Origin of the sequence: Pseudomonas sp. HY2-MNA-CIBAN-0224 (genome assembly GCF_040310285.1) — a bacterium.
Taxonomy (GTDB): domain Bacteria; phylum Pseudomonadota; class Gammaproteobacteria; order Pseudomonadales; family Pseudomonadaceae; genus Aquipseudomonas; species Aquipseudomonas helleri.
On the sequence record NZ_JBEOPQ010000039.1, the window covers coordinates 1 to 52,008 of the forward strand.

Annotated in this window: 43 protein-coding genes; 14 read left to right on the forward strand and 29 right to left on the reverse strand. The window is 58.4% G+C overall.

The features are described 5' to 3' along the window. Positions 1-64: 64 nt before the first annotated feature. The 23 genes from ispD to rpsB all read right to left on the reverse strand — a co-directional run bounded on the left by ispD (position 65) and on the right by rpsB (position 26,318). Complete coding sequence (ispD, locus tag AAEZ03_RS17100; protein ID WP_048368073.1) at positions 65-769, reverse strand: 2-C-methyl-D-erythritol 4-phosphate cytidylyltransferase; 705 nt, start codon at positions 767-769, stop codon at positions 65-67. Further along, positions 766-1,044, reverse strand: a complete 279-nt coding sequence (gene ftsB, locus AAEZ03_RS17105; protein ID WP_003440483.1) for a cell division protein FtsB — start codon at positions 1,042-1,044, stop codon at positions 766-768. The genes ispD and ftsB overlap by 4 nt, the downstream gene beginning before the upstream one ends. 169 nt (positions 1,045-1,213) lie before the next feature. Beyond that, positions 1,214-2,503, reverse strand: a complete 1,290-nt coding sequence (gene eno / locus AAEZ03_RS17110) for a phosphopyruvate hydratase (protein WP_350580193.1) — start codon at positions 2,501-2,503, stop codon at positions 1,214-1,216. A 154-nt stretch (positions 2,504-2,657) separates the two neighbouring features. After that, positions 2,658-3,503, reverse strand: coding sequence for a 3-deoxy-8-phosphooctulonate synthase (gene kdsA / locus AAEZ03_RS17115; protein WP_048368078.1), 846 nt, complete (start codon positions 3,501-3,503; stop codon positions 2,658-2,660). Between the two features lie 5 nt (positions 3,504-3,508). Next, complete coding sequence (gene pyrG, locus AAEZ03_RS17120) at positions 3,509-5,140, reverse strand: CTP synthase (protein WP_048368080.1); 1,632 nt, start codon at positions 5,138-5,140, stop codon at positions 3,509-3,511. A gap of 272 nt (positions 5,141-5,412) precedes the next feature. Next, the gene (tilS, locus tag AAEZ03_RS17125) at positions 5,413-6,729 is read right to left on the reverse strand and encodes a tRNA lysidine(34) synthetase TilS (protein WP_350580197.1); all 1,317 of its coding nucleotides are present in this window, start codon (positions 6,727-6,729) and stop codon (positions 5,413-5,415) included. A gap of 257 nt (positions 6,730-6,986) precedes the next feature. Then, complete coding sequence (accA, locus tag AAEZ03_RS17130; RefSeq protein WP_048368083.1) at positions 6,987-7,934, reverse strand: acetyl-CoA carboxylase carboxyl transferase subunit alpha; 948 nt, start codon at positions 7,932-7,934, stop codon at positions 6,987-6,989. A 184-nt stretch (positions 7,935-8,118) separates the two neighbouring features. After that, positions 8,119-11,640, reverse strand: a complete 3,522-nt coding sequence (gene dnaE, locus AAEZ03_RS17135; protein ID WP_350580200.1) for a DNA polymerase III subunit alpha — start codon at positions 11,638-11,640, stop codon at positions 8,119-8,121. 78 nt (positions 11,641-11,718) lie between these two features. Then, complete coding sequence (gene rnhB, locus AAEZ03_RS17140) at positions 11,719-12,345, reverse strand: ribonuclease HII (RefSeq protein WP_123749725.1); 627 nt, start codon at positions 12,343-12,345, stop codon at positions 11,719-11,721. A 14-nt stretch (positions 12,346-12,359) separates the two neighbouring features. Beyond that, positions 12,360-13,487 (reverse strand): lipid-A-disaccharide synthase, encoded by a 1,128-nt coding sequence (gene lpxB / locus AAEZ03_RS17145; RefSeq protein WP_153373636.1) that lies wholly within the window; start codon positions 13,485-13,487, stop codon positions 12,360-12,362. A 2-nt stretch (positions 13,488-13,489) separates the two neighbouring features. Continuing rightward, positions 13,490-14,266, reverse strand: a complete 777-nt coding sequence (lpxA, locus tag AAEZ03_RS17150; RefSeq protein ID WP_048368087.1) for an acyl-ACP--UDP-N-acetylglucosamine O-acyltransferase — start codon at positions 14,264-14,266, stop codon at positions 13,490-13,492. Beyond that, complete coding sequence (gene fabZ, locus AAEZ03_RS17155) at positions 14,263-14,703, reverse strand: 3-hydroxyacyl-ACP dehydratase FabZ (RefSeq protein ID WP_048368088.1); 441 nt, start codon at positions 14,701-14,703, stop codon at positions 14,263-14,265. The genes lpxA and fabZ overlap by 4 nt, the downstream gene beginning before the upstream one ends. Before the next feature lie 109 nt (positions 14,704-14,812). After that, positions 14,813-15,868 carry a UDP-3-O-(3-hydroxymyristoyl)glucosamine N-acyltransferase gene (gene lpxD / locus AAEZ03_RS17160; RefSeq protein ID WP_048368090.1) on the reverse strand — a complete coding sequence of 352 codons (1,056 nt, stop codon included), beginning with the start codon at positions 15,866-15,868 and terminating at the stop codon, positions 14,813-14,815. A gap of 2 nt (positions 15,869-15,870) precedes the next feature. Continuing rightward, positions 15,871-16,374, reverse strand: a complete 504-nt coding sequence (locus AAEZ03_RS17165; protein WP_048368091.1) for an OmpH family outer membrane protein — start codon at positions 16,372-16,374, stop codon at positions 15,871-15,873. 45 nt (positions 16,375-16,419) lie between these two features. Continuing rightward, on the reverse strand, positions 16,420-18,768 hold the full coding sequence (bamA, locus tag AAEZ03_RS17170) for an outer membrane protein assembly factor BamA (RefSeq protein WP_048368092.1): 2,349 nt from the start codon (positions 18,766-18,768) through the stop codon (positions 16,420-16,422). A gap of 75 nt (positions 18,769-18,843) precedes the next feature. Continuing rightward, positions 18,844-20,196 (reverse strand): RIP metalloprotease RseP, encoded by a 1,353-nt coding sequence (rseP, locus tag AAEZ03_RS17175; RefSeq protein ID WP_153326190.1) that lies wholly within the window; start codon positions 20,194-20,196, stop codon positions 18,844-18,846. A 44-nt stretch (positions 20,197-20,240) separates the two neighbouring features. After that, a complete protein-coding gene (ispC, locus tag AAEZ03_RS17180; protein WP_350580207.1) occupies positions 20,241-21,428 on the reverse strand; it encodes a 1-deoxy-D-xylulose-5-phosphate reductoisomerase in 1,188 nt (395 codons plus the stop codon). Beyond that, on the reverse strand, positions 21,425-22,231 hold the full coding sequence (locus AAEZ03_RS17185) for a phosphatidate cytidylyltransferase (protein WP_350580209.1): 807 nt from the start codon (positions 22,229-22,231) through the stop codon (positions 21,425-21,427). Before AAEZ03_RS17185 ends, ispC begins: the two co-directional genes overlap by 4 nt. Then, the gene (uppS, locus tag AAEZ03_RS17190; protein WP_048368096.1) at positions 22,231-22,986 is read right to left on the reverse strand and encodes a polyprenyl diphosphate synthase; all 756 of its coding nucleotides are present in this window, start codon (positions 22,984-22,986) and stop codon (positions 22,231-22,233) included. Before uppS ends, AAEZ03_RS17185 begins: the two co-directional genes overlap by 1 nt. Positions 22,987-23,001: 15 nt before the next feature. Then, entirely contained in the window at positions 23,002-23,559 is a 558-nt protein-coding gene (gene frr / locus AAEZ03_RS17195; protein ID WP_048385564.1) for a ribosome recycling factor, read from the reverse strand. After that, a complete protein-coding gene (gene pyrH / locus AAEZ03_RS17200) occupies positions 23,556-24,299 on the reverse strand; it encodes a UMP kinase (RefSeq protein ID WP_048368099.1) in 744 nt (247 codons plus the stop codon). The genes frr and pyrH overlap by 4 nt, the downstream gene beginning before the upstream one ends. Before the next feature lie 206 nt (positions 24,300-24,505). Then, on the reverse strand, positions 24,506-25,369 hold the full coding sequence (gene tsf / locus AAEZ03_RS17205; protein ID WP_123749723.1) for a translation elongation factor Ts: 864 nt from the start codon (positions 25,367-25,369) through the stop codon (positions 24,506-24,508). A gap of 205 nt (positions 25,370-25,574) precedes the next feature. Beyond that, entirely contained in the window at positions 25,575-26,318 is a 744-nt protein-coding gene (gene rpsB, locus AAEZ03_RS17210; protein WP_019411593.1) for a 30S ribosomal protein S2, read from the reverse strand. Between the two features lie 534 nt (positions 26,319-26,852). Between rpsB and map the strand changes: the two genes are divergently transcribed. From map to dapC, 3 genes are read left to right on the forward strand one after another with little or no spacing between them, the layout of a single operon-like run. Beyond that, on the forward strand, positions 26,853-27,635 hold the full coding sequence (gene map, locus AAEZ03_RS17215; RefSeq protein WP_048368102.1) for a type I methionyl aminopeptidase: 783 nt from the start codon (positions 26,853-26,855) through the stop codon (positions 27,633-27,635). 39 nt (positions 27,636-27,674) lie between these two features. Continuing rightward, positions 27,675-30,374, forward strand: coding sequence for a [protein-PII] uridylyltransferase (locus AAEZ03_RS17220; protein WP_123749722.1), 2,700 nt, complete (start codon positions 27,675-27,677; stop codon positions 30,372-30,374). A gap of 23 nt (positions 30,375-30,397) precedes the next feature. Beyond that, positions 30,398-31,597 (forward strand): succinyldiaminopimelate transaminase, encoded by a 1,200-nt coding sequence (gene dapC, locus AAEZ03_RS17225; RefSeq protein WP_350580216.1) that lies wholly within the window; start codon positions 30,398-30,400, stop codon positions 31,595-31,597. A 107-nt stretch (positions 31,598-31,704) separates the two neighbouring features. Here dapC and AAEZ03_RS17230 read toward each other — a convergent pair whose 3' ends face one another. Further along, positions 31,705-33,354 (reverse strand): Na+/H+ antiporter, encoded by a 1,650-nt coding sequence (locus AAEZ03_RS17230; protein WP_048368106.1) that lies wholly within the window; start codon positions 33,352-33,354, stop codon positions 31,705-31,707. A gap of 237 nt (positions 33,355-33,591) precedes the next feature. Between AAEZ03_RS17230 and AAEZ03_RS17235 the strand changes: the two genes are divergently transcribed. From AAEZ03_RS17235 to AAEZ03_RS17250, 4 genes are all read left to right on the forward strand, one after another. Further along, positions 33,592-33,954 (forward strand): ArsC family reductase, encoded by a 363-nt coding sequence (locus tag AAEZ03_RS17235; protein ID WP_048368107.1) that lies wholly within the window; start codon positions 33,592-33,594, stop codon positions 33,952-33,954. A gap of 48 nt (positions 33,955-34,002) precedes the next feature. Beyond that, positions 34,003-35,037 carry a 2,3,4,5-tetrahydropyridine-2,6-dicarboxylate N-succinyltransferase gene (dapD, locus tag AAEZ03_RS17240; protein WP_048368109.1) on the forward strand — a complete coding sequence of 345 codons (1,035 nt, stop codon included), beginning with the start codon at positions 34,003-34,005 and terminating at the stop codon, positions 35,035-35,037. Between the two features lie 62 nt (positions 35,038-35,099). Then, positions 35,100-36,305: an aminotransferase class V-fold PLP-dependent enzyme gene (locus AAEZ03_RS17245; RefSeq protein WP_350580220.1), complete on the forward strand. Its 1,206-nt coding sequence runs from the start codon at positions 35,100-35,102 to the stop codon at positions 36,303-36,305. Further along, positions 36,302-36,706 (forward strand): SufE family protein, encoded by a 405-nt coding sequence (locus AAEZ03_RS17250; protein ID WP_048368113.1) that lies wholly within the window; start codon positions 36,302-36,304, stop codon positions 36,704-36,706. The genes AAEZ03_RS17245 and AAEZ03_RS17250 overlap by 4 nt, the downstream gene beginning before the upstream one ends. 80 nt (positions 36,707-36,786) lie before the next feature. On the opposite strand, the gene tcdA is transcribed toward AAEZ03_RS17250, so the two are convergent. Beyond that, positions 36,787-37,599 carry a tRNA cyclic N6-threonylcarbamoyladenosine(37) synthase TcdA gene (gene tcdA / locus AAEZ03_RS17255; protein WP_153335864.1) on the reverse strand — a complete coding sequence of 271 codons (813 nt, stop codon included), beginning with the start codon at positions 37,597-37,599 and terminating at the stop codon, positions 36,787-36,789. A gap of 276 nt (positions 37,600-37,875) precedes the next feature. On the opposite strand from tcdA, the gene AAEZ03_RS17260 reads away from it, so the two are divergent. From AAEZ03_RS17260 to AAEZ03_RS17275, 4 genes are all read left to right on the forward strand, one after another. After that, positions 37,876-40,467 (forward strand): glycosyltransferase, encoded by a 2,592-nt coding sequence (locus AAEZ03_RS17260; protein WP_350580223.1) that lies wholly within the window; start codon positions 37,876-37,878, stop codon positions 40,465-40,467. Positions 40,468-40,573: 106 nt separating this feature from the next. Further along, a complete protein-coding gene (gene dapE / locus AAEZ03_RS17265; RefSeq protein WP_048385577.1) occupies positions 40,574-41,725 on the forward strand; it encodes a succinyl-diaminopimelate desuccinylase in 1,152 nt (383 codons plus the stop codon). Further along, positions 41,725-42,534 (forward strand): putative RNA methyltransferase, encoded by an 810-nt coding sequence (locus AAEZ03_RS17270; protein ID WP_153326174.1) that lies wholly within the window; start codon positions 41,725-41,727, stop codon positions 42,532-42,534. The genes dapE and AAEZ03_RS17270 overlap by 1 nt, the downstream gene beginning before the upstream one ends. Positions 42,535-42,614: 80 nt before the next feature. Continuing rightward, the gene (locus tag AAEZ03_RS17275) at positions 42,615-42,989 is read left to right on the forward strand and encodes a hypothetical protein (protein ID WP_350580226.1); all 375 of its coding nucleotides are present in this window, start codon (positions 42,615-42,617) and stop codon (positions 42,987-42,989) included. A 121-nt stretch (positions 42,990-43,110) separates the two neighbouring features. On the opposite strand, the gene AAEZ03_RS17280 is transcribed toward AAEZ03_RS17275, so the two are convergent. Further along, positions 43,111-43,320 (reverse strand): cold-shock protein, encoded by a 210-nt coding sequence (locus tag AAEZ03_RS17280; protein WP_048368120.1) that lies wholly within the window; start codon positions 43,318-43,320, stop codon positions 43,111-43,113. A gap of 241 nt (positions 43,321-43,561) precedes the next feature. Between AAEZ03_RS17280 and plsB the strand changes: the two genes are divergently transcribed. Next, positions 43,562-46,069: a glycerol-3-phosphate 1-O-acyltransferase PlsB gene (plsB, locus tag AAEZ03_RS17285; protein WP_350580229.1), complete on the forward strand. Its 2,508-nt coding sequence runs from the start codon at positions 43,562-43,564 to the stop codon at positions 46,067-46,069. A gap of 83 nt (positions 46,070-46,152) precedes the next feature. Continuing rightward, positions 46,153-46,551 carry a YbaY family lipoprotein gene (locus AAEZ03_RS17290; protein WP_350580232.1) on the forward strand — a complete coding sequence of 133 codons (399 nt, stop codon included), beginning with the start codon at positions 46,153-46,155 and terminating at the stop codon, positions 46,549-46,551. A gap of 125 nt (positions 46,552-46,676) precedes the next feature. Here AAEZ03_RS17290 and AAEZ03_RS17295 read toward each other — a convergent pair whose 3' ends face one another. Further along, the gene (locus tag AAEZ03_RS17295) at positions 46,677-49,742 is read right to left on the reverse strand and encodes an efflux RND transporter permease subunit (protein WP_350580234.1); all 3,066 of its coding nucleotides are present in this window, start codon (positions 49,740-49,742) and stop codon (positions 46,677-46,679) included. Between the two features lie 5 nt (positions 49,743-49,747). Continuing rightward, a complete protein-coding gene (locus tag AAEZ03_RS17300) occupies positions 49,748-50,848 on the reverse strand; it encodes an efflux RND transporter periplasmic adaptor subunit (protein WP_048368125.1) in 1,101 nt (366 codons plus the stop codon). 90 nt (positions 50,849-50,938) lie between these two features. Here AAEZ03_RS17300 and AAEZ03_RS17305 point away from each other — a divergent pair, with 90 nt between their 5' ends. Next, positions 50,939-51,577 (forward strand): TetR/AcrR family transcriptional regulator, encoded by a 639-nt coding sequence (locus tag AAEZ03_RS17305; protein ID WP_350580238.1) that lies wholly within the window; start codon positions 50,939-50,941, stop codon positions 51,575-51,577. A 149-nt stretch (positions 51,578-51,726) separates the two neighbouring features. On the opposite strand, the gene AAEZ03_RS17310 is transcribed toward AAEZ03_RS17305, so the two are convergent. Continuing rightward, a partial coding sequence (locus AAEZ03_RS17310; protein ID WP_350580241.1) for an integrase core domain-containing protein occupies positions 51,727-52,008 on the reverse strand: 282 nt, incomplete at its 5' end.

Genomic DNA, 52,008 nt, shown 5'->3' on the forward strand with positions numbered 1-52,008 from the left:
AGCTTGCCTCGCGATCTTTTAAACGATCAAAAGATCGCGAGGCAAGCTCGCTCCTACGCGGGGATCAGCGGTTAGCCCAGCGCAGCCGCAGCCATTCAAGGTCTTCGGGGCGGGTGACTTTGATGTTGTCTGAACGGCCTTCGATCAGGCGTGGCGCCTGCCCCGCCCATTCCATTGCCGAGGACTCGTCGGTAATGGTCGCATCCGACACCAGGCTGTCAGCCAAGGCGCGATGCAGGGCGCCTAAACGAAACATCTGCGGCGTGTAGGCCTGCCAGATCAAGCTGCGGTCGACGGTTTCGACTGCCCGGCCATTTTTGTCCACGCGTTTGAGCGTGTCTCGCGCCGGAACCGCCAGCAAACCACCCACCGGGTCGTCGGCCAGTTCGTAGAGCAGCTTGTCGAGGTCTTCGCGTGACAAATTGGGCCGCGCAGCATCGTGCACTAGCACCCAGTCATCATCACTGGCGCCCTGCGCATGCAGGTACAACAAGGCGTTCAACACTGAATCGGCACGCTCGCGGCCACCGTCAACCCGGGCAATACGCGGGTCGGCAGCACATCGCAAAGAGGGCCAGAACGGATCATCAAACGCCAGACTGACCACCAAACCTTTAAGGCCAGGGTGATCAAGGAAACAGCCAAGGCTGTGTTCAAGAATACTGCGCCCGCCCAACTGCAAATATTGCTTGGGACGGTCTGCGGCCATACGGGCACCCACGCCCGCGGCAGGAATCACGGCCCAAAAGGCCGGTGATGCGATTCTCATTGGGCCAACTGGTAGAGGGTTTCGCCCTCTTTAACCATTCCCAATTCATGGCGGGCCCGTTCTTCAACGGTCTCCATGCCTTTTTTCAACTCGAGGACTTCCGCATCCAGCACGCGGTTACGCTCCAACAGCACTTCGTTTTCAGCATGCTGATCAGCAATTTGCTGCGTCAGATCTGTCACCTGCGCCAAACTCCCATTCCCCACCCACAGGCGATACTGCAGGCCAGCCAGAAGCAAGAGCAAAATGAGGAACAACCAATTGGGACTGCGCATCGAATATCAGGTATCCAGTGAAAAGACAGCCATGCCGACAAACGTAAACAACCAACAGTACAAAGCCTGGAAGAACCAGGCTTGTACTTGATAAGCATCAGGTTAGTGTCAAAACACCCACGATGGCGAGTTTTCTGACACAACCTGTTGTCTTTTTACCACCAACTGCTTAGCCGCGGAACTCGCCACGACCGTTGTACTTGGCTTTAGCACCCAATTGCTCTTCGATACGCAGCAATTGGTTGTACTTGGAAACGCGGTCCGAACGGCACAGGGAACCGGTTTTGATCTGGCCAGCCGAGGTGCCCACGGCCAGGTCGGCAATGGTGGAATCTTCGGTTTCACCGGAACGGTGCGAGATCACAGCGGTGTAACCAGCGGCCTTGGCCATCTGGATGGCTTCCAGAGTTTCGGTCAGGGTGCCGATCTGGTTGAACTTGATCAGGATCGAGTTGGCGATGTTTTTATCGATGCCCTCTTTCAGGATCTTGGTGTTGGTCACGAACAGGTCGTCACCTACCAGTTGAACTTTCTCACCGATTTTGTCGGTCAGGATTTTCCAGCCATCCCAGTCGGACTCGTCCAGACCGTCTTCGATGGAGATGATCGGGTAGCGCTGAGTCAGACCTTTCAGGTACTCGGCGAAGCCTTCGGAGCTGAACACCTGACCTTCGCCGGACAGGTTGTATTTGCCGTCTTCGTAGAATTCGCTGGCCGCGCAGTCCAGTGCCAGGGTCACGTCAGTGCCCAGGGTGTAACCGGCGTTGGCGATCGCTTCGGAGATCACTTTCAGTGCATCTTCGTTGGACGCCAGGTTAGGTGCGAAACCACCTTCGTCGCCCACTGCGGTGTTCAGGCCACGGGCCTTGAGCACAGCTTTGAGGTGATGGAAGATTTCGGTGCCCATGCGCAGTGCGTCGGAGAAGGTCTTGGCGCCAACTGGCTGAACCATGAACTCCTGGATATCGACGTTGTTATCAGCGTGTTCGCCACCGTTGATGATGTTCATCATCGGGACCGGCATCGAGTAAACACCCGGCGTGCCGTTCAGGTTGGCGATGTGCGCGTACAGCGGCAGGTCCTGGTCCTGAGCTGCAGCCTTGGCTGCTGCCAGAGACACCGCCAGGATTGCGTTAGCGCCCAGCGAGCCTCTGTTTTCAGTGCCGTCCAGCGCGATCATCGCGTGGTCCAGCGCTTTTTGATCAACTGGGTCTTTACCCAGCAGCAAGTCGCGAATCGGGCCGTTGATGTTGGCAACCGCTTTCAGCACGCCTTTGCCCAGGTAACGGCTCTTGTCGCCATCACGCAGCTCCAACGCTTCGCGCGAGCCAGTGGAAGCACCGGAAGGCGCGCAAGCACTGCCGATGATGCCGTTGTCGAGAAGCACGTCGGCTTCCACAGTGGGATTGCCACGGGAGTCGAGAACTTCACGACCTTTGATGTCGACGATTTTTGCCATTGTTGTAAGCACTCCAAAGTTGACGAAAACGACGCAGCTGAGGGAAATCTGGTTATCGCCGGCAAGGATCGAAAAACGGGCAGCCTTGCGGACGATAAAGCTCGGGCCACAAGGGCCCGAGAAATCGTGCGGTACTTTACCGGAGAAAAGCGGATCAGGCCGTTTCTATTGTCGGAAAACTTTTAACCAACTCATCCAGCGACTTCAGTTGAGCCAGGAAAGGCTCAAGCTTGTCCAGACGCAAGGCGCAAGGGCCATCGCATTTGGCATTGTCAGGATCCGGGTGCGCCTCAAGGAACAAACCGGCCAGGCCCTGGCTGATGCCAGCCTTGGCGAGGTCAGTGACCTGGGCACGACGACCACCGGCAGAGTCGGAGCGACCACCGGGCATTTGCAGCGCGTGGGTCACGTCGAAAAAGACCGGGTATTCAAATTGCTTCATGATGCCGAAGCCCAGCATGTCGACTACAAGGTTGTTGTAGCCAAAGCTTGAGCCACGCTCACAGAGGATCAACTGATCGTTGCCCGCTTCTTCGCACTTGCTCAGGATGTGCTTCATTTCCTGAGGCGCAAGGAATTGGGCTTTTTTGATGTTGATCACGGCACCGGTCTTGGCCATGGCCACAACCAGATCAGTCTGGCGCGACAGGAAAGCCGGCAACTGGATGATGTCGCAGACCTCGGCGACCACGGCTGCTTGCGCAGGCTCGTGGACGTCGGTGATCACCGGCACACCAAACGCTTGCTTGATGTCCTGAAAAATCCGCATGCCCTCTTCCAGGCCGGGGCCACGGTAAGAGTTGATCGATGAACGGTTAGCCTTGTCGAAACTGGCCTTGAATACGTAAGGGATACCGAGCTTTTCGGTAACACGTACGTATTCTTCGCACACCTGCATGGCCATATCACGGCTTTCCAGCACGTTCATGCCACCGAACAAGACCATTGGCTTGTCGTTGGCAATGTCGATATTGCCTACGCGGATAATTTTTTGCGCCATGCTGATTAAGCCTTCTTCTCGTGTTGCGCCAATGCTGCTTTAACGAAACCGCTGAACAGAGGGTGACCATCACGAGGAGTCGAGGTGAACTCCGGGTGGAACTGGCACGCCACGAACCAAGGATGATCCGGTGCTTCAACCACTTCTACCAGCGCGCCGTCACCGGAACGACCGGTCACTTTCAGGCCCGCTTCGATCAGTTGTGGCAGCAGATTGTTGTTCACTTCATAGCGATGACGATGACGTTCAACAATCACGTCCTTGGCATAGCAATCATGAACCTTGGAGCCGGCTGCCAGTTGGCAATCCTGCGCGCCCAGACGCATGGTGCCGCCCAGATCAGAGGTTTCGGTACGGGTTTCGACTGCACCGGTGGCGTCTTCCCACTCAGTGATCAAGCCCACAACCGGGTGGCCGCTGCTGCGATCGAACTCGGTGGAGTTGGCGTCTTTCCAGCCCAGCACGTTACGTGCGAACTCGATAACGGCCACTTGCATGCCCAGGCAGATACCCAGGTAAGGCACCTTGTTCTCGCGAGCATATTGAACCGCGGTGATCTTGCCTTCTACGCCGCGCAGACCGAAGCCGCCCGGAACCAGAATGGCGTCAGCGCCTTCGAGCAGTTCAGTGCCTTTGTTTTCGATGTCTTCGGAGTCGATGTAACGCAGGTTGACCTTGGTACGGTTGGAAATACCGGCGTGGCTCATCGCTTCGATCAGCGACTTGTACGCGTCCAGCAGTTCCATGTACTTGCCAACCATGGCGATAGTGACTTCACGCTCAGGGTTGAGCTTGGCGTCGACCACTTTGTCCCACTCGGACAGGTCGGCGCTGTTGCACTGCAAGCCAAAACGCTCAACGACGAAATCATCCAGGCCCTGAGCGTGCAACATGCCCGGGATCTTGTAGATGGTGTCGGCGTCTTCCAGAGAAATGACCGCACGCTCTTCAACGTTGGTGAACAGCGCGATCTTGCGACGCGAAGACACATCAACGTGGTGATCGGAACGGCAGATCAGAACGTCTGGCTGCAGGCCGATGGAGCGCAATTCTTTAACCGAGTGTTGCGTTGGTTTGGTTTTCGTTTCGCCAGCAGTGGCGATGTACGGAACCAGAGTCAGGTGCATCAGCATGGCGCGCTTGGCGCCCACTTCGATGCGCAGCTGACGGATAGCCTCGAGGAACGGTTGGGACTCAATGTCACCCACAGTGCCGCCAATCTCGACCATCGCTACGTCGGCATCGCCGGCGCCCTTGATGATCCGACGCTTGATTTCGTCAGTGATGTGCGGAATCACCTGGATGGTCGCCCCCAGGTAATCACCACGGCGCTCCTTGCGCAGGACGTGTTCGTAAACGCGGCCCGTGGTGAAGTTGTTGTTCTGGGTCATGGTCGTGCGGATGAACCGCTCGTAGTGGCCCAAGTCCAGGTCGGTCTCGGCGCCGTCATGAGTGACGAACACTTCACCGTGCTGGAACGGGCTCATGGTGCCCGGATCAACGTTGATGTAGGGGTCCAGCTTCAGCATGGTGACCTTAAGTCCCCGCGCCTCCAGGATGGCTGCCAATGAAGCCGAGGCAATGCCTTTCCCCAATGAAGAAACAACACCGCCCGTGACGAAGATGTAGCGCGTCATGAAAAACCCTAGAAGTCTGCGTTAAAGCGGTCAGAGCCGCCGGGGAGAGCGAAGGAAGGCCGAAGCCCCCAATCACCAGCATTAGTCACAGTGCACCTTTCGAAAAACTGCTGCGTTGAAACAGACCGATGGAGACCAACGGTTCGATACAAGCCACACATTTTTTTAAAATCGCCCAGCAAAGACTGCTTGGTAATCGGCAACATCTGCAATTCCGGTGAATTTACAGAAGTTGTATCAAGAAGGGAGCGTAGTCTACCGGAAAGCCCCTTTCAGCTCAAACCTTGATCGCTGGAAGTTGGCAACCACTGCAATTGCCAACGCCCACAGGGGTCGCAAGCCAATCCCTGAAGGTTTGCCACCGCCAATAACTGCTCATTGCGGTACAACAGCGGCAATCTGCCACGCACAAAGCCGGGTACACCGTGTTCGTTGAGCAAACGCTTGAGATCCCGATGCCCGCGCTGCGCCAGTTGCATCACCTCACCACCTTGACGATAGCTCACGTGCAAAGGACCTGCGGGAATCTCACCGTGCAAACGTAACTGACCATTACCCGGCAGGCTCAATGGCAAATCCGCCTGCTCCCACGCCAATGGCGCAACAGGCTGACGCAACCAGTCGCCGCTCAACCACCAGAGGTGGCCGCCAGCTCGGTGCAACTGACCATCGGCCAATGTCCATATCGGATGCGCATCTTCGCGGGCATCGCGCAGGGTTTCCCACCCGGCCCAATGATCGGTGTCCGGCAGTTGAGTGAAACCGGCCAGCCAATGGCGCAACGCGTTGCGTTGACGGGCCGCTGAAAGCGCGGCAATCGGTGCCAGCGCCAGGGACGGCAGGCCAAGCCAGGAGAACTCACTATGCGGGGTTGCAGCGGCGAGATCCTGTTGCGCCAACTCGTCGAGCAAGCCTTGCGCCTCGGCACAATGGGCAGCCGTGCGCGCCAGGCTCGCCGCGGCTTGCGGCCAGCGTTTGGTCAGGGCTGGAAAAACTTCATGACGTAGATAGTTACGTGAGAAGTCGGTCTGGGTGTTCGAAGGGTCTTCGACCCAGCTCAAGCCGTGTGCGCGCGCGTAGGCTTCCAACTCGGCGCGAGAGACATCCAGCAAGGGACGGCACAAATGGCCCCGCCCCAGCGCCCGCTCACGGGGCATGGCGGCCACCCCGCTCACCCCTGACCCCCGCAGCAGGCGAAACAACACGGTTTCTGCCTGATCATCACGGTGCTGCCCCGTCAGCAAGACTTCGCCCGCCTGGGTGACGGTTTCAAAAGCCTGATAGCGCGCTTCTCGTGCAGCACGCTCAAGGCTAGCGCCTGGGCGGACCTGCACCTGGAACACCTGTAACGGCACAGCCAGCGAATCACACAGCGCCTGACAATGCGCCGGCCAGGAATCAGCAGCAGACTGCAAGCCATGATGCACATGGACGGCGGACAGAGCAGGAAGCGAATGGGTTTGACGCAGATGGGCGAGCAGGTGCAGCAGAACGGTTGAATCAAGGCCGCCAGAGAGTGCGACGTGCCAGGTATTGGCGTTGCGCCAGGGGGTCAGGGCTTGAAGCAGTTGCGTTGAGAGGTTGGGCATATCGAGCACCGTCCAGATCAAAAGCCCCTCACCCTAGCCCTCTCCCGGAGGGAGAGGGAACTGACCGGGTGCGAACTCTAGAACACCGCTAATCAGCGCCTCCCCCGGAGGGAGGGGAACTGACCGGATGCGAACTCTAGAACACCGCTAATCAGCGCCTCCCCCAGAGGGAGGGGAACTGACTGGATGCGAACTCTAGAACACCGCTAATCAGCTCCCTCCCCCCGGGAGAGGGTTGGGGTGAGGGCAAGCTTTAATCAGAGACCGTAGCTCATCAGGCGGTCATAACGACGCTTGAGCAAGGTTTCGGTGTCCAGCTTTTTCAGCATGTCCAATTGCGACAGCAGCTCACCACGGATGGTCGCAGAGGCTGCGGCCGGATCACGGTGGGCACCGCCCAATGGCTCGGTGATGATCTTGTCAACAATACCCAGGCCTTTCAGGCGCTCAGCGGTAATACCCATGGCTTCTGCTGCGTCCGGCGCTTTTTCGGCGGTTTTCCACAGAATCGAGGCGCAACCTTCCGGCGAGATCACCGCGTACGTCGAGTACTGCAGCATGTTCAACTGGTCGCAAACACCAATCGCCAATGCACCGCCCGAACCGCCTTCACCGATAACGGTGGAGATAATCGGGGTTTTCAGGCGAGCCATCACCCGCAGGTTCCAGGCAATCGCTTCGCTCTGGTTGCGCTCTTCAGCGTCGATACCAGGATAAGCACCCGGTGTGTCGATGAAGGTCAGGATCGGCATTTTGAAACGCTCAGCCATTTCCATCAGACGGCACGCCTTGCGGTAGCCTTCCGGACGCGGCATACCGAAGTTACGGCGAACTTTCTCGCGCACTTCGCGGCCTTTCTGGTGACCGATCACCATCACGGGCTGGTCATCCAGACGCGCAATACCGCCCACGATGGCGGCGTCATCCGAGAAGTGACGGTCGCCATGCAGCTCGTCGAACTCGGTGAAGATGTGATCGATGTAGTCCAGGGTGTAAGGACGACGCGGGTGACGGGCCAGACGAGCAATTTGCCAGCTGGTCAGCTTGCCGAAAATATCTTCAGTCAGCGTTTTGCTTTTGTCTTGCAGGCGAGAGATTTCATCGCTGATGTTCAGCGAGTTGTCATTACCGACCAAGCGCAACTCTTCGATTTTGGCTTGCAGGTCAGCAATCGGCTGTTCGAAATCAAGAAAATTCGGGTTCATAAGCATCCGTCTTGGGTCGGCGGCAAAGCATGCCAGCGGGTTTGAAGCCCAGCATTTGCTGGTGAATCCAACCCGACTGGGGCAGCCGGTTGATCTGTATCGCGCCTACCTTAAGGGAGAGGCGCTCTCAGGTCGAGATTAAAAATTCAGGTCGAGGTCAGGGCGCGTGTATCGCCCCTGACCGTCAACGGTATTGGAGGAAGACGTTGTCTCGGCCAAACTGGTCACGCAACGCTTGAATCAAGCTGTCTGCCGGATCAATTCGCCAGCTTTCGCCAAACTGCAGCAAAGCCTTGGCGTCTGCGCCGGTGTAGTCCAGGGTGATCGGGCACGCCCCACGGTGTTTTTTGAACAATTCGCCCAAAAAGCGCAATTGATCGCCTTTGAGCGCCGCTTGCGTCACTTTCAGACGCAGGCTTTCAGCCAGGCTGGTGCGCGCTTCTTCCATGCTCATCACGCGCTTGACCCGCAAACGCAGGCCGCCGGAGAAGTCATCATTGCTGACCTCGCCTTCGACCACCACCATTGCGTCAGTCTGCAACAGCGATTGCGCCGAATGAAAGGCCTCGGCAAACAACGAGGCTTCGATGCGCCCTGAACGGTCGTCCAGGGTGATAAAGCCCATCTTGTCGCCCTTTTTGTTCTTCATCACGCGCAAGGCAATGATCATCCCCGCGACGGTCTGAGTGTCCCGCGCCGGTTTCAGATCAATAATGCGCTGACGGGCAAAGCGGCGAATCTCACCTTCATATTCATCAATCGGGTGGCCGGTCAGGTACAGCCCAAGGGTGTCTTTCTCACCTTTGAGGCGCTCCTTGAGGGTCAGTTCCTTAGCCTTGCGGTGGTTGGCATACACATCAGCGTCTTCTTCGACAAACAAGCCGCCAAACAAGTCGGCATGCCCGCTGTCGTGGGTGCGCGCAGTTTGTTCGGCCGATTTGATTGCTTCTTCCATCGCCGTCAGCAACACCGCGCGGTTCAGGTCGATATGCGCCTGATAAGCCTTCGGCTCGTCATAGAAGTACGGCCCAAGACGGTCCAGCGCACCACTGCGGATCAAACCGTCGAGGGTACGCTTGTTGATCCGCTTGAGGTCAACACGGGCACAGAAATCGAACAGATCAGTAAACGGTCCGTCTTTGCGTGCTTCGGTGATGGCCTCAACCGGCCCCTCACCCACCCCTTTGATCGCGCCAAGGCCGTAAATAATGCGGCCTTCGTCGTTCACCGTGAACTTGAACTCCGAGGCATTCACATCGGGCGCGTCCAGACGCAGCTTCATGCTGCGAATTTCTTCGATCAGGGTCACAACCTTGTCAGTGTTGTGCATATCCGCCGACAGTACCGCGGCCATGAACGGTGCCGGGTAGTGGGTTTTCAGCCAGGCCGTCTGGTACGACACCAGACCGTAAGCTGCGGAGTGAGACTTGTTGAAACCATAACCGGCAAATTTCTCTACCAGGTCGAAAATGTTACCGGCAAGGTCGGCATCAATATTGTTGTTGCCACAGCCTTCGATGAAACCGCCGCGCTGCTTGGCCATTTCTTCGGGTTTTTTCTTACCCATGGCTCGACGCAACATGTCAGCGCCGCCAAGGGTGTAACCGGCCATGACCTGAGCAATCTGCATCACCTGTTCCTGATACAAGATGATGCCGTAGGTCGGCGCCAATACCGGCTTGAGGCCTTCGTACTGGTAGTCGGAGTGCGGGTACGCCAGTTCGGCGCGACCGTGCTTACGGTTGATAAAGTCATCAACCATGCCTGATTGCAGCGGGCCCGGACGGAACAGGGCCACCAGTGCGATCAAGTCTTCAAGGCAGTCGGGCTTAAGCTTTTTGATCAGCTCTTTCATGCCGCGCGACTCAAGCTGGAACACCGCAGTGGTCTCGGCTTTTTGCAGCAATTGGTACGTGGGCTTGTCGTCCAGCGGGATAAAGGCGATGTCCAGCGGCGCTTCATTGACCTTGGCGCGGTCACGGTTGATGGTTTTCAGCGCCCAGTCGATGACTGTCAGGGTCCGCAGACCGAGGAAATCGAACTTCACCAGACCTGCCGACTCAACGTCATCCTTGTCGAACTGGGTGACCAGACCGCCACCCTCTTCATCGCAGTAAATCGGCGAGAAGTCCGTGAGTTTGGTCGGGGCGATAACCACACCACCGGCGTGCTTGCCCACGTTACGCACAACGCCTTCAAGCTTGCGCGCCATTTCCCAGATTTCGGCAGCCTCTTCATCGACCTTGATGAAGTCGCGCAGGATCTCTTCCTGCTCAAAGGCCTTTTCGAGGGTCATGCCCACTTCGAACGGGATCATCTTCGACAGGCGGTCAGCCAGGCCGTAGGACTTGCCCTGAACTCGCGCCACGTCGCGAATTACCGCCTTCGCAGCCATCGAACCAAAGGTGATGATCTGGCTTACGGCGTTACGCCCGTATTTTTCAGCCACGTATTCAATAACCCGGTCGCGACCATCCATGCAGAAGTCGACGTCGAAGTCGGGCATCGATACCCGTTCCGGGTTAAGGAATCGTTCGAACAGCAGGTCGTATTCCAGCGGATCAAGGTCGGTGATCTTCTGCACATACGCCACCAGCGACCCTGCACCCGACCCCCGGCCAGGCCCCACCGGCACGCCGTTGCTTTTGGCCCACTGGATAAAGTCCATTACGATCAGGAAGTAACCGGGGAACCCCATCTGGATGATGATATCCAGCTCGAAATTCAGCCGGTCGACGTACACCTGACGCTTGGCGTCGTAGTCTTCGGTGGTGTCTTTGGGCAGCAGAACGGTCAAGCGCTCTTCAAGGCCTTCAAAGGACACTTTGCGGAAATATTCATCGATGGTCATGCCATCGGGAATCGGGAAGTTAGGCAGGAAGTGAGTGCCCAGTTTCACGTCAATATTGCAGCGCTTGGCAATTTCGACCGTGTTGGCCAGCGCCTCCGGCAGGTCACTGAACAGCTCGGCCATTTCTTCGGCGCTTTTCAGGTACTGCTGGTCGCTGTAGTTCTTGGAGCGGCGCGGATCATCCAGCGCCCGGCCCTCACCAATGCATACGCGGGTTTCGTGGGCCTCGAAATCTTGCTGCTTGATGAAGCGCACATCGTTGGTGGCCACCAATGGCGCACCGATCTCATCGGCCAGCGCAACGGCGGCGTGCAGGTGATCTTCATCATTGGGACGGCTGGTGCGCTGAACTTCGAGATAAAAGCGCTCGGGGAACACCGCCATCCACTCAAGCGCCAGGGTGCGCGCCTCTTCGGCATTACCGCTGAGCAACGCCAGGCCGATCTCGCCCTCTTTGGCAGCCGACAGCATGATCAAACCGTCGGCCGCTTCAGCGACCCACTCACGCTCAATGATCACCTGACCATTGCGCTGACCGTCGATAAAGCCCCGCGAGATCAGCTCGGTCAGGTTGCGGTAACCCACGGCATTCATCGCCAACAGGCTGATACGGCTCAGCGGGTTATCCGGGTCTTTGTTCGACAGCCACAGGTCGGCACCACAAATCGGCTTGATACCGCCGCCCATGGCGGTTTTATAGAATTTGACGAGAGAACACATGTTGTTCTGATCGGTCACCGCTACGGCGGGCATGTTCATGCCGGCCAGGGTTTTGATCAGCGGTTTGATCCGCACCAGGCCATCGACCAGGGAGTATTCAGTGTGCAGGCGCAGGTGAACGAATGAAGCCGGCATGGTGATCCTGTCTATCAGCTTTGGAAAACAACAAGGCCCGGATTGTACCGGGCCTTGGCAAAAACATCAGCCTCGCGACTAAACCTTGGCAAGGCCTTCACGCGCTTCGTACGCACGGCGAACCGGGCCGAACGAGCGTCTATGAATAGGCGTCGGGCCCAAACGCTCAAGGGCTTCCAGATGGACGGAAGTCGGATAACCCTTGTGCCCACCGATACCATAACCGGGGTACTGCAGCTCAAAGGCCGCCATCTCGCGGTCACGACTGACCTTGGCCAAAATCGAAGCGGCAGCAATGGCCGGGACCTTGCTATCGCCCTTGACCACCGCTTCAGCCGGCATGGCCAGCTTGGGGCAGCGGTTGCCGTCAATCATCGCCAGCTTAGGGGTGATGCTCAGCCCCTCTACCGCCCGCTGCATGGCCAGCATGGTGGCGTGCAAAATGTTCAGTTCGTCGATTTCTTCGACTTCAGCCCGCGCAATGCACCAGCTCAGGGCTTTTTCGCGAATCTCATCGAAAAGCTTTTCACGACGCGCTTCGGTCAGTTTTTTCGAGTCGTTTAGGCCCGCGATCGGGCGCATCGGGTCAAGAATGACCGCTGCCGTGACCACGGCACCGCACAACGGGCCACGACCGACTTCATCAACACCGGCAACCAGGTCTTCAACCTGATTGACCAGATTGAAGTCCAATCCGATTTGCATAGTCACTGTACTCATTAAGATTTTGCGATCAGGCCCAGCACCGCGTCTGCGGCCTGATTGGAAGCGTCGAGACGCAATGTGCGATGGATCTCGTCAAAGCCGCGTGTTTGTTCCTCACCACCGTCCAGTAAAGGCAAGACGGTGTCAGCCAGCGCGTCTGGCGTTGCAGCATCCTGCAACAGCTCAGGCACCAACATACGCTGAGCCAGCAGGTTGGGCAGCGACACGTACGGGCTTTTGACCAGACGTTTGAGGATCCAGAACGTCAGCGACGACAAGCGATACGCAACCACCATCGGCCGTTTGTACAGCAGCGCCTCAAGGGTCGCGGTACCGGAGGCGATCAACACCGCATCACAGGCGGCCAGCGCCAGGTGTGACCGGCCATCGAGCAAGGTCAAAGGCAAGTCACGGCCCACCAGCGATTGCTCAATCTGAATGCGACGCGCGTTATTGGCGCACGGCAATACAAAACGTACCTCAGGACGCGCCTGATAGACCTTCTGCGCAGCATCTAGAAACAAACCGCCCAGCTTGCCGACTTCTCCGCCACGACTGCCGGGCATCAAGGCGATCAGCGGGCCATCGGGCAGGCCCAGCTCAGCACGCGCAGCAGCACGGTCAGCTTCAAGCGGGATGGCATCGGCCAACGGGTGGCCGACAAAACGCACCGGCACGCCCTTCTCTTCGTAGAATTTGGCTTCAAACGGGAACAGCGTGAGCATCAAGTCGCAGCCTTCGCGAATTTTCAGCACTCGCTTCTGACGCCACGCCCACACCGACGGGCTGACGTAGTGCACGGTCTTGATCCCGGCACGGCGCAATTGCAGCTCGATGTTAAGGGTGAAGTCAGGGGCGTCGATACCGATAAACACGTCAGGCTTTTCAGCAATCAGCGTTTTAACTAGCTCTTTGCGGCGCTTGAGCAGCTCACGCAGGCGGCCAAGCACTTCTACCAGGCCCATGACCGACAAGCGCTCCATCGGGAAGTAAGAGCTCATGCCCTCTGCTTCCATCAATGGACCGCCGACGCCGATGAACTCGATATCCCCATGACGGGCCTTGAGCGCACGCATCAGACCGGAGCCGAGAATGTCACCGGAGGCTTCGCCAGCCACCAGAGCAATACGCAATCTGGCCATGATTAGCGCGTAATGCCGCGAGTAGACGAACGGATCGACTCGACGAACATCGCCACTTCAGGGAACTGCACAGCCGGTTCGGCCAGTTCAGCCAGCGCCTGGTCGACGGTAAGGCCCTGTCGGTAGACCACTTTGTAAGCTCGGCGCAGGGCGTGAATGGCTTCATCGCTGAAACCACGGCGGCGCATGCCTTCAAAGTTCATGCTGCGCGCTTCGGCCGGGCTACCGAACACGGTGACAAACGCCGGAACGTCTTTACCGATGGCAGTGCCCATGCCCGAAAAACTGTGAGCACCGATATGGCAGAACTGGTGAACCAGCGTGAAGCCGGACAGGATCGCCCAGTCACCCATGTGCACATGGCCCGCCAGGGCGGCGTTGTTAACCAGAATGCAGTGGTTGCCAATCACGCTGTCATGCCCGATGTGGGCATAGGCCATGATCAGGTTGTGATCACCCAGCGTTGTTTCAGCACGGTCCTGCACGGTGCCGCGGTGAATGGTGACGCCTTCACGAATAACGTTGTGGTCACCAATCACCAGGCGCGTTTCTTCGCCTTTGTACTTCAGATCAGGTGTGTCCTCGCCTACCGAAGAAAACTGGTAGATGCGATTGTGTTTACCGATCCTGGTTGGGCCTTTAAGAATTACATGCGGCCCAATCACAGTCCCCTCGCCGATTTCCACACCTGCGCCGATGATCGACCAAGGGCCGACCTCGACGTCGTCGGCCAAAATGGCCGTCGGATCGATGATTGCGCGAGGGTCAATCAAACTCATAGTTTGCGTTCCGCACAGATGATCTCAGCCGAGCACACTGGCTTGCCGTCAACCGTGGCCTGGCATTCAAATTTCCAGATGGAGCGCTTGCAGCTCAGGAACTTGGCTTCAAGGATCAGTTGATCCCCTGGCAGTACAGGCTGGCGAAAGCGCAGCTTGTCGGAGCCGACGAAATAATAGAGCGTGCCGTCGGAAGGCTTCAGATCCATCATCTTGAAACCCAGGATGCCAGCGGCCTGAGCCATGGCTTCAATGATCAGGACGCCCGGCATGATCGGGTGCGCCGGGAAGTGACCATTGAAGAAAGGTTCATTGATGCTGACATTCTTGTAGGCACGAATGCGCTTGTTCTCGACATCCAGATCCACCACTCGGTCCACCAGCAGGAACGGGTAACGGTGGGGCAGATATTCGCGAATCTCGTTGATGTCCATCATTTCGTGGGGAAGCCTGTAATAAAGATTGGGCGCGCGCGACTAAGGCGCGCTCCTCTAGCAAATCAAGGAAGCAAACCAGTGGCTATGCACTCTTGATATGGAAAATGTACTAGCCCTCTGAAGAAGCTTTACCGTCCGGGGTCACTTCCCCGACGCGCTTTTCCAGATGTTTTAGCCGTCTTGCAATGTCATCCAGCTGACGTATGCGTGCCGCACTTTTGCGCCACTCCGCAGCCGGCTGCATGGCAGTACCGGAAGAATAGGCTCCTGGCTCGGTGATCGAATGCGTCACCATCGTCATGCCAGTCAAGAACACGTTGTCACAAATTTCAATGTGACCGACCAAACCAACTCCGCCTGCGAGCATGCAGTGCTTACCGATTTTAGTACTACCGGAAATGCCTACACACGCGGCCATCGCCGTATGGTCACCCACCTGAACGTTGTGCGCGATCTGGATCTGGTTATCCAGCTTGACGCCATTGCCGATCAACGTATCGGCCAAAGCACCCCGATCAATGGCCGTGTTGACGCCAATTTCGACATCATCACCGAGGGTCACACCGCCAATTTGAGCGATTTTCTGCCAAATGCCTTTTTCGTTGGCGAAACCAAAACCTTCGCCACCCAACACGGCACCCGACTGAATCACCACACGCTTGCCGATATGCACATCGTGGTACAGGGTCACACGAGGGGCCAGCCAACCGTCTTCACCAATAGTGCAACGCGCACCGATAAAGCAATGCGCACCAATGGTGACGCCGGCAGCGATTCGCGCACCACTCTCAATGACCGCAAACGCACCGATGCTCGCCATTGGATCAACCACCGCATCGTCCGCAATCACGGCCGAAGGGTGAACCCCGGCAGTGGCTTTGGGCTTGGGGTCGAACAAATGGGAAATTCGGGCATACGCCAGGTAAGGATCGGGCACAACCAGCGCATCCCCCGCGTACTCCTCGGCATCCGCCGCCTTGAGCAGTACCGCTCCAGCGTGGCAGTCAACGAGGTATTTACGGTATTGGGGATTAGCCAGAAAGCTCAACTGAGCTGGGCCGGCCTCTTGCAAAGTGGCCAGCCCAGTAATTTCTTTCTCCGCGGAGCCACGCAAGGTGGCCCCGAGGAACTCGGCCAATCGGCCGAGTTTTATAGTCGCGGTCATAATTACTTCAGCTGATTCATGCGCTCAATCACTTGGCGAGTGATGTCGTACTGAGGTTTTACATCAATCACAGCACCACGCTCGAACACCAGGTCAAAGGCGCCTTTCTTGATGACTTCTTCAACAGCGCTGTCCAGTTTTGGCTTCAGCTGTTTCAGCATTTCACGGTCAGCAACGGCCTTGGCTTCGTTCAGCTCCTTGGACTGGAACTGGAAATCACGGGCCTTTTGCTTGAACTCAAGCTCCAGACGCTCACGCTCGCCTTGCTGCATTTTGTCGCCGCCGCTAACCAGACGGTCCTGGATGCCCTTGGCGCTGCTTTCCAGGTTTTTCAGTTTGGTCAGTTGTGGGCCAAATTTTTTCTCGGCATCCACGGCATAACGCTTGGCTGCGTCGGATTCAAGCAGTGCCATTTGATAGTTCAGCACAGCAATTTTCATGTCGGCAAAAGCCGGGCCCGCTGCCAAGAGCGAAGCCAGGAGAACCAATTGAGTCAACTTACGCACGATGCACTCCTAAAAAATCCGTTGTCTGTATCTATAGTCAGGCTTTTAGAAAGTCTGGCCGAGGGAGAATTGGAACACTTGAGTGTCTGCGTCATCCGGTTTCTTGATCGGCATGGCCAAGCTGAAGCTCAGCGGGCCAAGCGCAGTTACCCATGTCACACCTACACCCACAGAACTGGCCATATTGCTAAAGCTGATATCGCAATTCTTGGTTTCGCCCTTGCAGTTGGTGTCGAACACGTTACCCACATCCCAGAAGACGGAAGTGCGCAGGGAACGTTGATCCTTCACAAACGGCATCGGGAACAGAACTTCTACACCACCCTGGATCAGCACGTTACCACCGAATGGCAGCGGGTCTTGATCCGGGTCGGCAATCGTACCCGGGTTCTTACCGGTACTCGGCGTACTGCGTGGGCCCAGTGCGCTGTCTTTAAAGCCACGTACCGAGTTGAAACCACCCGCGTAGTAGTTCTCGTAGAACGGCAGACCTTCAGTCGAACCGTAACCATCACCATAGCCCAACTCTGTGTGCAGGCGAGCAGTGAAGGTATCGCTCAACGGCTGGAACAACTGTGCACGATAGTCCAGTTTGTAGAACTGCAGGTCGCTGCCAGGAATAGTGGTTTCCAGCACCAGGCTCTGCGATGTACCACGGGTTGGCAACACGCCTTTGTTCAGGGTCGACTCGGACCAGCCGACTGACGCCTTGAAGTTGAGGTACTTGTCACCTTCACGGTTTACGAAGTCAAAGATCTCGTCAACGGTGTAACGACCGGTGCTGATTTCATCCTGCTGAACGGTCAGACCGTAGGTCAGACGGGAGGTATCGCTGATCGGGTAGCCCATGGTAACGCCAGCACCCAGGCTGTCGACCGAGTAGTTGGCAACGTCAACGTCCAGCTCTTTGTAGTCAGTGGTGCGGTAGAAAACGTTGTAGCCCAGGCTCACACCGTCCGGCGTCCAGTACGGGTCAACGTAGCTGAAGTTGTAACGGCTCTGGTATTCGCTGCGGGTCAGGCCGATGCTGACCTTGTTACCCGTACCCAGGAAGTTGTTCTGGGTAATCGAGCCACCCAGGATCAAACCGGCGCTCTGAGCAAAACCGACGCTGGCGGTGATCGAACCCGACGCTTGTTCTTCAACAGCGTAGTTCACGTCAACCATGTCGTCAGTGCCTGGCACTGCCGGAGTTTCAACGTTCACTTCCTTGAAGAAGCCCAGACGCTCAAGGCGAACCTTGGACTGGTCGATCAGGTAAGTAGAAGCCCAACCGCCTTCCATCTGGCGCATTTCACGACGCAGCACTTCGTCTTCCGACTTGGTGTTGCCGCGGTAGTTGATACGGTTCACGTAAGCACGCTTGCCCGGATCGACCACAAAGGTGATGGCGACGGTGTGGTTTTCAGGGTCTGGCTGAGGCACGCCGTTCACGTTGGCGAAGGTGTAGCCTTCGTTACCCAGACGACGGGTGATCAGCTCGGAAGTGGTGGTCATCAGCTTGCGCGAGAACACCTGGCCTGGCTGAACCAGCAGCAGCGACTTGATCTGATCTTCCGGGACCTTGAGGTCACCGCTCAGTTTGACCGAGCCGACATTGTATTTTTCGCCTTCGTTCACGTTGACCGTGATGTAGACGTTCTTTTTGTCAGGAGTGATCGATACCTGGGTCGAGGCGATATCCATGTTGATATAGCCGCGATCGAGGTAGTAGGAACGCAGACGCTCCAGGTCACCCGACAGTTTTTCACGCGCATACTTGTCGTCGTTCTTGAAGAACGACAACCAGTTGGTGGTTTTCAGTTCGAACAGATCAACCAGGTCAGATTCCGGGAAGACCGTGTTACCCACCACGTTGATGTGCTGGATAGAGGCAACGGTGCCTTCGTTGATGTTGACCTTCAAGGCAACGCGGTTGCGCGGCTCAGGCACCACTTCGGTGTCTACCGTCGCCGAGTAGCGGCCTTGGGCAACATACTGACGTTGCAGCTCGTTACGAACACCCTCAAGGGTCGCACGCTGGAAGATTTCGCCTTCAGCCAGGCCCGATTGTTTCAGGCCTTTCATCAGGTCATCAGTGGAGATCGCCTTGTTACCGTCAATGGTGATGCTGGAGACGGAAGGACGTTCGACAACCGTAATGACGAGCACATTGCCATCACGACCCAGTTGGATATCCTGAAAGAACCCGGTTTTGAACAACGCACGAGTGGATTCCACCAAACGGCGGTCATCCGCTACCTCACCCACGTTCAGCGGTAACGCGCCAAACACGCTGCCGGCGGAAACCCGCTGGAGCCCGTTGACACGGATATCAGAGATAGTGAAGGACTCGGCGTGAACTTCGGCGATCATCAGTACGGCGAGAACCGCAGTTAGCAGCAGACGTTTCATGAAGTCCTTTCTTATTCCAACTGGCAATAAACAAACTGCCGCAAAATGCGGCAGATTCGCAATTCAGCGAAGTGTTTACAGTCGTCCCAAGTCGTTGACCAGAGCAAGTAACATCACTCCGACCACCAAACTGATACCGATCTGCATCCCCCAACCCTGTACCCGATCCGACAAGGGACGACCACGCGCCCACTCGATCAGATAAAACAACAAGTGCCCACCGTCCAGGACGGGAATGGGCAACAAGTTCAGAACCCCCAGGCTAATACTCAGATAAGCCAGGAAATTCAAGAAATCAGCAACGCCCGACTGGGCAGAAGCGCCCGCCACTTTAGCAATGGTTATCGGTCCACTCAAGTTTTTTACCGAGAGCTCGCCGAACAACATTTTCTTCAGTGAATCGAGCGTCAATACGCTCATGGTCCACGTACGCTTGACCCCTTCGCCAATGGCGGCGACCGGGCCATAGCTGACTTCGCGAATCATCGCGGGTGGCCAATCGACACCTTTGACCCCTGCTCCCAGATAACCGGTCGCAGCGTCACCTTCACCGCGAGCGGCCAGAACCACCGGCACCTCAAGCGCAACGCCGTCGCGCTCGACGCGCAAATCTACGCGGGCCGCGGGCCGCAGACGAACCCAGTCCACGACTTGTTGCCAGTCATTAATAGCTTGGCCATTCATGGACAGCAGTTTGTCACCGGTCTTGAGGCCAGCGGCCTGTGCCGGGCCTTTAGGGTCGAGTTCTGCCAGAACGGCTGGCAACTCAGGTCGCCACGGCCGAATACCCAACGATTTGATCGGGTCCGGCTCATCAGCCCCTTTTAGCCAGTCATGCAAAACCAACTGATGGGAGCTTTCAACATCGGAATCGGGGCCGCGCACCGCAACCTGAATGGCACCGCTTTCGCCGAGGCGACGCACCAGTTGCAGGTTGACGTTCGACCAGCCCACCGTTGGCTGGCCATCAATTGAAACAATTTCCTGACCCGCTACTAAACCGGCTTTCGCCGCCAGGCTGCCGCTTTCGACCGCGCCGATCACCGGGCGCACCTGCTGGCTGCCCATCATTGCCAGCACCCAGAAGAACGCAATGGCCAGCAAGAAGTTGGCCACAGGCCCGGCTGCGACGATGGCAATGCGCTGCCCGACGGTTTTACGGTTGAAGGATTGATCGAGCTGGTCGGCCGGAACATCGCCTTCACGCTCGTCGAGCATTTTTACGTAGCCGCCCAGCGGAATCGCTGCGACGACAAACTCAGTGCCCTGACGGTCATGCCAGCGTAAGAGAGGCGTACCGAAGCCCACAGAAAAGCGCAGAACCTTGACGCCGCAACGGCGCGCCACCCAAAAGTGACCGAATTCATGAAATGTGACCAGCACCCCCAATGCCACCAGGGTGCCAACAATCATATAGAGCGCACTCATCTACTTTCTCCGCGATTCTGTCCGGCTCCGACATGTACCACTTGTCAGTTGTTACGGCTCAACCACTGCTCAGCTCGCAGTCGCGCTTGGGTATCTACCGCAAATACAGCATCCAGCTCATCGACTGCAATCACAGGCTCAGTGCTTAACACATCTTCAATAAGGTTGGCGATTTGCGGGTAACGGATTTTACCGTCAAGAAACGCCGCCACCGCTACTTCGTTCGCCGCATTGAGGGTCGCAGGCGCGCTATTGCCCGCCTCGGCTGCTTCTCGACACAGACGTAAACACGGGAAGCGTTGTTCATCCGGACGCTCAAAGTCCAGCCGCGCAACCGCAAACAGATCCAGCGGCGCAACACCTGAGTCGATACGTTCAGGCCACGCCAGGGCATTGGCAATGGGTGTGCGCATGTCCGGATTACCGAGCTGCGCCAACACAGAGCCATCCACATAATCGACCAGCGAGTGAATCACGCTTTGCGGGTGGATCACCACTTCAACCTGGCTTGGCTTGGCATCGAACAACCAGCAGGCTTCGATCAGCTCCAGGCCCTTGTTCATCATGCTCGCCGAATCAACGGAAATCTTGCGCCCCATCGACCAATTGGGATGAGCGCACGCCTGATCCGGGGTGACATGTTGCAACAACTCTAATGGCGTTACGCGGAAGGGTCCGCCCGACGCCGTCAGCAATATCCGCCGCACACCGACCGAACCCAGGCCGCGTGCGTAGTCCTGTGGCAAACACTGGAAAATCGCGTTGTGCTCACTGTCGACAGGCAGCAATACCGAACCGCTGCGACGAACGGCCTGCATAAACAGATCGCCGGTCATGACCAGCGCTTCTTTATTGGCCAAGAGAATTTTTTTGCCAGCGTTAACCGCTGCCAACGTAGGACGCAAACCAGCCGCACCCACGATTGCTGCCATGACCGTGTCAACTTCTGGAGCAGAAGCCACCTGACACAAGCCTTGCTCACCCACCCACACTTCAGTGCCGAGCTTTGCCGCCTGCAAACCGGCCCGCAGTTGGCTGGCTGCACGCTCGTGCGGCACTACAACTACTCGCGGCTTGTGTTCGAGACACAAGGCCAGTAGCTCCGGGATACGGCTAAAACCGCTCAGACCAAAGACCTGATAGCGGTCAGGGTGACGCGCAATAACATCCAGGGTGCTCAGGCCAATCGAGCCTGTAGCCCCCAGCACCGTAATCTGTTGAGGTCGACTCATGATCCGGCAATCCAAAGCAGTACAGCAAACAACGGAACCGCCGCCGTCAGACTGTCGATACGGTCCAGAACCCCGCCGTGACCTGGCAGCAGGTTACTGCTGTCCTTGATACCGGCCTGACGCTTGAACATGCTTTCGGTGAGGTCGCCCACTACAGACACCAGCACAATCATCGCTGCACCCAACAGTGCTGCGATGATTTCGCCAACGCTCCAGCCACGCACCAGACCGACAGCAGCCGTGATCAGCAGACTGAGGATCAAACCGCCATACATGCCTTCCCAGCTCTTGCCGGGGCTGACTTTAGGGGCCAGCTTGCGTTTCCCGAACTTGCGGCCGGAAAAGTAAGCGCCGATGTCAGCGCCCCACACCAGCACCATGACCGCCATGATCAGCCAGTTGCCCAGCGCCATCGCCTTGATCAGCACCAGCCCTTGCCAGGCCGGCAGCAAAATCAGCAGGCCAATCACCAGCTTGGTCAAGGTTGCCGACCAGCGCTCGGCCGACTCAGGAAACGTCAACACCAGCCAGGTTGCAGCGCCCCACCACAAGATTGCGGCGCCCAGCACCCAGGGCGCAAGATCCGGGAAGACGTACAAACCAAACAGCAGCAGAGCCACGAGCACTGCAAAAGCCACCCGCGCCAACTGAGCTTCGAAACCCGCCAGACGCGCCCATTCCCAGGCACCCAAGGTCACGACCAGGCCGATGAACAGCGCAAAGCCAGCCCCTTCGAGCAGGAAAAACCCGCACAAAGCGATGGGCAGCAATATGAGTGCAGTAATGATGCGTTGTTTAAGCATTAAACCCGGGCTCCAGCTTCAACCTGCTCACTCGTTTTACCGAAGCGACGCTGGCGAGAAGCGAAATCAGCCAGCGCATTGCGCATGGCTTCGTGTTTGAAGTCCGGCCAGAACAGGTCGGAGAAGTACAGTTCGGCATACGCCAACTGCCACAGCAGGAAATTGCTAATGCGGTGCTCGCCGCCTGTGCGAATGCACAGGTCAGGCAGCGGCAGATCGCCAGTCACCAGACAGTTTTGCAGCAGGCCCGGGGTGATGTCTTCAGGCTGCAAATGCCCCGCCTGAACTTCACGCGCCAGGCGCTGTGCGGCCTGCGCAATGTCCCACTGACCGCCGTAGTTAGCGGCAACCTGCAGTACAAAGCGATCAGGCCCTGCCGTCATCTGCTCCGCCTCACGCATCGCCGCCTGTAATTCAGGGTGGAAGCGCGAACGGTCGCCGATGATCCGCAAGCTGATGTTGTTGTCGTTGAGGCGCCGGGCCTCACGCCGTAGCGCCTTGAAGAACAAGTCCATCAAGGCACTGACCTCAGCGGCGGGGCGCTGCCAGTTTTCACTGGAGAACGCGAATAAGGTGAGCACCTCGACCTTGGCCTCGACGCACACCTCAATCACTGCGCGAACTGCATCCACTCCCGCTTTATGCCCGGCAACACCCGGCAGAAAGCGTTTTTTCGCCCAGCGATTATTACCATCCATGATGATCGCGACGTGGCGCGGCACCGATGATGGCTCTGTCTGCTTGGTCTTTTCCATAAAACGCCCAGACCCTTATACGGCCATCAGGTCCGCTTCTTTCGCCTTGGTAGCCGCATCAATGTCTGCCTCGGCCTTGTCGGTCAACTTCTGAATATCAGCAGCGGCGCGACGCTCTTCGTCTTCGCTGATTTCTTTGTCTTTAACCAGTTTTTTTAGCTCGCTCAACGCATCGCGACGGATGTTGCGAACAGCTACACGCGCGTCTTCAGCAGCGCTACGGGCTTGCTTGGTGAAACCTTTACGGGTTTCTTCAGTCAAGGCCGGCATGGAGATCAGCAGCAACTCACCCAAGTTGGTCGGGTTGAGGTTCAGGCCAGCGCTCTGGATAGCCTTGTCGACCGCAGCCAGCATGTTGCGCTCAAACGCCACAACTTGCAGAGTACGCGAGTCTTTTACTGTTACGTTGGCAACGCTGCTCAACGGGGTATCGGCGCCGTAGTAAGGCACCATCACGCTGCCCAGGATGCTTGGGTGCGCTTTGCCGGTGCGGATCTGGCCAAAAGCATGGGCCAATGATTCCAGCGACTTCTGCATGCGCGTTTGAGCGTCTTTTTTGATTTCATTGATCATTGTTGAACTTCCTCGATCAGAGTCCCTTCAGCGCCGCCATGGACAATATTCAGCAAGGCGCCGGGCTTGTTCATATTAAATACACGCAATGGCATTTTATGGTCACGGCACAGACAAATGGCCGTAAGGTCCATAACACCCAGTTTGCGATCCAGTACTTCATCGTAAGTCAGATGATCGAACTTCTCGGCATGCGGGTCTTTAAATGGATCTGCGGTGTACACGCCGTCAACCTTGGTTGCTTTAAGCACCACGTCAGCGTCGATTTCAATAGCACGCAAGCAAGCAGCAGAATCCGTTGTGAAGAACGGATTACCGGTGCCTGCAGCGAAAATCACCACATCTTTAGCGTTCAAATGACGCATTGCCTTGCGACGATCGTAATGATCAGTCACACCAACCATCGAAATAGCCGACATTACGATGGCAGAGATATTCGCACGTTCCAGCGCATCGCGCATGGCCAAGGCGTTCATCACGGTTGCCAGCATGCCCATATGGTCGCCAGTCACACGATCCATACCGGCCGCGCTCAGGGCAGCACCGCGGAACAGGTTGCCACCACCGATCACCAAACCTACCTGGACGCCGATGCCGACCAGTTGGCCCACTTCCAGCGCCATGCGGTCGAGTACTTTGGGATCGATCCCGAACTCTTCAGAGCCCATCAGGGCTTCACCGCTTAGCTTGAGTAGGATGCGTTTATAGCGAGTTTGATAACCAGCGCCCTGCTGAGCCATTGCGAATCTCTCCTGCCGCGTTTTAAAAAAATCTGTGCGAGGCCACTTTCAGCCCGCGCTTACTCTAGCGTGGCGCTGCACAGCAGCACCATCGGAACACGACTTATGCAATCGGTTCCGCAAGAAAAGGCAAAACCCTCTCCCATTTGAAAAGAGGCTGCGCGCGTGAGCGGGCAGCCTCTTCGGGTCGACAGTGTAAAACTGTCTTATTGCTTGGCTGCAGCCAGCTGAGCAGCAACTTCTTCAGCGAAGTTGTCGACTGGCTTCTCGATGCCTTCGCCTACCTTGAAGTAAGTGAAGGAAACGATTTCAGCGCCGGCTTTCTTGGCCAGCTCGCCAACTTTGATCTCTGGGTTCTTAACGAACGCTTGCTCAACCAGGCTAGCTTCGGCCAGGAACTTGCTGATGCGGCCTTTGATCATGTTTTCAACGATGTTTTCTGGCTTGCCGGCAATCTTGTCAGCATTGAGGCTCAGGAACACCGCTTTTTCACGCTCGATCGCTTCTTCAGAAACTTCCGAAGGCAGCAGGAACTCTGGGTTGCTTGCAGCAACGTGCATAGCGATGTCTTTGGCCAGCTCAACGTTGCCGCCTTTCAGAACAACTGCTACACCGATTTTGTTGCCGTGCAGGTAACCGCCGACCACATCACCTTCAACGCGAGCCAGGCGACGGATGTTGACGTTTTCGCCAACTTTGCCGACCAGTACCAGGCGATCAGCTTCTTGAGCTTCGATCAGAGGCTCAACAGTCGTCAGCTTGTCAGCGAATGCTTTTTCAACGCTGGCAGCAACGAATGCTTTGAAGTCGTCCTGCAGGGCCAGGAAGTCAGTCTGCGAGTTCACTTCCAGCAGAACTGCGGATTTACCGTCTTCCTTCAGAGCGATTGCGCCTTCAGCAGCAACGTTGCCTGCTTTTTTGGCAGCCTTGATGGCGCCGGAAGCACGCATGTCGTCGATGGCTTTTTCGATGTCGCCGCCAGCCTTGGTCAAGGCTTTCTTGCAGTCCATCATGCCTTCGCCAGTACGCTCACGCAGTTCTTTAACCAACGCTGCAGTAATCTCTGCCATTTCAAAATTCCTCTTGGATAGGTTTTCAACCATTCCACCCGACCGAACGGGCGTTCAATTCGTATGAAGCCTGCCTCGAGGCTCCCAGCCAGCCGCATTCTGATACAGCAATGACGAGAGCATGTCCAACAAATGGATTTCGAGGTGGCAAAAAGGGGGCCAAGCCCCCTTTTTGCGCACTGAGTAAACGCTAGGCGTTAGTTACTCAGCCTTCAACTACCGCTGCAGCTGGAGCTTCTTCGACGAAAACGTCGGTGCCGCCAGCAACGTGGTTGCGACCACGGATAACAGCATCAGCCATCGCACCCATGTACAGCTGGATAGCGCGGATTGCGTCATCGTTGCCCGGGATGATGTAGTCAACGCCTTCTGGGCTGCTGTTGGTGTCGACAACGCCGATTACCGGGATGCCCAACTTGTTAGCTTCGGTGATCGCGATGCGCTCGTGGTCAACGTCGATAACGAACAGTGCGTCTGGCAGACCGCCCATGTCCTTGATACCACCCAGGCTACGATCCAGCTTTTCCAGATCGCGAGTGCGCATCAGCGCCTCTTTCTTGGTCAGCTTGGCGAAAGTACCGTCTTCTGCTTGAACTTCAAGGTCACGCAGACGCTTGATGGAAGCACGGATGGTTTTGAAGTTGGTGAGCATGCCGCCCAACCAGCGGTGATCCACGTACGGCGAGCCGCAACGTGCTGCTTCTTCAGCAACGATCTTGCCAGCGGAACGCTTGGTGCCGACGAACAGAATCTTGTTTTTGCCCTGGGCCAGACGCTCTACGAAAGTCAGAGCTTCGTTGAACATTGGCAGGGTTTTTTCAAGGTTGATGATGTGGATCTTGTTACGCGCGCCAAAGATGTATTTACCCATCTTCGGGTTCCAGTAACGGGTTTGGTGACCGAAGTGCACACCGGCCTTCAGCATATCGCGCATGTTGACTTGGGACATGGTAGTTCCTTAATAAGTCGGGTTAGGCCTCCACGTATCCCAACGACCAACCAGCAGCTTCGAGCTGAAGGCACCCAGGTCATCGTGTCGATACGTGTGTGGGTTTGTGCTCTGCGGGCTATACCCGCAAAGCGGCGCATTTTATATCACAAGACACATAAAAAACGAAGCGCGAATTCAGACTTTATTGCTAAGCCGTTGTCGCACAAGGATTTGCGCCCCGTAGGAGCGAGCTTGCCTCACGATCTTTTGATCTGTGGTGTGCCCGTTATCTGCACAACGGCATTTCACCGATTTAGCCCTTACCGCGAGACAAGCAGATCAAAACCCGGATCAAAAGCAGCCCCTTCCTTTTGCTAGAGCCTTGGAATAGGGCCAAAATGCCCCACTCTATTAATAGAAGCGATGGCGCAAGGCTCATGTTTACAGCCGACCGTCTGGTAGAATCGCGTTTTTATGGCGGTGTGTAGCTGAAATAACTCGTCACACACCCGCAACCCCGTTGATGAGCGCTTACGCGCGAAGAGAGCCTGTATGACCGTCACCCTCAAAACTCCCGAGGACATCGCAAAAATGCGTATCGCCGGCAAACTGGCCGCCGACGTACTGGAAATGATCGCTGAACACGTTAAACCCGGTGTCACCACCGAAGAGCTGGACCGCATCTGTCATGACTATATTGTCAATGTGCAACAGGCCATCCCCGCGCCGCTCAACTATAAAGGCTTCCCCAAGTCGATCTGCACCTCGATCAACCACGTGGTCTGCCACGGTATTCCGGGTGACAAGGCCCTGAAGGAAGGCGACACCCTGAACATCGACGTGACCGTCATCAAAGATGGCTATCACGGTGACACCAGCCGCATGTTCCATGTTGGCAAAGTGCCGGTCTGGGCTGAGCGCCTGTCGCAAGTGACCCAGGAATGCATGTACAAGGCCATCGAACTGGTCAAGCCGGGTTGCCGCCTGGGCGATATCGGTGAAGTGATTCAGAAGCACGCCGAAAAGAACGGCTTCTCGGTGGTTCGCGAGTTCTGCGGCCATGGCATTGGCAAGGTGTTCCACGAAGAGCCGCAAATCCTGCACTACGGCCGCGCGGGCACCGGCATGGAACTCAAGGCGGGCATGACGTTCACCATCGAGCCGATGATCAACCAGGGCAAAGCCGACACTAAAGTGCTGGGCGATGGCTGGACGGCGATCACCAAGGACCGCAAGCTGTCTGCGCAGTGGGAGCACACCCTGCTGGTGACCGACACCGGTTACGAAATCTTCACCCTGCGCAGCGATGACACCATCCCGCGGGTTTCGGCCTGACAGCAACCCCCACACATCCCACGACAGGAAAGCCAATCGATGCCGCAGGTGGATCCCGAACTTTTTGACCGCGGCCAGTTCCAGGCCGAATTGGCATTAAAGGCAAGCCCGATTGCCGCTTTCAAAAAGGCGATCCGCCAGGCACGCGAAGTGCTCGACGAACGCTTTCGCAAAGGCCGCGATATTCGACGCCTGATCGAGGACCGCGCCTGGTTCGTCGATAACATCCTGCAACAAGCGTGGGACCAGTTCAGCTGGAGCGACCAGGCCGATATCGCCCTGGTCGCGGTGGGAGGTTATGGCCGGGGCGAATTGCACCCCTACTCCGACATCGACCTGCTGATCCTGCTCGACAACGCGGATCATGAGATTTTCCGCGATTCCATCGAGCGGTTTCTGACCCTGCTGTGGGACATCGGCTTGGAAGTCGGCCAGAGCGTACGCTCGGTCGATGAATGTGCAGAGCAAGCCCGCGCCGACCTGACCGTCATTACCAACCTGATCGAAAGCCGCACCATTGCTGGCCCCGAGCGCTTGCGTCAACGCATGCTCGAAGTCACCAGTACCGAACACATGTGGCCCAGCAAGGATTTCTTTCTGGCCAAGCGTGCCGAGCAAAAAGCCCGGCACCACAAGTACAACGACACCGAATACAACCTTGAGCCCAACGTCAAAGGCTCGCCCGGCGGCCTGCGCGACATTCAGACCATCTTGTGGGTAGCCCGCCGCCAGTACGGCACCCTGAATTTGCGCGCCTTGGCCGGTGAAGGCTTCCTGGTCGAAAGCGAACATGACCTGCTTTCATCATCCCAAGAGTTTCTCTGGAAGGTCCGCTACGCCCTGCACATGCTCGCTGGCCGCGCCGAAGACCGTCTGCTGTTTGACCATCAACGCAGCATCGCCGAATTGCTCGGCTTTACCGGCGAAGACACCAAGCAGACCATCGAAAACTTCATGCAGCAGTATTACCGGGTGGTCATGAGCATTGCCCAGCTCAGCGACCTGATCATCCAGCACTTTGAAGAAGTGATCCTGGCCCCGGAAGACGAAGCGCCGCCGACGCCGATCAACTCGCGCTTTCAACTCCACGACGGCTACATCGAAGCCACCAGCAACAACGTGTTCAAGCGCACGCCGTTTGCCATGCTCGAAATCTTCCTGCTGATGGCACAGCACCCCGACATCAAAGGCGTGCGGGCTGACACCATCCGCTTGCTGCGCGAACACCGCTACCTGATCGACGATGATTTTCGCAGTGACATCCGCAACACCAGCCTGTTTATCGAGCTGTTCAAATGCAAAATCGGCATCCATCGCAACCTGCGCCGGATGAACCGCTACGGCATTCTCGGACGCTACCTGCCGGAATTCGGCTTTATCGTCGGGCAAATGCAGCACGACCTGTTCCACATCTATACGGTCGATGCGCACACCCTGAACCTGATCAAGCACCTGCGCAAATTGCAGTACACCCAGGTCTCGGAGAAATTCCCGCTGGCCAGCAAACTCATGGCCAAGCTGCCCAAGCCTGAGCTGATTTACCTCGCCGGGCTGTACCACGACATCGGCAAAGGCCGCCACGGCGACCACTCGGAGATTGGCGCGGTGGATGCAGAAGCCTTCTGCATTCGTCATCACCTGCCCGCTTGGGATACACGGCTGATCGTATGGCTGGTGCAAAACCACCTGGTGATGTCGACCACCGCCCAGCGCAAAGACCTGTCAGACCCGCAAGTCATCCATGACTTTGCCCAGACCGTGATCGACGAAACCCACCTCGACTACTTATATGTGCTGACCGTGGCCGACATCAACGCCACCAACCCGACGCTGTGGAACTCCTGGCGCGCGAGCCTGTTGCGCCAGCTCTACACTGAGACCAAGCGCGCCCTGCGTCGCGGCCTGGAAAACCCGGTCGATCGCGAAGAGCAAATTCGCCAGACGCAAAGCGCCGCGCTGGACGTGCTGGTGCGCAACGGCAACGACCAGGACGATGTCGAGCAGCTCTGGTCGCAGTTGGGCGATGACTACTTCCTGCGCCACACCTCGGCCGATGTGGCCTGGCACACCGAAGCCATCCTGCAGCAACCCGTAGACGGTGGCCCGCTGGTGCTGATCAAGGAAACCACCCAGCGCGATTTCGAGGGCGGCACGCAAATCTTCATTTATGCACCCGACCAGCACGACTTCTTCGCCGTGACCGTAGCAGCCATGGACCAGCTCAACCTCAACATCCATGACGCGCGCATCATTACCTCCAGCAGCCAGTTCACCCTCGACACCTACATCGTGCTCGACAACGACGGCGACTCGATCGGCAATAACCCGGAGCGCATCGAAAAAATCCGCAAAGGCCTGACCGAAGCCCTGCGTAACCCGGACGACTACCCGAACATCATCCAGCGCCGGGTACCGCGCCAGCTCAAACACTTTGCTTTCCCGCCGCAAGTGACGATCCACAACGACGCCCAGCGCCCGGTCACCGTACTGGAACTCAGCGCCCCGGACCGTCCCGGCCTGCTGGCGCGCATCGGGATGATCTTCCTGGAGTTCGACCTGTCGTTGCAGAACGCCAAGATCGCCACCTTGGGCGAGCGCGTCGAAGACGTCTTCTTCATTACCGACGAAAACAATCAGCCATTGTCTGACCCACAACTGTGCATACGTTTGCAGGAAGCCATCGTGGAGCAACTAACGGTCAACAAAGACTCAACCCCAACCTGGCGCCTGAGCATCTAGCCGCCGAGTGAGACCCGCACCCAATGAACAACGCTCTAAACCAGTTGCAGCCTTACCCGTTCGAAAAACTGCGTGCCCTGCTGAGTAGCGTGCAGCCCAACGCCGACAAGCGCCCGATTGCGCTGTCGATTGGCGAACCGAAACACCGCTCTCCCGATTTCGTGGCCAAGGCCCTGGCGGACAACCTTGATCAGATGGCGGTCTACCCGACCACCCTCGGCATCCCTGCCCTGCGCGAAGCGATTGGTAGCTGGGCCGAGCGCCGTTTTAACGTGCCGGCTGGCTGGCTGGACCCGGCGCGCAACATCCTGCCCGTCAACGGCACCCGTGAAGCGCTGTTCGCCTTCACCCAAACCGTGGTCAACCGCAGCGACGACGGCCTGGTGATCAGCCCGAACCCGTTCTACCAGATCTACGAAGGGGCCGCGTTTTTGGCGGGTGCCAAGCCGCACTACCTGCCGTGCCTGGCTGAACAAGGCTTTAACCCGGACTTCGACGCAGTGTCGGTCGAGACCTGGAAGCGCTGCCAGATCCTGTTCCTGTGCTCGCCGGGCAACCCGACCGGGGCCTTGATCCCGCTGGCAACTCTGAAAAAGCTGATTGCACTGGCTGATGAACACGACTTCGTGATCGCTGCCGACGAATGCTACAGCGAGCTGTATTTCGACGAGCAGACCCCGCCAGAAGGCTTGCTCAGCGCGTGCGTGGCCTTGGGCCGCGAAGACTTCAAGCGCTGCGTGGTCTTCCACAGCCTGTCCAAGCGTTCGAACTTGCCGGGCCTGCGCTCCGGTTTTGTCGCCGGTGATGCCGAGATCCTCAAGGCGTTCCTGCTGTACCGCACCTACCACGGCTGCGCCATGCCGGTGCAAACCCAGCTGGCGAGCATTGCTGCCTGGAACGACGAAGAACACGTACGCGCCAACCGCGACCTGTACCGCGCCAAGTTCGATGCTGTGCTGGAGATTCTGACGCCGGTACTGGATATACAGCGCCCGGATGGCGGGTTTTATCTGTGGGCAAATGTCGAAGGGGATGACACTGAATTCTCCCGCGACCTGTTCGCTGAAGAACATGTGACCGTGGTGCCGGGCTCTTACCTGTCACGCGAAGTCGACGGCTTTAACCCGGGTGCCGGCCGCGTGCGCATGGCCCTGGTCGCGCCATTAGCGGAATGCGTAGAAGCCGCCGAGCGGATCCGCGACTTCATCCAGCGCCGCCGCTAAACCCGGCCTACCCGCCCCCTGTAGGAGCGAGCTTGCTCGCGATCTTTTGATCTTTTAAAAGCTCGCGAGCAAGCTCGCTCCTACAGGGGATCGGTGTATTCCCTGCCTTACTTCACCGTCCCCAGATTCGCTTCGCTCAAATCCAGATCACGCAAAATCTCGCTGAGCACGTCATCGCCGATCTCATGGTGGCGACGCAAGCTGTACAGCTCCAGACGCTGCGCCCTGAGTGCCTTGAGGCGCAAGCGGCTTTCCAGCAGGTCCATCTGCGAGGCCAACGCCTGCGCTTCAGCCGAGTCATTAAACACTTCGAGCTGATGGCGATATTCAGACATGATCCGCGCCTTCAATTCAGCCGCCAGTGCTGCTTGGGCCGCGTCCTGCGGGCTGTCGGCAGGCTCAACCACGTCTTCGGCTTCCAGCGCATGAATCGCCGCCTCTGCCGTGCGCCGCCAAGCTTCGCGTACCTCTTTACGCATGGCGTCATCCGGGCTCTTGGGAATGCCGCGCAACAACAAAGGCAAGGCGATACACGCCGCCACCAGCGACAGCAAAATCACCCCCGCCGCAATAAAGATGAGCAGGTCGCGCTCAGGGAAGTCCACCCCCGCGCTGATCAACAACGGCACCGACATCACACCGGCCAACGTCACCGCACCGCGCACACCGCCCACCGTCAGCAACCAGCATGAACGCGCCGTCGGCACCAGGGTCAGGTCGCCCTTGCCGCGCCAGCGACGCAGCAGACCAAACAGGCGCCAGATGCTCTGCACCCAGATAAAGCGCAGCGCCAGCAGCACCAGAAAAATCGCCACCACGTCCAGGCAGCGATAAAACAGGGTCGGCCACAGGGTGGTTTCGTGGCTGACCACCGCCTTGATGATGTCTGGCAGTTGCAAGCCCAACAGCAAGAAGATCAAGCCATTGAAGGCAAACTCCAGCAGCCCCCACACACTGCGATTAAGCAGGCGCGTACTGGTTTGACGCGGCAGCAGGTCCAGCCAGCTTTGCATCATCCCCGCCGCCACCGCCGACAAAATGCCCGAGGCGCCCAAGCGCTCGGCCAGTACGTAAGCGGCAAACGGCAGCAGCAACATAAACACGACGTGGGTCGCCGGGTCATCCCAGCCGCGACCGATCATCCAGGCCCGCAGGCGCCCCACCAGCCAGCTCAGCGCCACACCGATGGCCAGGCCGCCACAGGCCACCAGTACAAAGGTCAGGCTGGCATTGGTCAGCGAGAACACCCCGGTAATAGCTGCAACCAGGGCAAATTTGAAGGTCACCAGGCCCGAAGCGTCGTTCATCAGGGCTTCGCCCTGGAGCATATGCATCAGCGGACCAGGCAGGCGGTTCTGGGAAATGGCCGACACTGCCACGGCGTCTGTCGGTGACAGTACAGCAGCCAGGGCAAACGCCACCGGCAAGGGAATCGTCGGTAAGAGCCAATGAATGAAGTAACCCGCCCCGACCACAGTGAACAGCACCAAACCCACTGCCAACGTCAGAATCGGCCCACGCAAACGCCAGAATTCACGTTTGGGCATGCGCCAGCCATCCGAGAACAGCAACGGCGGCAAGAACAGAAACAGGAACAGCTCCGGGTCCAGTGCAACGTGCAAGCCCAGGGTTGGCCAGGCCAACACGGCACCCGCAGCAATTTGCACCAACGGCAGAGGTAAAGGGATCACACGCCCCAATAAACGCGAGACTCCTACTAACATCAGCAGGATGAGTACGGTATAGGCGGTTTGCATATCAACAAAATTCCCGAACAATCAGCGTTAACTGAATTCAAACACAGCTAGCAACAATTTTAGATCCAGCCTCATAGTAGCTTCAAATGGCTGACGTCGACCTTGAACATAAGTCTCAATGCGACTACCTGTCACAAGATCCTGCCAAGGTTGCAGGCAGCCTGCGCTCAAGCGCCTCGCCCATGGCATAATCCGCCACCGCTTATTTCCACGCATCTCCAAAGGAGGGGCAATTCAGTGACCGATTCGAGCAAGACGTTGCACCTTTTCGGCATCAAGGCCTGCGACACCATGAAAAAGGCTCGCACCTGGCTAGATGAACATGACGTGCGTTATGACTTCCATGATTACAAAAGCAGCGGTATCGACCGTGAACACCTGACTCAATGGTGCGACGAGCACGGTTGGCAAGTTGTGCTCAACCGCGCAGGCACTACCTTTCGCAAACTCGAAGACGAACAGAAAGCCGATCTCGACCAAGCGAAAGCCATTGAGCTGATGCTCGCCCAACCCTCGATGATCAAGCGCCCGGTGCTCGATCTCGGTAATAAAACCCTGATTGGTTTCAAGCCTGATCTTTATGCGGCGGCCCTTCTCTAAGCCAACTGGCCAAAGCCCGCCCCTTCTATTTTTGTACGAGGTAATTGCATGTCTACTACCCTATTCAGCGCGGCCTTCGGTGTCGGCACTCAAAACCGTCAAGGCGCCTGGCTGGAAGTGTTCTACGCACAACCGCTCATCAACCCGTCGGCCGAACTGATCGCTGCGGTCGCGCCGATCCTGGGCTACACCGGTGGCAATCAGGCAATCACCTTCACCACTGCTCAAGCCGCGCAACTGGCTGAAGCCGTCAAGCCGGTTGACGCTGCCCAGGCCGCACTGCTGACCCGCCTGGCCGAAAGCCACAAGCCATTGGTTGCCACCCTGCTGGCCGAAGATGCTGCCCTGACCTCCACCCCGGAGGCTTACCTGAAGCTGCACCTGCTGTCCCACCGTCTGGTCAAGCCGCACGGCCTGAGCCTGGCAGGTGTGTTCCCGCTGCTGCCGAACGTGGCCTGGACCAGCCAGGGCGCCATCGACCTGGGCGAGCTGGCTGAGCGTCAACTCGAAGCCCGCCTGCGTGGCGAATTGCTGGAAGTGTTCTCGGTCGACAAGTTCCCGAAAATGACCGACTACGTGGTACCGGCTGGCGTGCGTATAGCTGACAGCGCACGTATCCGCCTGGGCGCCTACATCGGCGAAGGCACCACCGTGATGCACGAAGGTTTCGTCAACTTCAACGCAGGCACCGAAGGCCCGGGCATGATCGAAGGCCGTGTTTCGGCGGGCGTCTTCGTCGGCAAGGGTTCGGACCTGGGCGGCGGTTGCTCGACCATGGGCACCCTGTCGGGCGGTGGCAACATCGTGATCAAAGTGGGCGAAGGCTGCCTGATCGGCGCCAACGCCGGTATCGGCATTCCATTGGGCGACCGCAACACCGTTGAGTCGGGCCTGTACGTGACCGCGGGCACCAAAGTCGCGCTGCTGGACGAAAACAACCAACTGGTTAAAGTCGTCAAAGCCCGTGAGCTGGCCGGTCAACCAGACCTGTTGTTCCGTCGCAACTCAGAAACCGGCGCTGTGGAATGCAAAACCCACAAGTCGGCCATCGAGCTGAACGAAGCGCTGCACGCTCACAACTAAGCGTTTGTCTGCCACTGACGGGGCTGGCTGCTTGCCGCCTCGTCAACAGAGCCTTGAACACCATGCTTTTGCCTTCTCCCTGGCGCGCTGACTTTCCGGCCATCGCCGCCCTGCAACGTCAGGACCAGACTTATCTGGACAACGCTGCCACCACGCAAAAACCTCAAGCCCTGCTCGACGCACTGACGCACTACTACGCCAGTGGCGCCGCCAATGTGCACCGGGCCCAGCATCTGCCGGGCGCGCATGCCACCCAGGCATTTGAGAACTCCCGCTGCAAAGTCGCCCAATGGCTCAACGCGGCTGACTGCGGGCAAATAGTCTTTACCCACGGTGCCACTTCGGCACTGAACCTTCTGGCTTACGGGCTGGAACACCTTTTCAATCCGGGCGATGAGATTGTCATCAGCGCCCTGGAGCACCACGCCAACCTGCTGCCCTGGCAGCAGCTTGCCCAGCGTCAACAGTTAACCCTGGTGGTGTTGCCGCTGGATGCCGAGGGCGTGATCGACCTTGACGCCGCCGCCCGCCTGATTACCCCGCGCACCCGCCTGCTGGCTGTCAGCCAGTTGTCCAACGTGCTCGGCGTAAGGCAGCCCTTGCCTGAGTTGCTGGCCCTGGCCAAAGCGCAGAACGCCTTGACCGTGGTCGATGGGGCCCAAGGCGTGGTCCATGGCCGTCAGGACGTGAATGCGCTGGGCTGCGACTTCTATGTGTTTTCCAGCCACAAACTGTACGGCCCGGACGGGCTGGGCGTGCTGTTTGGCCGCCATGGCGCACTGGCCAGCCTCAAGCACTGGCAGTTTGGCGGCGAGATGGTCCAGGACGCCGACTACCAGCACGCCACCTTCCGCCCTGCCCCGCTGGGCTTTGAAGCCGGTACACCGCCGATTGCCAGCGTGATTGGCCTGGGCGCGACCCTGAGCTACCTGAGCAGCCTCGACCAGAACGCCGTCGACGCCCACGAAGCTGCGTTGCACGCGCTGCTGGTTGAAGGCCTGCAACAGCGCCCCGGCATTCGCCTGCTGGGCTCGCCGCAATTGGCGCTGGTGAGTTTTGTGGTCGAGGGCGTGCACAACGCCGACCTTGCCCACTTGTTGACCGAGCAAGGCATTGCCGTGCGGGCCGGGCATCACTGCGCCATGCCCCTGCTGAAAAGTCTTGGCTTGGCAGGCGCCATCCGCGTATCGCTGGCGCTGTACAACGACTCAGATGACCTGCAACGCTTTTTCGACGCCCTCGATCAGGCCCTGGAGTTGCTGCAATGACCTTGCCCGCTGAGGCTCAGGCCGCCCTCGACAGCTTTGAACACTGCGCCAGTTGGGAACAACGCGCCCGCCTGCTGATGCAATGGGGCCAACGCTTGCCCGAATTGGCCGAGGCCGACAAAACCGAGGCCAACCGCGTGCACGGCTGTGAAAGCCAGGTGTGGTTGGTGGGTGAATTAAAAGACGGCCACTGGCAATTTGCTGCCAGCAGCGATGCACGCTTGATTCGCGGGTTGGTGGCGTTGCTGCTGGCGCGGGTCAATGGCTTGTCCAGCGAGGCGCTGCACCACGTGGACCTGCCCGACTGGTTCAACCAGCTTGGCCTGAGCCGTCAGTTGTCGCCATCGCGCAGCAATGGGCTTAATGCGGTGTTGCAACGGATGCGTGAGTTGTCTGCTTAACACAGACCCGGTAGGAGCGAGCTTGCCTCGCGATCTTCTGATCTTTTAAAAAGATCGCGAGGCAAGCTCGCTCCTACAACTCAGGGTTTGGCCTTGACCTTCTCTGAGGGCCTGCGCACGCCCGCCACGATTTTGTCCACGGCCTTGGTGGCCGCGACCATGCCGAAGGTCGCGGTGACCATCATCACGGCGCCAAAACCGCCGGCGCAATCGAGCTTCACGCCATCGCCGACAAAACTCTTCTGCAGGCAAATGCTGCCGTCAGGCTTGGGATAGCGCAGTTGTTCGGTCGAAAACACGCACGGCACGCTGTAGTGACGGGTCACGGTGCGCGAAAAGCCGTAATCGCGGCGCAAGGTAGAGCGCACTTTCGAGGCCAGCGGGTCATTAAAGGTACGGTTCAGATCGCAGACCTGAATCAGGGTCGGGTCAATTTGCCCGCCCGCACCGCCCGTGGTGATGATCTGGATCTTGCGCCGCTTGCACCAGGCAATCAGCGCCGCCTTGGCATTGACGCTGTCGATGCAGTCGATCACGCAGTCAATGTTCGGGGTGATGTACTCAGCCATGGTTTCGCGGGTCACGAAATCCGCCACCGCATGCACGGTGCACGCCGGGTTGATCTCGCGCAGACGCTCAGCCATCACTTCGACTTTGTCCCGACCAATGGTCGAACTCAGTGCGTGCAACTGGCGGTTGCTGTTGCTGACGCACACGTCATCGAGGTCGAACAACGAGATTTCGCCGACGCCGCAGCGGGCAATGGCCTCGGCCGCCCACGAGCCGACACCGCCCACGCCCACAATTGCCACGTGCGCTGCACGCAGTCGTTCCAAGCCTTGCAGCCCATATAACCGGGCGACGCCGGCAAACCGTGGATCTTCTGTACTCATCACCAACACCCCAAAAACCGGCGCGCATTATAGGGGGCATGCGGGCCGTTGAGTATCTTTACCAAGCTCTATGCGACCAACACTGCTTTAATGACCCACTAGTTAACAAGACAAGAGCTACAAGCAACAAAGAAAGAACTTAAGAGTGCTCTAGCTGCCCAATGCGCGACCTGATTCCGTGCGCTGTACGGTAGGTCAGAGCGCAGTGTAGGATGCGCGCCGTTTGGCACCTGCCGATCGATCTTCGTTCCACTCCTTTTGGAACCCGAAAACGTTATGTCATCGCGTAAATTTGGACTCAACCTGGTGGTCGTGCTGGCCATCGCTGCCCTCTTCACAGGCTTCTGGGCGCTGATTAACCGCCCGGTATCCGCCCCCAACTGGCCTGATCAGATCTCCGGTTTTTCGTACTCGCCGTTTCAACAAGGCCAGTACCCGCAAAAGGACCAGTACCCGACCGACGATGAAATGCGTCGCGACCTGGAGATCATGAGCAAACTGACCGACAACATTCGTACCTACTCGGTCGACGGCACCTTGGGCGACATTCCCAAGCTGGCGGAAGAGTTCGGTCTGCGGGTGACCCTCGGCATCTGGATCAGCCCTGATCTGGAGCGCAACGAGCGCGAAATTCAAAAAGCCATCGAACTGGCCAATAACTCGCGCAGCGTCGTACGGGTTGTGGTCGGCAACGAAGCGCTGTTTCGCGAAGAGATCACCCCCGAAGACCTCGCCGTGCTGCTGGACCGGGTGCGCGCCGCAGTTAAAGTCCCGGTGACAACGTCTGAGCAATGGCACATTTGGGAGAAATACCCGCAACTGGCCAAGCACGTTGACCTGATCGCCGCGCACATCCTGCCGTACTGGGAATTTATCCCGGTCGACAAAGCTGGCCAGTTTGTTCTGGACCGCGCCCGCGACCTGAAAAAGCTCTTCCCGAAAAAACCGCTACTGCTCTCCGAGGTCGGCTGGCCGAGCAACGGCCGCATGCGCGGTGGCGCCGACGCGTCACCGGCTGACCAGGCCATTTACCTGCGTACGCTGGTCAACAACCTGAACCGTCGCGGCTACAACTACTTCGTGATCGAAGCCTTCGACCAGCCGTGGAAGGCCAGCGATGAAGGTTCGGTAGGCGCGTACTGGGGTGTATTCAACGCGGCCCGCCAGCAAAAATTCAACTTTGAAGGCCCGGTGGTTGCTATCCCGCAGTGGCGCGTACTGGCCATTGGCTCGGTGGTGATGGGCTTGCTGTCGCTGGCCTTGCTGCTGATCGACGGCTCGGCCTTGCGTCAACGTGGCCGTACCTTCCTGACCTTTACCGCATTCCTGTGTGGTTCGGCGCTGGTATGGATCGGCTACGACTACAGCCAGCAATACAGCACCTGGTTTAGCCTGACGGTGGGCTTCCTGCTCGTGTTGGGCGCGCTCGGGGTGTTTATTGTGCTGCTCACCGAGGCCCATGAACTGGCTGAAGCGGTCTGGATTCGCAAGCGGCGCCGTGAGTTTTTACCGGTCGAAAGCGACGATGCCTACCGCCCGAAAGTCTCGATTCATGTGCCGTGTTACAACGAGCCGCCAGAGATGGTCAAACAGACGCTTAACGCGCTGGCTAACCTCGACTATCCGGACTTCGAAGTGTTGCTGATCGACAACAACACCAAAGACCCGGCGGTGTGGGAACCGGTGCGTGACTACTGCGCCACCCTGGGCCCGCGCTTCAAGTTTTTCCATGTGGCACCGCTGGCCGGCTTCAAGGGCGGCGCGCTGAACTACTTGATCCCGCACACCGCGCCAGACGCCGAAGTGATCGCGGTCATCGACTCCGATTACTGCGTCGATCGCAACTGGCTCAAGCACATGGTGCCGCACTTTGCCGACCCTAAAATCGCCATCGTGCAGTCGCCGCAAGACTACCGCGACCACAGCGAAAGCACCTTCAAGAAGCTCTGCTACTCGGAATACAAAGGCTTCTTCCACATTGGCATGGTGACCCGCAACGACCGTGACGCGATCATTCAGCACGGCACCATGACCATGACCCGTCGCTCGGTGCTCGAAGAGCTGGGCTGGGCTGACTGGTGCATCTGTGAAGACGCCGAGCTGGGCCTGCGCGTGTTCGAAAAAGGCTATTCCGCAGCCTACTCCCACAACAGCTACGGCAAGGGGCTGATGCCCGATACCTTTATCGACTTCAAGAAACAGCGCTTCCGCTGGGCCTATGGGGCGATTCAGATCATCAAGCGTCACGCGTCGAGCCTGCTGCTGGGCAAAAACACCGAGTTGACCCGTGGCCAGCGTTACCACTTCCTCGCGGGCTGGTTGCCGTGGGTGGCTGACGGCATGAATATTTTCTTCACCGTGGGCGCCCTGCTGTGGTCGGCGGCGATGATTATTGTGCCGACGCGGGTTGACCCGCCGTTGCTGATTTTCGCCATCCCGCCGTTGGCGCTGTTTGTGTTCAAGGTCGGCAAAATCATCTTCCTGTACCGTCGCGCCGTGGGGGTCAACCTCAAGGACGCGTTTGCCGCCGCCCTGGCAGGCCTGGCGTTGTCGCACACCATTGCCAAAGCGGTGCTGTACGGCTTCTTCACCACCAGCATTCCGTTCTTCCGCACGCCTAAAAACGCCGACAACCACGGCTTTTGGGTGGCCATTTCGGAAGCCCGTGAAGAAGTCTTCATCATGCTGTTGCTGTGGGGTGCAGCGCTCGGCATCTTCCTGGTCCAGGGCCTGCCGAGCAACGACATGCGCTTCTGGGTGGTGATGCTGATGGTGCAATCGCTGCCGTATCTGGCGGCGCTGATCATGGCCTTCACCTCGTCCCTGCCCAAGCCTGTTGAGGCCGAGCAGGAGCAACCCGCGGCATAAATTGCACGCAACCTCTAAACGGCGGCCTCTGGCCGCCGTTTTGCTTTAAGATAACCGCCCTTTTGTGCCGTGCCGCCCGCACTTGTCCCGCTTCGGAGTCCCTATCATGACGGCCCATGCCGACCTTTCGCCGACCCTGCAACTTGCCTGCGATCTGATCCGTCGCCCTTCCGTGACGCCGATCGACGCCGACTGCCAGAAGCTGATGATGCAACGCCTGGGCGATGCCGGCTTCAAGCTGGAACCGATGCGCATCGAAGACGTTGATAACTTCTGGGCCACCCACGGCAAACACGAAGGCCCGGTGCTGTGCTTCGCCGGCCACACCGACGTGGTGCCGACCGGCCCGGTGCACGCCTGGCAGAACGACCCGTTTGACGCAGTGATCGACGAACACGGCATGCTCTGCGGACGCGGCGCCGCCGACATGAAGGGCAGCCTCGCGGCCATGCTGGTCGCTGCTGAGCGCTTTGTTGCGGACTACCCGGACCACAAGGGTTCGGTTGCGTTTCTGATCACCAGCGACGAAGAAGGCCCGGCCCACCACGGCACCAAGGCGGTGGTCGAGCGTTTTGCTGCACGTAATGAGCGTCTGGACTGGTGCATCGTTGGCGAGCCGTCGAGCACCACCCTGGTCGGTGACGTGGTGAAAAACGGCCGTCGCGGCTCGCTGGGCGCCAAGCTCACCGTGCGCGGTGTTCAAGGTCACGTTGCCTACCCGCACTTGGCCAAGAACCCGATCCACCTGGCGGCACCGGCGCTGGCTGAACTGGCCGCCGAGCACTGGGACGACGGCAACGCGTTCTTCCCGCCGACCAGCTTCCAGATCTCCAACCTCAACTCGGGCACCGGCGCGACCAACGTGATCCCCGGCGATCTGGTGGCGGTGTTCAACTTCCGTTTCTCTACCGAGTCCACCGTTGAAGGCTTGCAGCAGCGCGTCGCTGACATCCTCGACAAGCACGGCCTGGACTGGCACATCGAGTGGGCGCTGTCCGGTCTGCCGTTCCTGACCGAGCCGGGCGCCCTGCTGGACGCCGTGTCGTCGAGCATCAAACAGGTTACTGGCCGCGAAACCAAAGCCTCCACCAGCGGCGGCACCTCGGACGGGCGTTTTATCGCCACCCTGGGCACGCAAGTGGTTGAACTGGGCCCGGTCAACGCGACCATCCACCAGGTCAACGAGCGGGTACTGGCCAGCGATCTCGACGTGCTGACCGAGATCTACTACCACACCCTGATCAAGTTGCTCGCCTGATGCTCGCTTGCCCTATTTGCGCAGCGCCGCTGGCGGCGCTCGACAATGGCGTAGCCTGCCCCTCAGGCCATCGCTTTGACCGTGCCCGCCAGGGTTACTTGAACCTGTTGCCGGTGCAGCACAAAAACAGCCGCGACCCTGGTGACAACCAGGCCATGGTTGAAGCCCGCCGCGATTTCCTCAACGCAGGCCACTATGCGCCGGTTGCCAAGCGCCTGGCCGAACTGGCCGCCGAGCGCGCCCCGCAGCGCTGGCTCGACATCGGCTGTGGCGAGGGCTACTACACCGCGCAAATCGCCGACGCCTTGCCGAATGCCGACGGTTACGCCCTGGACATATCCCGTGAAGCGGTCAAGCGCGCCTGCAAGCGCAACCCGAACCTGAGCTGGCTGGTCGCCAGCATGGCGCGGGTGCCCATGGCTGATGCCAGCTGCCAGTTCCTTGCCAGTGTGTTCAGCCCGCTCGACTGGCTAGAAGCCAAGCGCTTGCTCAGCCCCGGCGGCGGTTTGATGCGCGTTGGCCCGACCCGTGGCCACCTGATGGAGCTGCGTGAGCGGCTCTACGACGAGGTGCGCGATTACAGCGATGACAAGCATTTGGCCCTGGTGCCGGACGGCATGCAGTTGCAACACAGTGAAACACTGGAGTTCACCTTAAGCCTGAGCGAGCCCCAGGACCGCGCCAACTTGTTGGCCATGACCCCGCACGGCTGGCGCGCCAGTGCCGAACGCCGGGCACAGGTCATCGAAGACCCGGAGCCTTTAAAGGTGACGGTGTCCATGCGTTACGATTATTTCGTGCTTCAATAACCCTTTTACGGCCTGCCACCCCAGCGGCAGGCCCGACGAATCCGCGAATGGATTTTTCAGACACGCAGTGAGGACCATCCATGCGCCAGCCCGATATTGAGATTTACCTGAAGGAAGCGGTCACCTACAAAGAAGTCGCCGACTGGCTGTCCACGGTGCTGGGCGAGTGCTCGGAGTGGAAGCAAAAAGGCCAAGTATGGAAATGCACCGCCGGCAAGGTTCCAGTGACCTGGATGCCAAAGGCCGTGGGCAAATGGAACAGCCTGTACCTCGAAAGCGACCAAACGCCATGGGACGACGACATCGCCTGCGCCCGTGACGCCTTCAAGGCATTGAACGAAGAAGTCCGTTGCGCGCCGGGCACCTGGGTTGAAGAAGAAGGCGAAGAAGTCGCTGACCGCTGGATCCGCATCAGCGCAGACGGCGAAGAAGAAATCACCTGGCGCACGTCCTGATCAATACAGCCTGTAGCCGCTGCCGCAGGCTGCGATGGGTTGCGCAGCGACCCCGCTTCTGAGAGCGAAGGTCCTTCGGCCCTTATCGCAGCCTGCGGCAGCGGCTACACGTTTTGTGGGGTTACAGCCCTACCACGTCTTCTGCCTGAAACCCTTTGTTACCGGACACGCGGGTGTATTCAACCTGCTGGCCTTCGGTCAAGGAGCGATGGCCTTCACCGCGAATCGCGCGGTAATGCACAAATACATCACCCTCGCTTTCACTCTGGATAAAACCGTAGCCTTTGGCGTCGTTGAACCATTTCACATTGCCAGTCAAACGTGTGCTCATAGATCCTTCCCCCTTTTTATTTTTTGAATGGGCGCATTGGTTGGCCCGCCAAGAACTTTTACTCGAACTTAACTTTCCAAGACCTTGTCTTACGCCATAAGGCGAAAGAGGGTCGAGTATATGTCAGCGCGAAGAACACTCAATCAATATTAGTTCGCTGCTTTTTTGCCGATTTTCCAGAGATACGGCACACTACCAACCCGAGTAAACACTCGTTTTAATCCACTAACGCAGAAGCCGTATGACCCGCTCCCCATTCCACCGTCTCGTCTTTGGCGCCCTGCGTCGCTTGCTGTACCTGTGGGTACGTTCGGAGACTATTAACCAGTCCTCCCTGGCGCTGAGCCTGGACCGCAGCCGACCGGTGTTCTACGTCCTGCAATCGCCGTCGATCACCGAACTGGCGGTGGTCGATGCCGAGTGCACCAAAGTGGGTCTGCCACGCCCGGTGCTGCCCGTTGCCGTCGGGGCCATGACCGAACCCGCTGCGTTCTTTTACCTGACCCCCGAACCCGATTGGCTTGGCCGTCAGGACAAACGCGGCGCGCCGCCCACGTTGACCCGTCTGGTCGATGGCTTGACCCACAACCCGACTGAGGATGCACAAATCATTCCGGTCAGCGTGTTCTGGGGCCAATCACCCGACAGCGAGTCCAGCCCATGGAAGCTGCTGTTTGCCGACAGCTGGGCGGTTACCGGGCGTCTACGCCGCCTGTTACGCATTCTGATTCTGGGTCGAAAAACCCGTGTGCAGTTCTCTGCGCCGATCCATTTGCGCGAGCTGATCGACCTCAACAAGGGTCACGAGCGTACGGTGCGCATGGCCCAACGCATTTTGCGTGTGCATTTTCGTAACCTTAAAATCTCCACCATCGGCCCCGACCTCTCGCACCGGCGCACGTTGGTCAAAGGCCTGGTCAATGAGCCCGCGGTTCGTCAGGCCATCCTCGATGAGGCCCAGCGCGAGAATATTTCCCCGGAAAAAGCCAAGGCCCAGGCCCTGCGCTACGCCAATGAAATAGCCTCGGACTACACCTACACCGCCATCCGCTTTTTTGAAGTGATCCTGAGCTGGTTCTGGAACAAGATTTACGACGGCGTCAAAGTCAACGACATCAAGGGCGTGCAAGACGTCGCACAAGGCCACGAGATCATCTACGTGCCGTGCCACCGCAGCCACATTGACTACCTGCTGCTGTCCTACTTGCTGTTTCGCAACGGCCTGACCCCGCCGCACATTGCTGCCGGGATCAACCTCAACATGCCGGTGATCGGCCCGCTGCTACGGCGCGGCGGGGCGTTTTTCATGCGCCGCACGTTCAAGGGCAACCCGCTGTACACCTCGGTGTTTAATGAGTACATGCACACCCTGTTCACCAAAGGCTTCCCGGTGGAGTACTTCGTGGAAGGCGGGCGCTCGCGCACCGGGCGTATGCTGCAACCCAAAACCGGGATGCTGGCCATCACCCTGCGCAGCTTCTTGCGTTCTTCACGCACCCCCATCGTCTTTGTCCCGGTGTACATCGGCTACGAGCGCGTGCTCGAAGGCCGCACGTACCTGGGCGAACTGCGCGGCGCGAGCAAGAAAAAAGAATCGATTTTCGACATCTTCAAAGTCATCGGAGCTCTGAAACAGAAGTTTGGCCAGGTGGCGGTCAACTTTGGCGAGCCGATCAAACTGGCGGAGTTTCTCGATCAGGAACAACCCGACTGGCGCAAGCAAGAGCTGGCACCGCTGTACCGGCCTGACTGGTTGAATGCCACCACCAACCGCCTGGGCGAGAAAGTCGCCCGGCACCTCAACGAAGCCGCGGCGATCAACCCCGTCAACCTGGTGGCGCTGGCCTTGTTGTCGACCAGCAAACTGGCGCTCGACGACCGGGCGATGGCCCGGGTGCTGGACCTGTACCTCGCGTTACTGCGGCGTGTGCCTTACTCACCGCACACTACCCTGCCCGAGGGCGATGGCCAGGCCTTGATCGAACACGTCAAAGCCATGGACCTGCTGTCTGAGCAAAGTGACGCGCTGGGCAAAATCCTCTATCTGGATGAGCAGAACGCGGTATTGATGACGTACTACCGCAACAACGTGCTGCACATCTTTGCCCTGCCCGCCTTGCTGGCCAGCTTCTTCCAAAGCTCGTCACGCATGACCCGCGAGCAAATCCTGCGCTACACCCGCGCGCTGTACCCGTACCTGCAATCGGAGCTGTTTATCCGCTGGTCACTGGACGAGCTCGACGGTGTGATTGATCAATGGCTGGAAGCCTTTGTCGAGCAAGGTTTGCTGCGTTTCGAAAACGACATTTACCTGCGCCCGGCCCCCAGCTCACGGCACTTTGTGCTGCTGACGCTGCTGTCCAAAAGCATTGCGCAAACCCTGCAGCGCTTCTACATGGCCATCTCGCTGCTGCTTAACAGCGGCCAGAACACCTTGAGCAGTGAAGAACTGGAAGACCTGTGCACGATGATGGCCCAGCGCCTGTCGATCCTGCACGGGCTCAACGCCCCCGAGTTTTTCGACAAGAGCCTGTTCCGTCACTTTATCGAGACATTGCTGGAGCAAGACGTGCTGCGCCGCGATGCCAACGGCAAGCTGAGCTATCGTGAAGTGCTGGGTGAACTGGCCGAAGGCGCGGCTAAACGCGTGCTGCCGCCTGAGATTCGCCTGTCGATCCGCCAGGTGGCACTGCATCGCAGTGAAGATGCACAAGACCAACCCCAACCGTCGCTCGAAAAAACGCCTTAACCAAGAACACCCGGCCACTCACACCGTGACTGGCCGGGTACCTGCATCGGCGACTTTATTCTTTTAGCCCTTTGGAAACTGCCATGAAAAAAATCCTTTTACTCAGCCTCACGGCCTTGCTCGGAGCCTGCAGCTCGATGAACTCCACCCCGCAAGCCACCCTCGACGGCGAAGTGTTTTACCTGCAACGCATCGCCCTGCCTCCCACTGCCACCCTTGAAGTGAGCCTGCAAGACGTGTCGCTGGCCGACGCCCCGGCCGTGACCCTGGCCAAGCAAAGCGGCACCATCAAAGGCCAGGTGCCACTGCCCTTCCACCTCACCTACAACCCGGCAGACGTCAAGCCAGGGCACACTTATGCGGTGAGCGCGCGGATTGAAGAAGACGGCAAATTGCTGTTTATCAGTACCGAACACAACAGCGTTGACCTGAACGCCAAAACTCTGCAACCGATTCGCTTGCGCGTCGATCAGGTGCGTTAAGCAACTAACTGCTTATTCCCCTGTGGGAGCGGGCTTGCTCGCGATGGCAGCAACGCGGGCATGCAGAACCACCGCACCGTCAGCATCGCGAGCAAGCCCGCTCCCACAGGTTATTTAGCCTTCTCTCAGGGCTTTTTCACCCTGAACCACGCGGCATACAGCGCTGGCAAGAACAGCAGCGTCAAAGCCGTGGCCACGATCAGGCCGCCCATGATCGCCACCGCCATCGGGCCGAAGAACACGCTGCGTGACAGCGGAATCATCGCCAGCACCGCCGCCAGGGCGGTCAGCACAATCGGCCGGAACCGCCGCACTGTCGCTTCAATAATCGCCTGCCACGGGGCCAGCCCCGCCGCCTTGTCCTGCTCGATCTGGTCCACAAGGATCACCGAGTTACGCATGATCATCCCCGACAACGCGATGGTGCCGAGCATCGCCACAAAGCCAAATGGCTTGTTGAACACCAGCAAAAACAGGGTCACACCGATCAACCCCAGCGGCGCGGTCAAAAACACCATCGCCATGCGCGAGAAGCTGCGCAGTTGCACCATCAGCAACGTCAGCACCACCACGATAAACAGCGGCACGCCGGCTTTCACCGAATCCTGGCCGCGGGTGGAGTCTTCCACGGTGCCGCCCACTTCAAGCAAATAGCCATCCGGCAGTTCAGCGCGAACCCCTTCCAGGGTTGGCAAAATCTGCTGTACCAAGGTGGCCGGTTGCTCCTTGCCGTAGATGTCAGCGCGCACGGTGACTGTTGGCAAGCGGTTGCGGTGCCAGATGATGCCTTCTTCGAACCCATATTCCAGCGTTGCGATTTGCGACAGGGCAACGCTCTGGCCGTTGTCGGTGGGCACCGACAAACTCGGCAGCAACGACAACTCGGTCCGCTCCTGAGGGGTGCCGCGCAGCAAGATCTCGATCAACTCGTTGTCTTCGCGGTACTGGCTGACGGTCGAGCCCAGCAAGGTGCTTTGCAGAAACCGCGACAGGTTGGCGGTGCTTACGCCCAACGCCCGCGCCCGGTCCTGATCAACATTGAGGTACACCACCTTGCTCGGTTCTTCCCAGTCCAGGTGCACGTTCACCACGTGCGGATTTTCGCGCACCTTGGCCGCCGCTTTACGCGCCAGCGCCCGGACTTCTTCGATGTGTTCGCCGGTCACCCGGAACTGCACCGGGTACCCCACAGGCGGGCCGTTTTCCAGACGGGTGACCCGCGCCCGCACTGTGGGGAACTGCTCGTTCAGGGTATCGATCAACCAGGTGCGCAGGCTTTCGCGGTCTTCAATGGTCTTGGCCAGCACCACAAACTGGGCAAAGCTGGCAGCCGGCAATTGCTGGTCCAGCGGCAAGTAAAAGCGCGGCGAACCGGTGCCCGCGTAGGCCACGTAGTTCTCGATGCCGGGGTGATCCTTGAGCAGGTTTTCCAGGCGTTTGACCTGCTCCGTGGTGTTGCTCAGCGAAGCCCCTTCGGCCAGCTTCAGGTCGACCATCAGTTCAAAGCGGCTGGAGGCCGGGAAGAACTGCTGCGGGACAAACTTGAACAGCACCACCGAGCCCAAAAACAGCAGCACGGTCAGCGCGATCACGGTTTTGCGGCGGCGTACGCACCACTCCACCAAACGTCGAATGCGCTGATAAAACGGTGTGCCGTACGGGTCCGGGGCACCCGCGCCGGTGCCGTGTTTGGCGGCATGCAGCTTGGCCAGATCCGGCAACAGCAACGCGCCCAGATACGGCACGAACACCACAGCAGCGATCCACGACGCAAGCAGCGCGATGGTCACCACCTGGAAAATCGAGCGGGTGTACTCACCGGTGCTCGACTGCGCCATGGCAATCGGCAAAAAGCCCGCCGCCGTGATCAGCGTGCCGGTGAGCATGGGGAACGCGGTGCTGGTCCAGGCAAAGCTCGCCGCCTTGAGCCGGTCGTAGCCCTGCTCCATCTTGATCGCCATCATTTCAACGGCAATGATCGCGTCATCTACCAGCAGGCCCAGCGCCAGCACCAACGCGCCCAGCGAGATCTTGTGCAGGCCGATGCCGAAGTAATGCATGGTGGCGAATGTCATCGCCAGCACCAGCGGGATGGTCAGGGCCACCACCATGCCGGTGCGCACGCCCAGCGAGAAGAAACTCACCAGCAACACAATCGCCAAGGCCTCCACCAGCACCTGGACAAACTCGCCGACGCTGGTTTTTACCGCAGCGGGCTGATCCGACACCTTGGCCAGTTTCATGCCGGCCGGAAGGTTGCGTTGCAGGCGCTCAAATTCGACTTCCAGGGCTTTGCCCAGCACCAGAATGTCGCCGCCGTCCTTCATCGCCACGGCCAGGCCGATAGCGTCCTGCCCCATAAAACGCATGCGCGGTGCCGGTGGATCATTGAACCCACGGCGCACATCGGCCACGTCGCTGATGCGCAACGTGCGCTCACCCACGCGAATCGGGAAACGCTCGATCTCTTCAACGGTTTTGAAGTTACCGCTGACGCGCAATTGCACGCGCTCGGTCGGGGTCTCAAAAAAACCTGCGGTCGATACCGCGTTCTGTTCTTGAAGGGCTTGTTGCACCGCCGCTAACGGCAAGCCCAAGGTCGCCAGTTTCAGGTTGGACAGTTCGATCCAGATCTTTTCATCTTGCAGGCCGAGCAACTCCACCTTGCCCACATCCTTGACCCGTTGCAGCTGAATCTGGATGCGGTCGGCGTAGTCTTTGAGCACCGCGTAGTCGTAACCTTCGCCACTCAGGCTGTAAATATTGCCGAAGGTGGTGCCGAATTCATCATTGAAAAACGGCCCCTGCACGTCAGGCGGCAAGGTATGGCGAATGTCGCTGATTTTTTTGCGCACCTGATACCACAGGTCCGGGATGTGCGAAGAGTCCATCGAGTCGCGGGCCATAAAGGTCACTTGCGACTCGCTAGGCCGGGAAAACGAAACAATGCGCTCGTATTCGCCGGTCTCCATCAGCTTCTTTTCGATGCGCTCGGTGACCTGACGCGACACTTCCTCGGCGGTCGCACCCGGCCACAACGTACGAATGACCATGGCCTTGAAGGTGAACGGCGGGTCTTCGCTTTGTCCTAACTTGGTGTAGGAAAGCGCACCAACCACAGCCAGCAACAGCATCAAAAACAGCACGATCTGGCGGTTGCGCAGCGCCCAGGCGGAAAGGTTGAAACCCATCGGGATTACTCCTTCACCGCGACATTGATCGTTCGGTTGGAACGATCAATAGGTCGTACCTCCTGCCCCTGATGCAGCACGTGCACGCCAGCCGAGACAATCCAGTCATTGGCCTTGAGCCCTTCGAGCACCGGCACGCTGTTCTCGCCAAACGGCCCGACCCGCACAGGCACCTGCTCCAGCTTATTGCCCTGGCCGACACGCCACACGTAGGTCGCGCCGTTTTCTGCGGTCAGGGCCGAGAGCGGCACCGACAGGGGGCTCACCCCTTCACTCGGGATAAAGACCCGGGCACTTTGGCCCAGCTCGGCAGGGACTTTGCCTTCGGTGAATGCGATTCGGGCAGCGAAGGTGCGCGATTTTGGATCGGCAGACGGCGACAGCTCACGAATCCGCCCACTGAAGCGCTGGCCCGGCTGCGACCACAGTTCAACCTCAACCGGCAGGCCGATCTTGAAGCGACCAAAGGCTTGCTCCGGCAAACTGATCAGCACCTCACGCTCGCCATCGGCGGCCAGGGTAAACACGGTTTGACCGGCGGCCACCACTTGCCCCACTTCTACCTGACGCTGGGCGATCACGCCGTCTTGTGGCGCGCGCAACACGGCATAACTGGCCTGATTGCTGGCCACGTCCTGCTCGGCCTTGAGCTGCTGGAGCTTGGCTTCACCGGCGCGGTAGAGGTTTTCGGCATTGTCGAACTGCGAACGGCTGACCATCTGGCGGTCGAGCAAGGTTTTGTAGCGATCACGCTCGGCGCGCACCAGATTCAAATTGGCCTGCCCCGCCGTAACTTGGGCGCGGGTAGCATCCAGTTGCAGCCGTACGTCTTGCGGGTCGAGTTCTGCCAGCGGCTGATTCGCCTTGACCCGCTCACCTTCATCCACCAGGCGCTTGGTCACTTTGCCGCCGATGCGGAACGCCAGTTGCGGGTCAAACCGTGCCCGTACCTCACCCGGATAACTTTGCATCGCCAACGCCGAAGGCTGCGGCTGAACCACCAGCGCCGGGCTGACAGTGACTTTGACGGGCTGCTCCTGCCCACACGCAGACAGCAAAAACACCAGACAGACAGGCAAAGCGCGGGGCAAGGCATGGCGCAACATGGGGATGACCTTTCGCTAATGAGGCTTGGAATATTTATACTGGACGGCATGTTATTAATACTAAACTCACCAGTCCAGTAATAAACGGATATGTCTGACGATCATTTACCCCCCACTGCACTCGGACGCCCCAAGGACATGGCAAAACGCCAGGCCATCCTTGATGCGGCGAAATCCCTGTTTCTGACCCATGGCTATGCCAACACCAGCATGGATGCGGTCGCGACCCTGGCGGGGGTCTCAAAACTGACGGTCTACAGCCATTTCACCGACAAAGAGACGCTGTTCTCCTCGGCGATCCTCGCCAAGTGCTCTGAACAGTTGCCGGATTTGTTTTTTGAACTGCCCGACGGCGTGCCGATTGAAACGGTCTTACTCGCCATTGGCCGGGGGTTTGTGGCGCTGATCAACAGCGAAGAGTCGCTCAACCTGCATCGATTGATGGTGACCCTGGGCACCCAGGACCCGAAGCTGTCGCAGATCTTTTTTGAGGCGGGGCCGGAGCGGGTGGTGCTGGAAATGGAGCGCCTGCTGAACAAGATTCACCACACCGGTGCCCTGTGCATTGAGCGCGCGCATTACGCGGCGGAGCACTTCTTCTGCATGCTCAAGGGCTCACCCAACTTTCGCCTGCTGTATGGCTACGGCGGCGTGCTGAGCGACGAAGAAACCGAGGCCCATATACAGGAAGTGGTCGAAGTGTTTATGCGGGCTTATCGGGCGGACTGAACACCGCGTTGACTGGACTGCCCTCACCCCAACCCTCTCCCGGAGGGAGAGGGAGCTGATCATCGGTGATCTTGCGCCTGCATGCGGTCAGTTCCCTCTCCCTCCGGGAGTGTATGGACCGGGGACATAGCGAACACAATGTGTAGTGGTCAACTAATTCCGGACACCTCGATAGGTTGTTTCCACGCCATCGCCCGTTCGTAATCGGTCGGTGGCAGATAACCCAGTTTTGAGTGCAATCGCTCGTTGTTGTAAAACCCAACGATGTATTCAGTGATGTCGCGTATCGCTTCGGCATGGTTGGCATAATCGCGCCGCCATACTCGCTCCATCTTCAAGCTCAGGAAGAAGCGTTCCATCACTGAGTTATCCCAGCAATTACCTTTACGGCTCATGCTTTGCTGCATGTCGTTTCGAGCCAGCAGCGCTCT

Excerpts from the sequence above, each read along its gene's own strand:
- ispD (WP_048368073.1), bottom strand. The coding sequence starts at position 769 with ATGAGAATCGCATCACCGGCCTTTTGGGCCGTGATTCCTGCCGCGGGC.
- ftsB (WP_003440483.1), bottom strand. The coding sequence starts at position 1,044 with ATGCGCAGTCCCAATTGGTTGTTCCTCATTTTGCTCTTGCTTCTGGCT.
- eno (WP_350580193.1), bottom strand. The coding sequence starts at position 2,503 with ATGGCAAAAATCGTCGACATCAAAGGTCGTGAAGTTCTCGACTCCCGT.
- kdsA (WP_048368078.1), bottom strand. The coding sequence starts at position 3,503 with ATGGCGCAAAAAATTATCCGCGTAGGCAATATCGACATTGCCAACGAC.
- pyrG (WP_048368080.1), bottom strand. The coding sequence starts at position 5,140 with ATGACGCGCTACATCTTCGTCACGGGCGGTGTTGTTTCTTCATTGGGG.
- tilS (WP_350580197.1), bottom strand. The coding sequence starts at position 6,729 with ATGCCCAACCTCTCAACGCAACTGCTTCAAGCCCTGACCCCCTGGCGC.
- accA (WP_048368083.1), bottom strand. The coding sequence starts at position 7,934 with ATGAACCCGAATTTTCTTGATTTCGAACAGCCGATTGCTGACCTGCAA.
- dnaE (WP_350580200.1), bottom strand. The coding sequence starts at position 11,640 with ATGCCGGCTTCATTCGTTCACCTGCGCCTGCACACTGAATACTCCCTG.
- rnhB (WP_123749725.1), bottom strand. The coding sequence starts at position 12,345 with ATGCAAATCGGATTGGACTTCAATCTGGTCAATCAGGTTGAAGACCTG.
- lpxB (WP_153373636.1), bottom strand. The coding sequence starts at position 13,487 with ATGGCCAGATTGCGTATTGCTCTGGTGGCTGGCGAAGCCTCCGGTGAC.
- lpxA (WP_048368087.1), bottom strand. The coding sequence starts at position 14,266 with ATGAGTTTGATTGACCCTCGCGCAATCATCGATCCGACGGCCATTTTG.
- fabZ (WP_048368088.1), bottom strand. The coding sequence starts at position 14,703 with ATGATGGACATCAACGAGATTCGCGAATATCTGCCCCACCGTTACCCG.
- lpxD (WP_048368090.1), bottom strand. The coding sequence starts at position 15,868 with ATGACCGCGACTATAAAACTCGGCCGATTGGCCGAGTTCCTCGGGGCC.
- bamA (WP_048368092.1), bottom strand. The coding sequence starts at position 18,768 with ATGAAACGTCTGCTGCTAACTGCGGTTCTCGCCGTACTGATGATCGCC.
- rseP (WP_153326190.1), bottom strand. The coding sequence starts at position 20,196 with ATGAGTGCGCTCTATATGATTGTTGGCACCCTGGTGGCATTGGGGGTG.
- ispC (WP_350580207.1), bottom strand. The coding sequence starts at position 21,428 with ATGAGTCGACCTCAACAGATTACGGTGCTGGGGGCTACAGGCTCGATT.
- AAEZ03_RS17185 (WP_350580209.1), bottom strand. The coding sequence starts at position 22,231 with ATGCTTAAACAACGCATCATTACTGCACTCATATTGCTGCCCATCGCT.
- uppS (WP_048368096.1), bottom strand. The coding sequence starts at position 22,986 with ATGGAAAAGACCAAGCAGACAGAGCCATCATCGGTGCCGCGCCACGTC.
- frr (WP_048385564.1), bottom strand. The coding sequence starts at position 23,559 with ATGATCAATGAAATCAAAAAAGACGCTCAAACGCGCATGCAGAAGTCG.
- pyrH (WP_048368099.1), bottom strand. The coding sequence starts at position 24,299 with ATGGCTCAGCAGGGCGCTGGTTATCAAACTCGCTATAAACGCATCCTA.
- tsf (WP_123749723.1), bottom strand. The coding sequence starts at position 25,369 with ATGGCAGAGATTACTGCAGCGTTGGTTAAAGAACTGCGTGAGCGTACT.
- rpsB (WP_019411593.1), bottom strand. The coding sequence starts at position 26,318 with ATGTCCCAAGTCAACATGCGCGATATGCTGAAGGCCGGTGTGCACTTC.
- map (WP_048368102.1), top strand. The coding sequence starts at position 26,853 with ATGACCGTCACCCTCAAAACTCCCGAGGACATCGCAAAAATGCGTATC.
- AAEZ03_RS17220 (WP_123749722.1), top strand. The coding sequence starts at position 27,675 with ATGCCGCAGGTGGATCCCGAACTTTTTGACCGCGGCCAGTTCCAGGCC.
- dapC (WP_350580216.1), top strand. The coding sequence starts at position 30,398 with ATGAACAACGCTCTAAACCAGTTGCAGCCTTACCCGTTCGAAAAACTG.
- AAEZ03_RS17230 (WP_048368106.1), bottom strand. The coding sequence starts at position 33,354 with ATGCAAACCGCCTATACCGTACTCATCCTGCTGATGTTAGTAGGAGTC.
- dapD (WP_048368109.1), top strand. The coding sequence starts at position 34,003 with ATGTCTACTACCCTATTCAGCGCGGCCTTCGGTGTCGGCACTCAAAAC.
- AAEZ03_RS17245 (WP_350580220.1), top strand. The coding sequence starts at position 35,100 with ATGCTTTTGCCTTCTCCCTGGCGCGCTGACTTTCCGGCCATCGCCGCC.
- AAEZ03_RS17250 (WP_048368113.1), top strand. The coding sequence starts at position 36,302 with ATGACCTTGCCCGCTGAGGCTCAGGCCGCCCTCGACAGCTTTGAACAC.
- tcdA (WP_153335864.1), bottom strand. The coding sequence starts at position 37,599 with ATGAGTACAGAAGATCCACGGTTTGCCGGCGTCGCCCGGTTATATGGG.
- AAEZ03_RS17260 (WP_350580223.1), top strand. The coding sequence starts at position 37,876 with ATGTCATCGCGTAAATTTGGACTCAACCTGGTGGTCGTGCTGGCCATC.
- dapE (WP_048385577.1), top strand. The coding sequence starts at position 40,574 with ATGACGGCCCATGCCGACCTTTCGCCGACCCTGCAACTTGCCTGCGAT.
- AAEZ03_RS17270 (WP_153326174.1), top strand. The coding sequence starts at position 41,725 with ATGCTCGCTTGCCCTATTTGCGCAGCGCCGCTGGCGGCGCTCGACAAT.
- AAEZ03_RS17275 (WP_350580226.1), top strand. The coding sequence starts at position 42,615 with ATGCGCCAGCCCGATATTGAGATTTACCTGAAGGAAGCGGTCACCTAC.
- AAEZ03_RS17280 (WP_048368120.1), bottom strand. The coding sequence starts at position 43,320 with ATGAGCACACGTTTGACTGGCAATGTGAAATGGTTCAACGACGCCAAA.
- plsB (WP_350580229.1), top strand. The coding sequence starts at position 43,562 with ATGACCCGCTCCCCATTCCACCGTCTCGTCTTTGGCGCCCTGCGTCGC.
- AAEZ03_RS17290 (WP_350580232.1), top strand. The coding sequence starts at position 46,153 with ATGAAAAAAATCCTTTTACTCAGCCTCACGGCCTTGCTCGGAGCCTGC.
- AAEZ03_RS17295 (WP_350580234.1), bottom strand. The coding sequence starts at position 49,742 with ATGGGTTTCAACCTTTCCGCCTGGGCGCTGCGCAACCGCCAGATCGTG.
- AAEZ03_RS17300 (WP_048368125.1), bottom strand. The coding sequence starts at position 50,848 with ATGTTGCGCCATGCCTTGCCCCGCGCTTTGCCTGTCTGTCTGGTGTTT.
- AAEZ03_RS17305 (WP_350580238.1), top strand. The coding sequence starts at position 50,939 with ATGTCTGACGATCATTTACCCCCCACTGCACTCGGACGCCCCAAGGAC.